General features: G+C 34.8%; 64 protein-coding genes, 5 tRNA genes, 1 pseudogene, 1 riboswitch and 1 other annotated feature (1 of these 72 only partly in view). Of the genes and pseudogenes, 16 read left to right on the forward strand and 54 right to left on the reverse strand.

All coding sequences use genetic code 11. From position 1 onward, the window contains the following. Positions 1-86: 86 nt before the first annotated feature. The 8 genes from DEX24_RS17095 to DEX24_RS02830 all read right to left on the reverse strand — a co-directional run bounded on the left by DEX24_RS17095 (position 87) and on the right by DEX24_RS02830 (position 2,624). Positions 87-227, reverse strand: a complete 141-nt coding sequence (locus DEX24_RS17095) for a hypothetical protein (protein ID WP_170112818.1) — start codon at positions 225-227, stop codon at positions 87-89. A gap of 618 nt (positions 228-845) precedes the next feature. Next, positions 846-918, reverse strand: a tRNA-Phe gene (locus DEX24_RS02800). Positions 919-961: 43 nt separating this feature from the next. After that, positions 962-1,038: transfer RNA gene (locus DEX24_RS02805), tRNA-Asp, on the reverse strand. A gap of 2 nt (positions 1,039-1,040) precedes the next feature. Further along, positions 1,041-1,115: transfer RNA gene (locus DEX24_RS02810), tRNA-Met, on the reverse strand. A gap of 54 nt (positions 1,116-1,169) precedes the next feature. Further along, positions 1,170-1,262 (reverse strand) — tRNA-Ser (locus DEX24_RS02815). A 6-nt stretch (positions 1,263-1,268) separates the two neighbouring features. After that, a tRNA-Gly gene (locus DEX24_RS02820) sits at positions 1,269-1,343 on the reverse strand. Between the two features lie 154 nt (positions 1,344-1,497). Continuing rightward, on the reverse strand, positions 1,498-1,998 hold the full coding sequence (locus DEX24_RS02825; RefSeq protein WP_109304890.1) for a ferritin: 501 nt from the start codon (positions 1,996-1,998) through the stop codon (positions 1,498-1,500). Between the two features lie 92 nt (positions 1,999-2,090). Beyond that, positions 2,091-2,624 carry a hypothetical protein gene (locus DEX24_RS02830; RefSeq protein ID WP_109304891.1) on the reverse strand — a complete coding sequence of 178 codons (534 nt, stop codon included), beginning with the start codon at positions 2,622-2,624 and terminating at the stop codon, positions 2,091-2,093. A 91-nt stretch (positions 2,625-2,715) separates the two neighbouring features. Between DEX24_RS02830 and DEX24_RS02835 the strand changes: the two genes are divergently transcribed. From DEX24_RS02835 to DEX24_RS02845, 3 genes are all read left to right on the forward strand, one after another. Continuing rightward, the gene (locus DEX24_RS02835; RefSeq protein ID WP_109304892.1) at positions 2,716-3,519 is read left to right on the forward strand and encodes an exonuclease domain-containing protein; all 804 of its coding nucleotides are present in this window, start codon (positions 2,716-2,718) and stop codon (positions 3,517-3,519) included. Between the two features lie 219 nt (positions 3,520-3,738). After that, on the forward strand, positions 3,739-5,022 hold the full coding sequence (locus DEX24_RS02840; RefSeq protein ID WP_109304893.1) for an MFS transporter: 1,284 nt from the start codon (positions 3,739-3,741) through the stop codon (positions 5,020-5,022). A gap of 81 nt (positions 5,023-5,103) precedes the next feature. Then, entirely contained in the window at positions 5,104-6,396 is a 1,293-nt protein-coding gene (locus DEX24_RS02845) for an MFS transporter (RefSeq protein ID WP_109304894.1), read from the forward strand. Between the two features lie 44 nt (positions 6,397-6,440). On the opposite strand, the gene DEX24_RS02850 is transcribed toward DEX24_RS02845, so the two are convergent. Continuing rightward, positions 6,441-8,795 (reverse strand): DEAD/DEAH box helicase, encoded by a 2,355-nt coding sequence (locus DEX24_RS02850; protein ID WP_109304895.1) that lies wholly within the window; start codon positions 8,793-8,795, stop codon positions 6,441-6,443. 112 nt (positions 8,796-8,907) lie between these two features. Between DEX24_RS02850 and DEX24_RS02855 the strand changes: the two genes are divergently transcribed. From DEX24_RS02855 to DEX24_RS02865, 3 genes are read left to right on the forward strand one after another with little or no spacing between them, the layout of a single operon-like run. Continuing rightward, the gene (locus DEX24_RS02855) at positions 8,908-9,087 is read left to right on the forward strand and encodes a hypothetical protein (protein WP_109304896.1); all 180 of its coding nucleotides are present in this window, start codon (positions 8,908-8,910) and stop codon (positions 9,085-9,087) included. Positions 9,088-9,109: 22 nt separating this feature from the next. After that, positions 9,110-9,289 (forward strand): hypothetical protein, encoded by a 180-nt coding sequence (locus DEX24_RS02860; RefSeq protein WP_109304897.1) that lies wholly within the window; start codon positions 9,110-9,112, stop codon positions 9,287-9,289. An 11-nt stretch (positions 9,290-9,300) separates the two neighbouring features. Next, positions 9,301-10,329 (forward strand): ketopantoate reductase family protein, encoded by a 1,029-nt coding sequence (locus DEX24_RS02865; RefSeq protein ID WP_109304898.1) that lies wholly within the window; start codon positions 9,301-9,303, stop codon positions 10,327-10,329. 68 nt (positions 10,330-10,397) lie between these two features. Here DEX24_RS02865 and DEX24_RS02870 read toward each other — a convergent pair whose 3' ends face one another. Further along, the gene (locus DEX24_RS02870; protein ID WP_109304899.1) at positions 10,398-11,156 is read right to left on the reverse strand and encodes an SDR family oxidoreductase; all 759 of its coding nucleotides are present in this window, start codon (positions 11,154-11,156) and stop codon (positions 10,398-10,400) included. Between the two features lie 151 nt (positions 11,157-11,307). Between DEX24_RS02870 and DEX24_RS02875 the strand changes: the two genes are divergently transcribed. Both DEX24_RS02875 and DEX24_RS02880 read left to right on the forward strand, forming a co-directional pair. Then, the gene (locus tag DEX24_RS02875) at positions 11,308-11,874 is read left to right on the forward strand and encodes a TetR/AcrR family transcriptional regulator (protein WP_109304900.1); all 567 of its coding nucleotides are present in this window, start codon (positions 11,308-11,310) and stop codon (positions 11,872-11,874) included. 10 nt (positions 11,875-11,884) lie between these two features. Next, a complete protein-coding gene (locus tag DEX24_RS02880; protein ID WP_109304901.1) occupies positions 11,885-12,841 on the forward strand; it encodes a P-loop NTPase family protein in 957 nt (318 codons plus the stop codon). 753 nt (positions 12,842-13,594) lie between these two features. Here DEX24_RS02880 and DEX24_RS02885 read toward each other — a convergent pair. From DEX24_RS02885 to DEX24_RS02910, 6 genes are all read right to left on the reverse strand, one after another. Beyond that, positions 13,595-14,164 carry a hypothetical protein gene (locus tag DEX24_RS02885; RefSeq protein ID WP_109304902.1) on the reverse strand — a complete coding sequence of 190 codons (570 nt, stop codon included), beginning with the start codon at positions 14,162-14,164 and terminating at the stop codon, positions 13,595-13,597. A gap of 352 nt (positions 14,165-14,516) precedes the next feature. After that, on the reverse strand, positions 14,517-15,503 hold the full coding sequence (locus DEX24_RS02890; RefSeq protein WP_109304903.1) for a ring-cleaving dioxygenase: 987 nt from the start codon (positions 15,501-15,503) through the stop codon (positions 14,517-14,519). A gap of 17 nt (positions 15,504-15,520) precedes the next feature. Continuing rightward, complete coding sequence (locus DEX24_RS02895; protein ID WP_170112819.1) at positions 15,521-15,952, reverse strand: MarR family winged helix-turn-helix transcriptional regulator; 432 nt, start codon at positions 15,950-15,952, stop codon at positions 15,521-15,523. A gap of 280 nt (positions 15,953-16,232) precedes the next feature. Then, the gene (locus DEX24_RS02900) at positions 16,233-18,038 is read right to left on the reverse strand and encodes a sensor domain-containing diguanylate cyclase (RefSeq protein WP_109304904.1); all 1,806 of its coding nucleotides are present in this window, start codon (positions 18,036-18,038) and stop codon (positions 16,233-16,235) included. A gap of 258 nt (positions 18,039-18,296) precedes the next feature. Further along, the gene (tenA, locus tag DEX24_RS02905) at positions 18,297-18,995 is read right to left on the reverse strand and encodes a thiaminase II (RefSeq protein ID WP_109304905.1); all 699 of its coding nucleotides are present in this window, start codon (positions 18,993-18,995) and stop codon (positions 18,297-18,299) included. Between the two features lie 101 nt (positions 18,996-19,096). Then, positions 19,097-19,195, reverse strand: a riboswitch (TPP riboswitch). Between the two features lie 70 nt (positions 19,196-19,265). Further along, a complete protein-coding gene (locus tag DEX24_RS02910) occupies positions 19,266-20,840 on the reverse strand; it encodes a 2-isopropylmalate synthase (protein ID WP_109304906.1) in 1,575 nt (524 codons plus the stop codon). 67 nt (positions 20,841-20,907) lie between these two features. Continuing rightward, positions 20,908-21,148 (reverse strand) — a binding site (T-box leader). 428 nt (positions 21,149-21,576) lie between these two features. On the opposite strand from DEX24_RS02910, the gene DEX24_RS02915 reads away from it, so the two are divergent. After that, the gene (locus DEX24_RS02915) at positions 21,577-22,062 is read left to right on the forward strand and encodes a tetratricopeptide repeat protein (RefSeq protein ID WP_109304907.1); all 486 of its coding nucleotides are present in this window, start codon (positions 21,577-21,579) and stop codon (positions 22,060-22,062) included. 112 nt (positions 22,063-22,174) lie between these two features. Here the strand turns inward: DEX24_RS02915 and DEX24_RS02920 are convergent, their stop codons facing one another. From DEX24_RS02920 to DEX24_RS02945, 6 genes are all read right to left on the reverse strand, one after another. Continuing rightward, positions 22,175-22,693, reverse strand: coding sequence for a GrpB family protein (locus DEX24_RS02920; RefSeq protein ID WP_109304908.1), 519 nt, complete (start codon positions 22,691-22,693; stop codon positions 22,175-22,177). A 162-nt stretch (positions 22,694-22,855) separates the two neighbouring features. Then, positions 22,856-23,368 (reverse strand): hypothetical protein, encoded by a 513-nt coding sequence (locus DEX24_RS02925; protein WP_109304909.1) that lies wholly within the window; start codon positions 23,366-23,368, stop codon positions 22,856-22,858. Next, positions 23,365-24,789, reverse strand: coding sequence for an FAD-binding oxidoreductase (locus tag DEX24_RS02930; protein ID WP_109304910.1), 1,425 nt, complete (start codon positions 24,787-24,789; stop codon positions 23,365-23,367). Before DEX24_RS02930 ends, DEX24_RS02925 begins: the two co-directional genes overlap by 4 nt. 478 nt (positions 24,790-25,267) lie before the next feature. Beyond that, the gene (locus tag DEX24_RS02935) at positions 25,268-25,777 is read right to left on the reverse strand and encodes a GNAT family N-acetyltransferase (RefSeq protein WP_109304911.1); all 510 of its coding nucleotides are present in this window, start codon (positions 25,775-25,777) and stop codon (positions 25,268-25,270) included. A gap of 25 nt (positions 25,778-25,802) precedes the next feature. Next, positions 25,803-26,513, reverse strand: coding sequence for a Fe-S oxidoreductase (locus tag DEX24_RS02940; RefSeq protein ID WP_109304912.1), 711 nt, complete (start codon positions 26,511-26,513; stop codon positions 25,803-25,805). A gap of 135 nt (positions 26,514-26,648) precedes the next feature. Then, positions 26,649-26,828, reverse strand: a complete 180-nt coding sequence (locus tag DEX24_RS02945) for a hypothetical protein (RefSeq protein ID WP_109304913.1) — start codon at positions 26,826-26,828, stop codon at positions 26,649-26,651. Between the two features lie 294 nt (positions 26,829-27,122). On the opposite strand from DEX24_RS02945, the gene DEX24_RS02950 reads away from it, so the two are divergent. Further along, positions 27,123-27,305, forward strand: a complete 183-nt coding sequence (locus DEX24_RS02950) for a hypothetical protein (RefSeq protein ID WP_109304914.1) — start codon at positions 27,123-27,125, stop codon at positions 27,303-27,305. A 137-nt stretch (positions 27,306-27,442) separates the two neighbouring features. Here DEX24_RS02950 and DEX24_RS02955 read toward each other — a convergent pair whose 3' ends face one another. The 5 genes from DEX24_RS02955 to DEX24_RS02975 form a co-directional block, all read right to left on the reverse strand. Beyond that, positions 27,443-28,066, reverse strand: coding sequence for a glycoside hydrolase family protein (locus tag DEX24_RS02955; protein WP_109304915.1), 624 nt, complete (start codon positions 28,064-28,066; stop codon positions 27,443-27,445). Between the two features lie 120 nt (positions 28,067-28,186). Beyond that, positions 28,187-28,432, reverse strand: a complete 246-nt coding sequence (locus DEX24_RS02960; RefSeq protein WP_109304916.1) for a hypothetical protein — start codon at positions 28,430-28,432, stop codon at positions 28,187-28,189. Positions 28,433-28,659: 227 nt separating this feature from the next. Next, on the reverse strand, positions 28,660-28,833 hold the full coding sequence (locus tag DEX24_RS02965) for a putative motility protein (protein ID WP_109304917.1): 174 nt from the start codon (positions 28,831-28,833) through the stop codon (positions 28,660-28,662). Positions 28,834-29,059: 226 nt separating this feature from the next. After that, positions 29,060-29,923 carry a 3-hydroxyacyl-CoA dehydrogenase family protein gene (locus tag DEX24_RS02970; protein WP_109304918.1) on the reverse strand — a complete coding sequence of 288 codons (864 nt, stop codon included), beginning with the start codon at positions 29,921-29,923 and terminating at the stop codon, positions 29,060-29,062. A 163-nt stretch (positions 29,924-30,086) separates the two neighbouring features. Further along, positions 30,087-30,527, reverse strand: coding sequence for a carboxymuconolactone decarboxylase family protein (locus DEX24_RS02975; RefSeq protein WP_109304919.1), 441 nt, complete (start codon positions 30,525-30,527; stop codon positions 30,087-30,089). A 161-nt stretch (positions 30,528-30,688) separates the two neighbouring features. On the opposite strand from DEX24_RS02975, the gene DEX24_RS02980 reads away from it, so the two are divergent. Beyond that, positions 30,689-31,186 (forward strand): RrF2 family transcriptional regulator, encoded by a 498-nt coding sequence (locus DEX24_RS02980; RefSeq protein WP_109304920.1) that lies wholly within the window; start codon positions 30,689-30,691, stop codon positions 31,184-31,186. 133 nt (positions 31,187-31,319) lie between these two features. Here DEX24_RS02980 and DEX24_RS02985 read toward each other — a convergent pair whose 3' ends face one another. From DEX24_RS02985 to apf (DEX24_RS03035), 10 genes are all read right to left on the reverse strand, one after another. After that, positions 31,320-32,006: a metallophosphoesterase family protein gene (locus tag DEX24_RS02985; protein WP_170112820.1), complete on the reverse strand. Its 687-nt coding sequence runs from the start codon at positions 32,004-32,006 to the stop codon at positions 31,320-31,322. A gap of 346 nt (positions 32,007-32,352) precedes the next feature. Continuing rightward, on the reverse strand, positions 32,353-32,970 hold the full coding sequence (apf, locus tag DEX24_RS02990; RefSeq protein WP_109304922.1) for an aggregation-promoting factor: 618 nt from the start codon (positions 32,968-32,970) through the stop codon (positions 32,353-32,355). An 879-nt stretch (positions 32,971-33,849) separates the two neighbouring features. Beyond that, on the reverse strand, positions 33,850-34,809 hold the full coding sequence (locus DEX24_RS03000; protein WP_170112821.1) for a serine hydrolase: 960 nt from the start codon (positions 34,807-34,809) through the stop codon (positions 33,850-33,852). A gap of 262 nt (positions 34,810-35,071) precedes the next feature. Continuing rightward, positions 35,072-36,403, reverse strand: coding sequence for a GntT/GntP/DsdX family permease (locus DEX24_RS03005; protein WP_109304925.1), 1,332 nt, complete (start codon positions 36,401-36,403; stop codon positions 35,072-35,074). A gap of 44 nt (positions 36,404-36,447) precedes the next feature. Further along, the gene (locus DEX24_RS03010; RefSeq protein WP_109304926.1) at positions 36,448-37,464 is read right to left on the reverse strand and encodes a sugar kinase; all 1,017 of its coding nucleotides are present in this window, start codon (positions 37,462-37,464) and stop codon (positions 36,448-36,450) included. Further along, positions 37,457-38,212 carry a 2-dehydro-3-deoxy-phosphogluconate aldolase gene (gene dagF / locus DEX24_RS03015; RefSeq protein WP_109304927.1) on the reverse strand — a complete coding sequence of 252 codons (756 nt, stop codon included), beginning with the start codon at positions 38,210-38,212 and terminating at the stop codon, positions 37,457-37,459. The genes DEX24_RS03010 and dagF overlap by 8 nt, the downstream gene beginning before the upstream one ends. Further along, the gene (locus tag DEX24_RS03020; protein ID WP_109304928.1) at positions 38,212-39,318 is read right to left on the reverse strand and encodes a DgaE family pyridoxal phosphate-dependent ammonia lyase; all 1,107 of its coding nucleotides are present in this window, start codon (positions 39,316-39,318) and stop codon (positions 38,212-38,214) included. The genes dagF and DEX24_RS03020 overlap by 1 nt, the downstream gene beginning before the upstream one ends. Further along, positions 39,296-40,393, reverse strand: a complete 1,098-nt coding sequence (locus tag DEX24_RS03025; RefSeq protein ID WP_109304929.1) for an amidohydrolase/deacetylase family metallohydrolase — start codon at positions 40,391-40,393, stop codon at positions 39,296-39,298. Before DEX24_RS03025 ends, DEX24_RS03020 begins: the two co-directional genes overlap by 23 nt. A 148-nt stretch (positions 40,394-40,541) precedes the next feature. Continuing rightward, complete coding sequence (locus DEX24_RS03030; protein ID WP_109304930.1) at positions 40,542-41,252, reverse strand: GntR family transcriptional regulator; 711 nt, start codon at positions 41,250-41,252, stop codon at positions 40,542-40,544. 748 nt (positions 41,253-42,000) lie between these two features. Continuing rightward, on the reverse strand, positions 42,001-42,648 hold the full coding sequence (apf, locus tag DEX24_RS03035; protein ID WP_109304931.1) for an aggregation-promoting factor: 648 nt from the start codon (positions 42,646-42,648) through the stop codon (positions 42,001-42,003). A 630-nt stretch (positions 42,649-43,278) separates the two neighbouring features. On the opposite strand from apf (DEX24_RS03035), the gene DEX24_RS17660 reads away from it, so the two are divergent. Then, on the forward strand, positions 43,279-43,410 hold the full coding sequence (locus DEX24_RS17660) for a hypothetical protein (RefSeq protein WP_282956606.1): 132 nt from the start codon (positions 43,279-43,281) through the stop codon (positions 43,408-43,410). Positions 43,411-43,856: 446 nt separating this feature from the next. On the opposite strand, the gene apf (DEX24_RS03040) is transcribed toward DEX24_RS17660, so the two are convergent. Further along, on the reverse strand, positions 43,857-44,474 hold the full coding sequence (gene apf / locus DEX24_RS03040) for an aggregation-promoting factor (protein WP_109304932.1): 618 nt from the start codon (positions 44,472-44,474) through the stop codon (positions 43,857-43,859). A 416-nt stretch (positions 44,475-44,890) separates the two neighbouring features. On the opposite strand from apf (DEX24_RS03040), the gene panD reads away from it, so the two are divergent. Continuing rightward, positions 44,891-45,274: an aspartate 1-decarboxylase gene (panD, locus tag DEX24_RS03045; protein ID WP_109304933.1), complete on the forward strand. Its 384-nt coding sequence runs from the start codon at positions 44,891-44,893 to the stop codon at positions 45,272-45,274. A 447-nt stretch (positions 45,275-45,721) separates the two neighbouring features. Continuing rightward, complete coding sequence (locus tag DEX24_RS03050; protein WP_109304934.1) at positions 45,722-46,339, forward strand: hypothetical protein; 618 nt, start codon at positions 45,722-45,724, stop codon at positions 46,337-46,339. A 224-nt stretch (positions 46,340-46,563) separates the two neighbouring features. On the opposite strand, the gene apf (DEX24_RS03055) is transcribed toward DEX24_RS03050, so the two are convergent. Next, positions 46,564-47,151, reverse strand: coding sequence for an aggregation-promoting factor (gene apf, locus DEX24_RS03055; protein WP_109304935.1), 588 nt, complete (start codon positions 47,149-47,151; stop codon positions 46,564-46,566). A 317-nt stretch (positions 47,152-47,468) separates the two neighbouring features. Between apf (DEX24_RS03055) and DEX24_RS03060 the strand changes: the two genes are divergently transcribed. Together DEX24_RS03060 and DEX24_RS03065 are read left to right on the forward strand one after the other, a co-directional pair. Continuing rightward, the gene (locus DEX24_RS03060) at positions 47,469-47,912 is read left to right on the forward strand and encodes a DUF3290 domain-containing protein (RefSeq protein WP_109304936.1); all 444 of its coding nucleotides are present in this window, start codon (positions 47,469-47,471) and stop codon (positions 47,910-47,912) included. A 10-nt stretch (positions 47,913-47,922) separates the two neighbouring features. Continuing rightward, entirely contained in the window at positions 47,923-48,573 is a 651-nt protein-coding gene (locus tag DEX24_RS03065) for a DUF421 domain-containing protein (RefSeq protein ID WP_109304937.1), read from the forward strand. A gap of 92 nt (positions 48,574-48,665) precedes the next feature. Here DEX24_RS03065 and apf (DEX24_RS03070) read toward each other — a convergent pair whose 3' ends face one another. The 15 genes and pseudogenes from apf (DEX24_RS03070) to DEX24_RS03135 form a co-directional block, all read right to left on the reverse strand. Continuing rightward, complete coding sequence (apf, locus tag DEX24_RS03070) at positions 48,666-49,313, reverse strand: aggregation-promoting factor (RefSeq protein ID WP_109304938.1); 648 nt, start codon at positions 49,311-49,313, stop codon at positions 48,666-48,668. Between the two features lie 440 nt (positions 49,314-49,753). Next, on the reverse strand, positions 49,754-50,551 hold the full coding sequence (locus DEX24_RS03075; protein WP_109304939.1) for a TIGR00266 family protein: 798 nt from the start codon (positions 50,549-50,551) through the stop codon (positions 49,754-49,756). Positions 50,552-50,673: 122 nt separating this feature from the next. After that, positions 50,674-50,928 (reverse strand): annotated as a pseudogene (locus DEX24_RS03080) (terminase large subunit); the annotation flags it as partial. 43 nt (positions 50,929-50,971) lie between these two features. Beyond that, positions 50,972-51,340, reverse strand: a complete 369-nt coding sequence (locus tag DEX24_RS03085; RefSeq protein WP_109304940.1) for a hypothetical protein — start codon at positions 51,338-51,340, stop codon at positions 50,972-50,974. 120 nt (positions 51,341-51,460) lie between these two features. Continuing rightward, complete coding sequence (locus DEX24_RS03090) at positions 51,461-51,766, reverse strand: HNH endonuclease (protein WP_109305099.1); 306 nt, start codon at positions 51,764-51,766, stop codon at positions 51,461-51,463. Next, positions 51,759-51,926: a hypothetical protein gene (locus tag DEX24_RS17100; protein WP_170112822.1), complete on the reverse strand. Its 168-nt coding sequence runs from the start codon at positions 51,924-51,926 to the stop codon at positions 51,759-51,761. Before DEX24_RS17100 ends, DEX24_RS03090 begins: the two co-directional genes overlap by 8 nt. Positions 51,927-52,354: 428 nt before the next feature. Continuing rightward, positions 52,355-52,936 carry a site-specific integrase gene (locus DEX24_RS03095; protein WP_109304941.1) on the reverse strand — a complete coding sequence of 194 codons (582 nt, stop codon included), beginning with the start codon at positions 52,934-52,936 and terminating at the stop codon, positions 52,355-52,357. Then, positions 52,936-53,433: a sigma-70 family RNA polymerase sigma factor gene (locus DEX24_RS03100; RefSeq protein WP_109304942.1), complete on the reverse strand. Its 498-nt coding sequence runs from the start codon at positions 53,431-53,433 to the stop codon at positions 52,936-52,938. The genes DEX24_RS03095 and DEX24_RS03100 overlap by 1 nt, the downstream gene beginning before the upstream one ends. 88 nt (positions 53,434-53,521) lie before the next feature. Further along, positions 53,522-53,998: a hypothetical protein gene (locus DEX24_RS03105; RefSeq protein ID WP_109304943.1), complete on the reverse strand. Its 477-nt coding sequence runs from the start codon at positions 53,996-53,998 to the stop codon at positions 53,522-53,524. Further along, positions 53,988-55,337: an AAA family ATPase gene (locus DEX24_RS03110; RefSeq protein WP_170112823.1), complete on the reverse strand. Its 1,350-nt coding sequence runs from the start codon at positions 55,335-55,337 to the stop codon at positions 53,988-53,990. The genes DEX24_RS03105 and DEX24_RS03110 overlap by 11 nt, the downstream gene beginning before the upstream one ends. Before the next feature lie 80 nt (positions 55,338-55,417). After that, positions 55,418-55,588, reverse strand: a complete 171-nt coding sequence (locus DEX24_RS03115) for a DUF3954 domain-containing protein (RefSeq protein WP_109304945.1) — start codon at positions 55,586-55,588, stop codon at positions 55,418-55,420. Positions 55,589-55,671: 83 nt separating this feature from the next. Continuing rightward, positions 55,672-55,923, reverse strand: coding sequence for a hypothetical protein (locus DEX24_RS03120; RefSeq protein ID WP_109304946.1), 252 nt, complete (start codon positions 55,921-55,923; stop codon positions 55,672-55,674). A 51-nt stretch (positions 55,924-55,974) separates the two neighbouring features. Next, positions 55,975-56,205: a hypothetical protein gene (locus tag DEX24_RS03125; protein ID WP_109304947.1), complete on the reverse strand. Its 231-nt coding sequence runs from the start codon at positions 56,203-56,205 to the stop codon at positions 55,975-55,977. A gap of 36 nt (positions 56,206-56,241) precedes the next feature. Beyond that, positions 56,242-56,553, reverse strand: coding sequence for a hypothetical protein (locus DEX24_RS03130; protein ID WP_109304948.1), 312 nt, complete (start codon positions 56,551-56,553; stop codon positions 56,242-56,244). A 5-nt stretch (positions 56,554-56,558) separates the two neighbouring features. After that, positions 56,559-56,628 carry the final stretch of a hypothetical protein gene (locus DEX24_RS03135; RefSeq protein ID WP_109304949.1) on the reverse strand. It continues 170 nt past the right edge of the window, so 70 of the gene's 240 nt are visible here — the last part of the coding sequence; its start codon lies off the right edge, out of view; the stop codon is at positions 56,559-56,561.

The following is a 56,628-nucleotide window of genomic DNA, read 5'->3' on the forward strand; positions in this document are numbered from 1 at the left end:
CTCTTTCTTGTCGCTTGCTGCCTCGTCATGCTTGGATTATTGTTCAAAATGTTTCTTCTTCAACTGCTCTTGCACCTTCGGTACAATTATAAAAAAAGAAGATTTGCATCAAGTGCAAATCTTCTTTCGTATGGGTCGGGTGGAATCGTACCGCCGACACTTTGTTTTTGAACACTTCTCCTACGCCTGTCTTCGTTAGCTGCTCGCCATTCTGTCGTCACGTACACATCGTACGCTCCTCTTTCTTGTCGCTTGCTGCCTCGTCATGCTTGGATTATTGTTCAAAATGTTTCTTCTTCAACTGCTCTTGCACCTTCGGTACAATTATAAAAAAAGAAGATTTGCATCAAGTGCAAATCTTCTTTAGTATGGGTCGGGTGGAATCGTACCGCCGACACTTTGTTTTTGAACACTTCTCCTGCGCCTGTCTTCGTTAGCTGCTCGCCATTCTGTCGTCACGTACACATCGTACGCTCCTCTTTCTTGCCGCTTGCTGCCTCGTCATGCTTGGATTATTGTTCAAAACATTTCTTCTTCAACAGCTCTTGCACCTTCGGTACAATTATAAAAAAAGAAGATTTGCATCAAGTGCAAATCTTCTTTAGTATGGGTCGGGTGGAATCGTACCGCCGACACTTTGTTTTTGAACACTTCTCCTGCGCCTGTCTTCGTTAGCTGCTCGCCATTCTGTCGTCACGTACACATCGTACGCTCCTCTTTCTTGCCGCTTGCTGCCTCGTCATGCTTGGATTATTGTTCAAAACATTTCTTCTTCAACAGCTCTTGCACCTTCGGTACAATTATAAAAAAAGAAGATTTGCATCAAGTGCAAATCTTCTTTAGTATGGGTCGGGACGGAATCGAACCGCCGACACTTAGAGCTTCAATCTAATGCTCTACCAACTGAGCTACCGACCCTAAATAATGGTGTTGCTTACTGCTATTTTTATCGAAATAAAAATGGCGGTCTGGACGGGACTCGAACCCGCGACCTCCTGCGTGACAGGCAGGCATTCTAACCAGCTGAACTACCAGACCATTGGTTGCGGGGACAGGATTTGAACCTGCGACCTTCGGATTATGAGCCCGACGAGCTACCACTGCTCCACCCCGCGACAATGTTATGAATAACGTCACTTTGTTGCTATATTTATTTATTAAAGTAAAAATGGAAGAGGAAGAGGGATTCGAACCCCCGCGCGATTTGACTCGCCTGTCGGTTTTCAAGACCGATCCCTTCAGCCAAACTTGGGTATTCCTCCATGTTGTGGAGCGGAAGACGAGGTTCGAACTCGCGACCCCCACCTTGGCAAGGTGATGTTCTACCACTGAACTACTTCCGCATACTGCACTAAACAACAAATTGTTTTGCTGACAAATAATATATTATCACGAAATATTATTTCACGTCAACTACTTTTTCAAATAAATATAAATTCCAAAAAAAAAAGTTTTTACAATAGTATAAAACTATTGTAAAAACCCTTCATCTACATATTATTCAGCAGTGAATGAACGCGAAGCCAATTCAGTATCTAACATGAAGATTGCATTTGAATCTTTTTCTACACGTGAAATACGCGTAATCAATGTTTCAAATTGTGCTTCTTCTTCTACTTGCTCATCAATGAACCATTTTAAGAACGCCATCGTTGCATGTTCTCTTTCATCTAAAGCAATATCTGATAAACCATAAATACGACGCGTTACTTCTTGCTCGTGTTTTAATGCCGTTTCAAAAGTATTTAAAATAGATTCAAAATTATTTTCAACTGGTGGGAATTCTTTAATTGTTACACGATACCCCATATCACTTAAAAAAGTATAAAATTTCATTGCGTGGAAACGTTCTTCCTCCGCTTGTACTAAAAAGAAGTTCGCAAAACCATCATAGTTTTGATCTGTGCAATAAGACGCCATCGCTAAATATGCATGTGCAGAATAAAATTCAAAGTTTAACTGTTCGTTTAAAGCTTCATGTAAGTTTTCAGAAATCATCTAAAAAAACCTCCTTTATTAATAAAGCTATTCTAACACAATTCCCCATATTACACTTGTGATATGTAATGCAGATTGGCTACTTATTCTACTTATTTTTCAATCTTTTTAACTTGTACTATTAAAAGATAATCAAATTCCTTCAAAAATGCTGAATAATGATCGACGTTTTCTAACAAACCAAAATCAACTTTTTTCACTTTATTATTTTTAGGTACTGCCAAGTAACTAATAATTTTAGTTTTCTCTAAATCGTATTCATTTAATAAAAACGTAGATGTTTCAATTAACAAATTCTGGTTTTTCATCATCACTTTACGTTTAATTCGTTGTTCTTTACCCGTTTCTTCATTGCGTATAATAATTGTAAAATACTGCTGATTTTTTTCATATTGCATACTAAAAGTACCTTTTAAAGGTTCATTCACTATATATGACTGTACTATTTGTTTTTCACCATTCTGGTATTCAGTGAATGATACTTGTAGTTCTGTATTTTTCTTTATCTCATAATGATAAATATTCTGTTGACCCATCTTTTTTAACTGAATAGTGGCTTTTTCGCCCAAACAACCACTTAATAAAAATAGTGAGACGAAAATAAGTAGTAGCATGCGTATTTTCATAGTAACAACCCCTTTTTCTACCGTTCTAGTGTAACAAATTCACAAGAGCAATGTTATACTACCTCTATACTATATTCGGAGTGATTACTACATGGATTTCGTTGCACTATCATTAAAAACAGCAAATCAGTGGCCAGATAGTATTTGTGCCATTGATGTTGTGAAAGTTAAAAATAATGTCATTATAGATACGCTATCTACTTATATAAATCCTCAACAAACATTTGATCCCTTTTATGTAAGTCAACATGGCATTGACTCTACAGACGTTGCTAATTCTCCTTCTTTTGAGGATTTCCACCCTCTATTGAACACTTGGTTATCAAATGAACCCGTCATTTCCTTCTATAAAGATTATGAAGCATTAGTACTCCAAGAGGCATATGCTACAATCGGTAAAATCCCATTACTTTTCAAACATTATAGTCTACTACCTTTTCTCAAAAAAGAAAATCCACATTGGACTAATTATACGTTAACTACAATTGCTCAAAATTTAGCAGTACCCATTGAATATACAGATGCAACTACAATTGCTTCCATCACTCTATCGATATTAAAAGATCGTGCAACTTGGGAAGTAGATTTAAATATCCAATCCACGATAGAAAATACACCGATTAAATCATTAGCTTTAAAAACAATTATTTTCACCGGTGGATTACAGGGAATGACACGTAGTAGCGCCGCAAAATTAGTGATGAGAACAGGGGCTTATTTTACAAATACGATGTCAAAAAAGGTTGATATTCTTATCGTTAGCCGCTCCAGTCAAATCAAATTTGAGGAAACCAATCATCGCAGTAGTAAATGGCAGAAGGCACTACAGTTACAACAAAATGGTCATTCCATATCAATACTATTTGAGGATGATTTTTTAGCTTTTATAGCATGACAAGCTAAGTGACACAGCTAATTTATACACGCCTTGTGTATTTCAGATTACTTTATTTTATAACACTTTACTTTTTTGTTGTATTGCATTAGAATTAAAGGAATAATTTACCTAATTGATTGGTTCACATCGATTTACGGCCTATACAAAACGTATTTTTACGTTTTATGCCGTGAATTGATGTTTTTTTGTATACAAAATAATTAGGAGGGTTGATTGATGAAGACATTTTCTGTAGAAGCTCGTACGAAAAACAAGACAATGTGGCGTATTCTTCCCTATATTTTATTACTTTATATTATTTGTTATATTGATCGCGTAAATATTGGATTTGCAGCGTTACAAATGAACGCTGATCTTGCTTTACGAGCTGAGGTTTTTGGATTTTTATCAGGTATTTTTTTCATAGGGTATTTTTTCTTTGAAGTGCCAAGCAATATGATGATGAATAAAGTTGGTGCTAGATCTTGGATAGCACGTATTATGATTAGTTGGGGGATCGTGGTCATTTTAACTGGTTTTGTTCAATCTGCTATGCACCTTTATATTTTACGGTTTCTTTTAGGTATTGCAGAAGCTGGTTTTTTCCCAGGTGTACTTTTATATTTAACCTATTGGTTTAGAGCAAGTGAGCGTAGTAAAGCAACTGCTGTTTTATTATTAGCCCTGCCTCTGGGGGGATTGATTGGAGCACCCTTATCAACTTGGATTATGGACACTATTTCGTGGTTTGGACTTTCTGGTTGGCGTTGGATGTTTATCTTAGAAGGCATTCCTGCAATGATTTTAGGTATCATAACCTTATTCTTTTTAACGAATCAACCACGCGACGCAAAATGGTTACAGCCTGATGAAAAAGAATGGTTAATAGCAGAACTTGAAAAAGAACATCAACAATCAATAAAATCAAATCCAGTAAAAGTAACAAGCATGCTCAAAAGCGCTACATTATGGAAACTTTCTGCACTCTATTTCGCAGGATATACAGGTACATATGGTCTATCCTTTTGGATTCCTTCTATTATAAAATCATTGTCGTCGAATAGTACGACAAATTTAGAGATTGGCTGGCTGGCAGTTATACCGCCATTAGTTGGGGTTCCTGCCATTATTTTTACAGGTTGGAACACTGCTCGCATAGGGAAACATAAACTTCATTTAATGACCTGTCAAATGATAGCTATTATCGGGTTTGTTGGCTGTGCACTTTCTACTTCCTTGATTCCCATGATAACTATGTTAGTGATTGCTGCTGGCGGCCTCTATGGTACATCCGGTTGTTTTTTCGCCTACTTAACTTTTTATTTCACCAAAAAAACAGCACCCGTTGGAATAGCTATCGTCAACTCACTTGCTTCTCTTGGCGGTTTTGTAGGGCCCATGATTTTAGGAAGTATGACATTAGTATTTGGTATGTACACTTTAGGCGCACTTTTACTCTTGGCTTTTTTCATCATGCTCATTATGGAACCCTCTCATCGAGAACAAAAATTAGACGTTTAAGTTAAATAAATTTTACGGTTGCTTACGTGGAAAACGCTTATGAACTTGGTTTTAAATAAAACAGGTGTGGGGGTATTTATTATGAACGTGCTAACAGTGGAGGCTCGCACAAAGAAAAAAACGATGCGACGTATTCTTCCCTATATTTTATTATTATATATTATTTGTCATATTGATCGTATAAATATTGGTTTTGCAGCTTTAGAAATGAACGCAGAGTTAGCATTGTCAGCTGAAGTTTTTGGTTTACTATCTGGTATTTTCTTTATTGGTTATTTTTTATTTGAAGTACCCAGTAATATGATGATGAATAAAGTGGGGGCAAAATTTTGGATTGCTCGCATTATGATAACATGGGGTATTCTAGTTATTTTAACAGGATTTGTACAATCTGCTATGCATCTATACATACTTCGTTTTTTATTGGGTGTTGCTGAAGCCGGTTTTTTACCTGGCATTTTATTATTCATTACACACTGGTTTAGAGAACGTGATCGCAGCAAAGCTACTGCCACTTTATTTTTAGCAATCCCGATTGCCACCCTCATTGGTGCACCTGTCTCAACTTGGATTATGGATACTATTTATTGGTTTGAATGGGCTGGTTGGCGATGGATGTTTGTACTTGAAGGGATACCTGCGATTTTACTAGGGATTGTAACATTCTTCTTCTTAACTAATAAGCCCAGTGATGCAAAATGGTTGAAAGATGATGAACAACAATGGTTAAATGCCGAGATAGCAAAGGAACAACAACTATCTGCTTCTTTAAATCCAGTAAAAATTTCAAAAATGCTTTTTAATCTAACACTTTGGAAACTTAGCTGGCTTTACTTCGCTGGCTATACCGGTCTAATCGGCCTGTCATTTTGGATCCCTACAATTATTAAATCATTGACTCTTGACGTAACGACAAATTTAGAAATTGGTTGGTTAGCTATTATCCCGCCAGTTATAGGGATTCCCGCCATTCTTGTTACCGGTTGGAATACTGATCGTATTGGTAAACATAAAATTCACCTAATCATTTGCCAGCTAATAGCCGCAGTAGGTTTTGTCGGTTGCGCCTTAGTTACTTCACTCATCCCTATGATTATCATGTTATCAATTGCTGCTGGTGGCCTTTATGGTACAACAGGATGTTTCTACTCCTATTTAACATTTTTCTTCACAAAAGTTACCGCCCCCATAGGAATTGCTTTTGTAAATTCACTTGCGTCTCTCGGCGGATTTTTCGGTCCCGTCATTTTAGGATATTTCACATTAACAATTGGTATGTATATCTTAGGCGCTCTAATGATTTCCGCTTCTTTATTCATGCTAACAATGCGTCCATCTAGTCGAGATGTAGCTATGCAAAATCATATTATATAAAACACAAAAACGAACTACAAGTCCACAGAAACTTGTAGTTCGTTTTATATTCGTTTAATTAGAGCTAAATTAGATGGTGTTGTTTGTCCACCATTTTTTACAGATCGACGGTATGCTACTGTGAATTTTGCTCGATCAGCACTTTTATAACCCGTTTGAACACATGTATATGCCCCATTTTGTTTCATGTTTTCTTGAAATACCGTGAGAATAATATTTCTCCATAAAGGATGATCGACTTTTTTTAGCTTTGTTAAACTCAAGGGTGATGTAAGGTTCTCTACTGATATTTCCTCCACATACTCCAAAGCTAACAACTCTGTTTGAAGACATTTTTTATAATAAAGTTCCTTATAACTAAAGAAGATTTGTAAAAAAGGGTTTTGCTGCCAATAATCTGAAATCACTTGTTTTTGCATAGAATAGGACATATTCTCCCTAATAATCGTATTCGCAATATATGTGAGGTTCACTTGTGTTCTTTCCTTAAAATATAATAGTTTTGGTACTGAGTTTGTCGCCATATAGTAGTGAATAATAGCTGATATATCTTCTGGAGCATATAGTGGTTTAAAGTGGTCTTGTAAGAAAAATGTCATTTCAATTTCATTAATTAAGGGCTGAAGCTGCCGATAGCTCGCCTGCTGTTGAATGCCATAATATGCGAGTAATTGAGGCAATTTTTTAAGCATATTTGTATAGTTTTCTACATCATTTTCATAAACAAGTACTTCCTCTTGCCGTTGTATAGTAGCGCCCTCCATTTGTACCGTATACTGTAATGCATAAATACCAACTGGGACACTTTTTTCAAATAACACGCGATTCAAACGTTCAAAATCAACTGTATCATCTATGCGTAAAGCAATTTCTTGTAGCATTTTTGTCGAGATGATTGTTGCAATATTTAGCTGTTGAGCATCACTAATAGGAGCGTCTAGGTTTTCACCAGCTAGTAATACTTGTGGGTTGGACCACGCTATTTTATCGGTCCAATTGTCGATAAAACTAACGATTGTTGCTGTTTTCGTCCCGCCAGCTGCTATGCCTCTTAGTGCACGTCCAATCATTTGTGTCATGAGGATAGAGGAGGTTGTCGGACGTGTTAAAAAGACGGTTTGCACATCTGGGAAGTCTGCACCTTCAGTTAATATATTGACGTTAATGAGTACGGGAAAAACATTCTTGCGAAATGCTTCAATGACGCTACTATTCGTCTCGTCATTCTCACTGTTTGAAATGACTGTTCGGGCATCAATGCCTTTGTTATTAAATAACGCCGCCAGTATTGTCGCATGTGAGCGATTAACAGCAAAAATAATAGTTTTGCCATACCCCATTTGATGTCTTTCATACTGTTGAACAATCAAATGATTACGTTTTTTATTTTGTGCTAAGCTACTCGCCACTGACTCCGGCAGAAGGTCCCAATCTTTAATCGACTTTAACATATCATCATCAAGTTCTCCGCTATATGATACGTCCGTCTGTAGCTCAAAAAAGCTAGGTTCCGATAAAATCCCACTTGCAATGAGGTTTTTCAAATCCTTTTTATAAATAATTCCATCTTTAAACAGTTCTCGCAAGGCCCCTTGCTCTGTCTCAGCTGTCCTGAAAGGGGTTGCTGTTAAACCGAGTAAGCGAACCTTGTCAATTTGCGCATAAATAGTTGAAATAAGTTGTTTATACGTTATTGCTGTCGCATGGTGTGCTTCATCAATGACGACAAAAAGTTCATCGCTATGTTTCAACCAATCACTTAGCTTACTTGAGGGACTCATTAAACTATCTTTACTTGCGATTACTAGTTCATCACTACTTTCAATAAATTCGGCTCGCTCATGTACACCAGAAATAATACGTGTCGCAATCGGCTTACGCCGTCCAATAGCAAAACGTTGAAATGTAGCAAAGGCTTGGTTTAAGAGTTCATGACGATGAGCAATCCACAACACTTTTTTCCCTTTTAATAAAGCCGCTTCATAAAGCCAGCGTACAGCGGTTGTCGTCTTTCCTCCACCCGTCGGTAATACAAGTAATCCTTTAAAAGAAGGCTGAACTATTTGGCGATGAAGCGCATGAATAGCCTCCGCTTGGAATGCAAATAATGCGGTAGAAGAGGGTTGATCTTTCACAATAATCTGCAATGCTTTAGGGCGAACTAATGTGAATTTTATCGTCTGATCCATTTCAATTTGTCCCCAATTAGCCATTGATTTGGGTAATGATATATGTAGTCCTGTTGCTTTTATTTCTTCATCAATTTCTCGAATCATTTTTCGAGAACGTTTCGTATAACCTAATTTTTTGACAAAACTTCTACATTTCATCGAGACACTATGGCCCTTGGATGCCATCACTTTGTCTTTAATCGTAAGTAAAACACTATATCTAGTCATTCGCCCAATACCTTTCTATCGAATATTTGTTCTATTATTATAACAAATTGTCATACGATGTGTAAAAGGCTTAAAAAAGGGAAAGAAATAGTATGAAAGGGAGTCGATAGTAATGAAAAAAAAAGACGAGCCAATTTTACATGACGATCCCCAACGTGTATACGATAAAACACCCGAGTCTTACGATACAGTTTTAGATGAGGTTGTTGGTGGTGAGGCAAAAGAGGAAAATGCTGAAGCAGAATATGAAGGTGTTACACCTGAAGAATTAGATGATCAACCACCATACTAAAAAGATTGAAAGGACGAAGAAAATGACTGATCAATTGGAACAATCATTATTACTTAGACGTTCAGAGGCATTGCAAAGTGACTTGCTCCAAGATAATATAGCGCAAACGCCGCTTTCTTTAGCTGAATTTGGTGACTTTATAGACGCTTATTTTTCTCTTTGTAATCACTCTGAAGATAAGTGTAACGACGTAAAACGATAAGGAGCCATGCTATGAAAATTGCAATTGTTGGGGCAACACCGACTGGAGCTGTTGTTGCCGCCTTTTTAAAAGATCATTTTTCTGATGTAACACTTATAAATGTTCATCTTTCCCCCCTGGAGGCGATTCAAATTCGAGGGATTATTGTAAGTGGCACTTCAACCATGTACACGCCCAATATTAAAGTAAAATCTATTGAACAATTTGATAATGATTATGATATTATTTTTATTTTTTCACCACAAAGAGATAATCATATGATTTTACCCACTATAAAAAATAATATGTTGAAACCATGTATTGTCGTTTCCTTTCAAGAAACTTTATCTGATAATGAACTAATAAAGGCTTTTTATCCTGTACCTATCATTTCTGCAGTTTGTCATTTCCAAGCTTATTTTAAAGAACTTCATATTGTAAATTTAACGACTGATTCTAAAGAAATAGCCCTACATGCTTTTGATTTAACAGATTTCCATGATCCTCAAAGTACTGATATATTGACGATTAAACATATATTAGATTTTATTGGACAAACAATCATTGTCGAATCACACGCAAGTATCAAGTGGTCAAAAGCATTGTTTAATGCTTCAATCGATAGTCTTTCTAGTGCCTTAAATTGTTTATACGGTGACATTATTCAACATCCACTTGCGTTGCAAGTAGCAGTTCAACTTGCAGATGAAGTGGCACGAACAGCTAAGAAACAACAAATACTTCTTACAACGACCACTGATATAAATTATAATCATTTTATCATTGACTCAGATTGTAAAATGGACGAATTAAAAACGATACTCTATAAGGCTGTATCCATACACGCTGCATCCAAATCATCCTTATTCGAACCAAATATACCATTGCATACGATTAATAATAGTATTAAGCGCTACGCAATAAAGGTTGATCAACCTACTCCTTTTAATGATATTATTATTGACTGTTTAACTACAGCACAAAATACTGGCAGTTTACCTGCTTTCCATGAAAATATCCAGCTATTTGAACCATTAATTAAAGGAAGTCATTTTCGATGAATGACAAACAAAAAGCATGTAAAAATCATAATGATTTTTACATGCTTTTTGTTGTTTTCAATATTATTTTAGTATGCTGACCATCCTGCATCGGCACCTACAACTTGACCATTAATAAAACTGCTATCATCAGAAGCTAAAAATACTGCTAATTTTGCAATTTCAATAGGTTCACCCGTACGTGGATTAATTGCCATTCCTAGGCTTTGGCGCTTATACCCCACTTCACTCATATTGCTCATGGATGCGCCAATATTTGTTGCGACACCACCGGGAGCAATTCCGTTACAGCGGATATTTTTATCTGCATACATAAATGCTGTATTTTTAGTTAACCCTACAACGGCATGTTTAGATGCTGTATACACAGCACCTGCACGAGCTCCATATAACCCACCAGCAGAAATATTATTGACAATTACACCATGACCTTGCTCAAGGAATATATTTGTCGCAATACGCATTGATTGCATAACTGCCTTTGTATTAACATTCATTACTAGATCCCAGCGGTCATCTTCTACTTCATTGACCGGTTGCATACCATCCATAATACCTGCATTATTCATAACGATGTCGACTGAACCAAATTTTTCAACTGCAAAATCATACATAGCTTGTAATTCATCTAAATTTGCAACATTGGTTTTTATTGCTGCTGCCACGCCACCTGCTGTTATAATTTCCTCTGCAACTACATTTGCGCCTTCAAGATTTAAATCAGAGACAATTACATTTGCACCCTCTTTTGCATACTCTATTGCAATTGCTTTACCCATTCCTGATGCTGCACCTGTAACGATGGCGGTTTTATTTTGAAGTTTCATTCATAATCTCTCCTTTTTTTATACAACATTTGTTCAATATCTATTATAATATAAACAAGAAATCGTTAGCAATTAGGAACATAGCGTATAAAAAGGAGAAATAAAACGTTTTCAGTCCTTTTTGTTCATTATGTATTGGAGGTAATCTAGCATGGTTCTTGAAGATATTCGAATTGTAAAAACAAAACAAGCATTACAACAGGCTTTCTTTGATATTATTCAATTTAAAACAATTGATACGATGTCCATAACTGATTTATGTGAAGTCGCACATATTAATCGTGGGACGTTTTATCGTCATTATAAAACCAAGGATGACTTGGTAAATGAAATTATTGACCTTATTTCCAATGAAATCGTCCAGGCTTATTTTAAACCCTATGAACAGAATCCAGAGTTGAAACCCGCAACAATTGATAGTAATTCAATTGCCATTTTCCAGCATATTTATGATTATCGTAGTTTTTATACAATCATTTTTGGACCGAATGGCTCAATCCATAATCATCGTATTTTCTATGATAAAATGCGAGAGCTCATGATGGATGCACTCTATATCGAAAACAAAAATAGTCAGATCAATCATGTACTTTTCGCATCATATCAAACCTATGCAATCATTGGTATGATTATCGAGTGGGTTCGTAGTGATTTTGAATACAGCGTGGCGTATATGAATGAACAATTTGCATTAAACCTACAAATCCAACATAATTAGGGGCTATAAAATGACAAAAAAAATATTTACTATTGGCCATACAATTAGCGAAATTGAAGCATCCTTTGATGCATTAAACCAATATACTTGGCAGCTAAAAGATGTTTTGTTTTTCCGAGGGCAACAAGCTGATGACGATCGCTATTATTGCCAAATCTCTGTTCATACTAGCATCGCGGACCATGTGGAAGATTGTTTACGTACACATGCATCACCTATCACATCAGAAGAATTTCAAAAATTAAAAAACAAAGCAACAGCATTTGAATACGTTTTTTTTGGCGGATCTTCTCAAAATAGAACTCTTTTTTTAACAGCCTTGCAAGCACATCATATTGACTATCGCCTTGAGTCTATCCCACTAATCATTGGTCGACAAAGCAAAAATTCACAAGTACTTTTGATGATAATCGATGCTAACGATCTGACAATGGTGAACAATCTACTCGAACAATTCTCTACCAAGAAAGAACGAAAATCCTGGCTGAAGGGAACACGCACAAAAGAAATTTATATTATGAATAAGATAGATTCCATAAAAAATTATGAAAATCAATTACGGGCGAGAGAAATCCCCTTTACCCGAGAGAACGAGGACCAAATAATCCAAGTAATTACTGTTGCTAAAGTTGATTATAGAGAAGCTAAAGACCTACTCCCTATTCAAGATCAAAATGAAATAGCTATTTTCAAAAAAAAAGCTACACGTAAAAAATGGCTTTTCTATTTTATTGGTCTGTGCATTATATTATTTGTCAAAACAACAATGAGTTTTTTAAGTGGTTGGTGGGGAATTGCCATATTTTTCATTATTTTGTTGTTATGCGGGTTCGCCATAGCGAAAACATGGGCGTATATTCAAGGGAGGAAAATCAGCTCTACCGTCACACCCCCTATAATCTTTTTCTTTTCTTGTTTCACATTTCTTGAATGTATAGGCGGAATTATTGCTCAAATCTTTAAATAACAACATACTATAGTCCATTTATATACTACATCTCGACCAGTGTATAATTTAGTAAAAAGAATACAATACTAGTAGTTTATACTAGTACAATCAAGTAACTTCAGTAAGTTATCGAAGTCTTTTTTCATGACCATTATTTTCTACCATACTATTTCACATGCTTATTTTTGACTCTTACAGCCTAGATTTCACATTAAATTAAGTAGCTAAACTAACCTCTACTATCTTTATATCATTGATCCCGCTAATGTTTCACTCAATTAATAGAGGGATACCATATATTTCAACAAGCTGCGTATAACTAGAATAAAATGGAAAGAGCCTGAGACAACAGTATTTTCAATAGAGAAAATCCCGTATGATTTTTCGAAATCATACGGGATTATTCATTTCAATCCATTTGCGCTTCGAAAAACGCTTTCCGCGGACATGGCTTCAAACGCCTCGTCATTGCATTCCTGTGGGGTTTGCAGCTCACGCTATTCCCGTAGAAGTCGTTTTCTACGCATTCAATTGATTTGATGATTTGTATGGGAGACATACTATTTTTGTTCTGTCCCAGGCTCTTTTCATTTTATTGCATAAGAAGTACAAAAAATAAATATGTGTTTAGGTTAGGGGAATGTATTTTCTTCGTAAAAGACGAAAAGTCTCGTCGAAAAGCCATTCGAAACGAATGTATAGAAAATAGCATAGAAGCTAAAAACACTATCAAGTTACTATTTTATAATAAGTGCATTTTTTGAATATTTATTAATTTAAAACACCATTTGATAGATCCATCGGCAAGTTAATAACTTCAATATTTTCTTCTTTATTTGCATCAAATACTTCACATTCAATGACAAAGCTATCTGGCTGCTCATTATTCAAAATTAAATAGTGAATAATCGGTAGACCCATCGTTTGGAATAGCGCATCACGATTCATCTTTTTATAGGCTTTTTTGTCGACATTCACACGAATACTATCATATTCATTTTTGACTTCAATGCTTTGAACTGCTTGAAACTTAGATGATTTTTCGATTTGCATAAACATCGCTTTCAAGTTTGCTTTAGTATCTTTTTTCAACTGTTCGTATTGCGTTGATGTCATTAAAAACTCTACACCATCTGCTTTTACTATTTTTTTCGAAATAAATGTTGGATCCCATTCTTCTACAGTATTTGCGTCGTTTAGATATTCAGTAGGCATAAATATTTTTATCGTTGCCTCTTCTACAGATTTTTGAGCTGCTGATGTCTGATCACTACTTTTAGTTCCACAACCTGCAAGTACTAGAATGATAGCTGTTATTAAAACTACTAATCTATTTCTCACACTTGACACCCCCTTATGTATATCATCTATTTTATCAAAAAATGACAATTATTGAAATAAAAAAGAAGAGGTACTAATACTGGAGATTGTAAAAAACAATTAGCTGCTATATGCACGTCAAATTAAAAGTGTACCGGCCTTCACAAATGCAACATGATCCATATAATGAAATGATTCTTTTTCTCCGTTACCTCTCTTCAACAACAGTTTTTGACAAAAAATAATTAAAAAAAGCAGATTTCGGACAATGACCGAAATCTGCTGATCCCCTCTAAAAGAATAAATTTGCTTATATTAACATGCTGTAAGCAAAGAGCTCACTTCACTATTTAGCAATTTCTCTTTTAAAAAATTATTCGTATTCTTTTTCAAAATTAATTGTTGAACGTACTGTATCAAAATGACGTACAAGTCCTTCAATTTTTTCTCTTTCTTGCTCTAAGAATGGTGGTAATGACAGTTTTTCACCTAGTGTTTCATAAGGTTCATCCCCCATGAAACCTGGACCATCCGTTGCAAACTCAAATAATACGCCATGTGCTACACGTGCATATAATGATTCAAAGAAGAAACGATCTACATAACCAGAAGTGTGGAAACCAATTTCAGACATGCGTGCAATCCAATGATCCAACGCTTGGCGATCTTCTACGCGTAATGCTAGGTGATGAACCGTACCAAAACCTTGTGTGGCGGGCGTTGATTGCTCATCATGTTTAACGATGATTCGAGCACCATTTCCGCCAGTTCCTACTTCAAATAGATACGTGTTTCCTTCTTGTGCAATTTCTTTAAATTGCAGCGCTTGTTCAAGAACAGCCTTAAAATTTTTAAATTCTGCGATTGTTACTTCTACTGGTCCAAGACCGGTAATAGCAAATTCTAAAGGAATAGGTCCCTTTTGCCATGGCGTGCCACTTTCAATACCTGTGTTATTTTCATCAGAAATCAATTGATATTGCTGACCATCAAAATCAACAAATGGTAGTACGCTCACACCAAATTGTTGTTGAATACCATCATTAGAAATGTCTAAACGATTAAAACGTTTTTGCCAATATACTAGTGCGGCATCTGTTGGTACCCGGAAACTAGTACGTGAAATTTCGTTAGTACCATGTTGGCCTTTTTGAATACCTGGGAAATCAAAGAATGTCATATCCGTACCTGCAGAGCCTTTATCATCTGCAAAAAAAGTATGGTATGTTTGAATATCATCTTGATTGACTGTTTTTTTTACTAAACGCATACCTAATACATATGTGAAAAATTTATAATTTTCTTCCGCACTGCTTGTAATTGCTGTTACATGGTGAATACCTTTTAGTTGATTTGTCATTGTTTATTCCTCCAAAATTATAAGTTTTTGCTATGATAGCCAACTTTTTTTATTAAGTCGATCATTGTATCCTTTTCCACATCTGATAGGGGTGAAAACATTTCCGCTACAAGTTGTTCATGCTGCGGAAAAATAGTTTCTATAAAAGCGTGACCTGCCTTTGTAATAGCAGTAAAAGTTACACGTCGATCAGTCGGACAAGCAATTCGTTCTACGAAACCTCTTTTTTCAAGCTTATCGACAATATATGTAATACTGCCGCTCGTAATGAGTATTTTATCTCCAATTCGCTGAATAGGTTGTTCCCCCTTATGGTATAACAACTCTAGTACAGCAAATTCATTCAAGTTAATATTGTATTGCTGCATATCTTTGCGAATAACACTTTCAATCGTTTGTGCTGCTCGTAATAAAACAGTCAATGATTTTAAAGACTTATTTTCAGTCACTTAATACACCTTCTTTTATCTTGAATTGATTTATCTTGAATTAAAGATATCATATTTTCTAAACAGAGTCAACCAACTTCACTTATCAAATTACTTGTTCTACTAAAATAATATATTGGTCTGTACGCTAGGAATAGATTACAGTATAAGCACTTCGTTTATTAACGCTATTGCTAGAGTAGAAAATTTCCTTTATTTAGCATTATTAACTATATAATCGCAAATATGAATAGAAAAACACACCAAATAGTAGCCTGACTATTTGATGTGTTTTATGTTATTAGTTGAAAAATACGCGATTACGACCAGCTGTCTTCGCCAAATACAGTTGACGATCCGCTTCAGACAATAGCTCTAACTCATCTTCATAGTTATTACTGCAGAGTGTTGTGCCACCTACACTAATCGTCACCTCTCCAAATTGACGTCCTTTATGCTCCATATGTTGCTCTTCAATACAGGCGCGTAGTTTTTCTGCCACAGCATACGCTTCATCTCTTTGTATATTATCGAGAAGTACAGCAAATTCTTCACCGCCATAACGGACAAACTGAGCACCCAATGGTAAATTATCAACCAATACTTCAACAAGGCGTTTTAGTAAAGCATCACCTTTTACATGCCCATAATAATCATTATATCGCTTGAACTCATCTACATCGATAATAATAACGGACAAACATTCGCCGGTTTCCTTATTTTTATAAAAAAGGTTTTTTAAGTTTTTATTGAAAAAATGGCGATTAAAAGCACCTGTTAAACCATCTAAATAAGCTAATTTTTGTAGTTTAATATTCGTTTCAACTAGTTGCTGTGTACGGATTTGAATTTTGTCATCTAGCGTTGTATTTAATTGAAGTAATTCCTCGTTCAATTCCTCTACCTTTAACCATTGTTTTGCGAAATAACGACAGAAAATAAAACTTTGAATCGCAACAAATACACCGAGTAACACAAAGGAGTATTGCGTTGAATTTGGTGATGTAATTACGACATAAATATCATGAATTCCTCCGATAAAGACGATAAACATACCAATTAGTGTTAAAACCGCATTTTGATCCTTCCAACTAATTTTACGAATAATACAATAGAGCATATAAAAATACACAAGGAATAGCGTGGAGTACACTGTCGAAAAAAGAAATTGATAGATCTGCTGAGCGCTGATGATCGTCACTATAACCATCGCTATACTAATGATTATATTATATTGTAAAAACCGCTTAGGTATACTATTTTTGAAATATTGTGCCACGTAAACAATATAGAGAAAAATAGAAATTTCAGCAGACACATACGCAATTTTAGAAGCGACTAACCAATTGATTGGATCCAATATTAGTGTGTACAAATACGGCTCTGCAAACAAACCTCTAAAAACGATAGAAAGACAAAACAAACCAAATACTAAATAAACTCGATCCTGTCGTCTAAATAATGAAAATAAAATAGAAAAAATAGCCATGAGTGAGATGCTACCAAACAAGAAAAAATAAAGGAATAGTTGACGATACATACTAGCATTCATTATTTTATCATTACCAATTGTTACACTTTTTTCAAATCCTCCACGTATATTATCAAAATTCGATATTTGCATTGTTAATAAAATAGTCTGATTTTCTGGGACAGTAAAACTAAAATTTTTAGGTGCTAATCTTTGACGAGATGTTTTTTTACTCACACCAACCACACCATTTTTCATCGCTAAACGTTCATTGACGTAAAACTGATATGCACTATATTGAAAGGGTATATTAATCGTTAATCTTTTACCGATAAAATGCTTAGGTAGCTTGAGTTTCGTAACATATGTAGCATAACCTTGCGCAGTCCCAGTTTTCATTTTAAATTTATGTGGGACACTTACTACATGACCTGCATCAATATTATAATAAATAGCAGCCCTTTGAGGCGTTAATAACTGGTGTTCAAAGTAGAGCCATTGACCATCTAAAGTTGTCTTGAAGTCACTATATTTTGCATCTTCAATATTTAATTCTGTTTGATGATTCGCTGAAGCTGGTAGTGAAAAAATGATAAATATACATATATATACTGTCATTGCTACGATTTTTTTCACAACTCCACCTCACCCTCTCTAGCCTTATTCCCTTTTTTCAAAAAATTATATCGCCAGTATTTACTCTAATTATAAGTGTTTCACCATTAAACTACAGTGTTATTTACTATTTTCAGTACTTTTTTATTATCATTCCTGTAATGAATATCTTTTAAGGGATAAAATACCTAAATAATATATATATATACCCAACAAGAAATTTTTCTTTGCAATAAATAAAAACACTTGACCTATAAAACTTAGTCAAGTGTTCCATAATTAGACTGTTTCTGTTACTGCATCTAATAAATTTTGTGGCCAATCCACTACATCATTTCCCATATCCCAGAATAAATATTCAAATCTTGTCGTTGTCAAAAAGATTTCCTTTAATTTATCACGTTCCACCCCCTGCAGGTCAATGGCTAATCTATCCATTAAATCCACAGTCGCTTGTACACTTTTAGCAAAATCATCACTGCTATATGTACGGATCCAGTCTCCATATAAAGGATGCTCTAGAGAGCCTGGTATTGCAGCCAATTCGGCACCAATTTCAGCATAGCTAATAGCGCATGGAAGCACCGCTGCAATAACATGTGCTAATGAACCATTTTGAGCTTCAGCAAGCATATAACGCGTATAAGCAATCGTCGTTGGCGCTTCAATTGCTTCTTCAAAATCTTGCGCTGTCACACCAAAACGCTCCGCATATTGCCGGTGAAGGGCCATCTCTCCTGCTAATATATAATTTACACTGTTCGATAACTCTGTCATTGTCGATAAATCCGATGCTTTTTGTATACCAAGAGCATACACCTTAGCATATTGAATCAAATATAAATAATCTTGAATCAAATAATATTTAAATTTTCCTGGTTCTAGTGTTCCATGGCCAATTCCCTGTACAAATGGATGGCTATGGTTGGCTCTCCACGTCTTATTAATGCCTGCGATTAACTCATCTGAAAATTTCATCATCTTTTCCTCTTTTCCCACAAACAAGGAAGGCAATAAAAAAAGTCACGATTCCTATAAAAGAAAATCGCGACTATAATTTACGCTTAAAAATGGCATAAATGATACTGTCACTTCTTCCTTCCGGCAGTTCGAACTGCATCAAGTTAGAGGGTTAAGCAGTTGCTTTCTCAGCCCATAAGGCACCCCTAGTAGTGATTGTTTGTGTATTCATTTGTTTTGGTTGTACAACACTATCATCATCTATTCATAACGGAAAGTCAAAGGATATTAGACAGTTTGTGGAATATAGATGAAGTTATCGACAACGATTGTATTGATTGCGTTAATATAAGCTAGTGCTGATGCTTTAATGACATCTGTATCGGAAGCTTTTGCTATATAAGTCTGTCCGTTATATTGTACTTGAAGTTTTACTTTACCAAGCGCTTCTTTCCCACGTGATACACTTGATATTTTATATTCCATCAATTTCACTTCAAATTCTGTCACCTCTTGTAGCGCAGAATAAAGCGCATCAATTGAACCTGTACCGACTGTTGAAGCTTTAAATACTTCGTCACCTTTTCGCACTTTAACGCTTGCTGAAGGGAAAATCGGATTAGAAATTACTTGAATATCTTCTAAGTGGTAAAATTTATCACTATGCAGATTTACTTTTTCACTAGAGGTTTGTTTGTTAAAATAATTTTCAACTAATATGAACAAATCATGATCATACACTTCTTTTTTAGCATCTGCTAATTTCAAGAAATCAGCAAATATTTCTTCAAAATGTTCTTCTGTCAAATGACCAATTGATAGATTTTCAAGTGCATTTTTAACTGCATGACGACCAGAACGTGCAGTCAGTACTAATTCCATATCATCAAGTCCAACTTCAGTCGGGCTAACAATTTCATAAGCATCTCTCGATTTTAATAGCCCATCTTGATGAATACCAGAAGAGTGAGCAAATGCATTGTCGCCAGTGATTGCCTTATTCACTTGAACATCAATTCCCATTAAACTAGAAACGATACGTGACGTGTTCATAATTTCTTTTTTATTGACTCGTGTATAGGCATCAAAATAATTATGACGCGTTGACAATGCCATGACTACTTCCTCTAGTGCTGCATTACCGGCACGTTCCCCGATACCATTGATTGTACATTCCACTTTGTCTGCACCATTTTTAATGGCCGCAAGTGTATTGGCTGTGGCCATCCCCAAATCATTATGACAGTGAACACTCAATAATACCGAATCATCTAGGTTTTTCATACGATCATTCAGTTTCGCAATCATTGCTCCAAATTCTTCTGGAACTGCATATCCCACAGTATCTGGCACATTAATCATTGTCGCACCAGCTTTCATAACCGCTTCAATTGTCTTCCATAAGTATTCAAAGTCGGAGCGTGAGGCATCCTCAGTTGAATATTGTATTTGTGGCATTAATGTTTTTGCATATTTCACAGCATCAATACCAATCTGTAAAATTTGATCTTTAGATTTAGAGAATTTTTTCTCTACATGAATATCCGATGTGCCAAGCACCATATGAATCATTGGACTTTCTGCATACTTAACCGATTCATATACTGCATCGATGTCACCTTTAACAGCACGTGCGAGAGCCGTAATCATAAGATCATCTGTGTTCCCTACTTTTTGTGCTATTTGTTTTACGGCATTAAAATCACCTTCTGAGGAAGCTGGAAAACCTGCTTCGATAATATCCACTTGTAGTTTTTTTAGTTGGTGAGCTACTTCTAGTTTTTCATATAAGTTTAACTTCGCTCCCGGTACTTGTTCTCCATCGCGTAGTGTTGTATCAAATAGCCAAATTTTCTTAGACATAATTTTTCTCCTTCTTTCTTTTCATTTTCTTAAAACATCAAAAAAATCCCGTCTCTATTACGTACATAATAGAGACGAGACATTGCTCGCGGTACCACTCTAATTGATGGATTGTCACCAATCCATCCACTCATCGGAGTCAAAAACTAACTCCTATCCTGCTAACGGAGGAATCCGTGCCGCCCTACTGTTCATTTCAGGCTGCTTGCTCATGAACGAGTTCGAGTCAAACCTTCGCTAATTTTCACCGACCATTAGCTCTCTAAAGAAGATGATTGATCTCTACTACTTTCAATCTTTGCTTATTTGAATTATCTGATTGTTTAGAATAATAGACTATTTAAAACATAATGTCAATGAATTATCAGAAAATATTTAATTTTCTTTATATAATGGTATTATTTACTTTATTAGTATTAACTTGAATACGTCCGTCCCGCTATAAGCACTGTCGATTAACTATTTAGCATCAACGAACTGTACTGAATTTGTGAATGCTAGTTTCATTAGATAATTTACTTTTATTGGCTTGAAAGTTCGGCAATATTCTTTATGATTTTATTTACGAGAAAGCTTTTTTAGAATAGAGAGACATATGCTAGCAAAAAATAATAGATGACTAGCAGATGAAAAATACCTATTTTTATCATTATTTTAAATTTTCAACATAAAAATAACTATATAATGAAATGGTAACAAGTTCAACTTACTATTTCCCCTAAAGGAGTTGCTCATTATGAGTATCGAAAGAATGTTAGATTTCCGTAAAAATGGCCATTACGAAGAGGCAAAAACCACCATGCTACAGCTACTTTCAAAAGAGCCGTTTAATGCATACTATCATTATCAAATGGCTTGGTGTTATGATAATTTAAGCATGGAAAAACAAGCAATTATTCATTATGAACAAGCATTGCAAATTGGCTTAGATGACGACTATATTGAAGCTGCTTACTTAGGTTATGGTAGTACTTGTCGCTCTTTAGGTATGTATGAAAAAGCTGCTACTATCTTTGAAAAAGCAATCGGTATTTCACCAAATAATGGATCATTTAAAACATTTTATGCCATGACATTATATAATTTAGATCGTCATTCTGAAGCCATGACAATTTTATTGCAATTGCTTGTAAATACGACTAAAGATGAAGAAATTTTACTTTATAAAAAAGCAATTAATTTTTATAGTACACAATTAGATACCGTTTGGGATTCATACTAAATTTGAGCACTCTTTTTAATCTGGTCTATAAAAAATTCTAATTTCCACTCTATAAATAGGAGGAAATTAGAATTTTTTTATGTCTTTAAATTTTGTAAAGTACAAATATGTATTAACGATCCAACCAGTACCAAATTAATGCTTCTCTCTCAATATCCTTAATGAGTGCATTTTTCCCATCTATGTAGCGCTTTATATCATATGGATACTGTGATGCAAGATGACTTTTTAATGCACTATATTGCTGTCGTCTTTCTTTATTTTCTTGTAAGTAATCGCGAAAAGCTATATGCCTTACTATTTCTGTAATATTATCGAACTTAAATGCATGAATATGGTGTGTTCTTTCCGCTCCACCCTTTCTAAAGTAACGACGACCGCGAATGCCGAATTCTCCCATAACTTCATAACCATCTATTTTCATTTGCTGAGAAAGTCGATCCAAATATTCTAAATCTTTGACGATTAGTAAAAGGTCAATGACTGGTTTCGCACGCAAGCCCTTAATTGATGTACTGCCAATATGAAAACAGCGAATTAATTGTTCTTGTAAGCGCAATTGCAGACTGTTTTTTTCTAGATTATATTCCTCCGTCCAACTATCCTGATAATCGACAACTTTAACATCCATGTCTTTTCACCCCTTCATTTATTTCCACTATTTTACCATTTCTTTTCTCTTAAATCTTGTTAATTTACCCTAAAACATTCATCATTTTTTTTTCAATTCTTTGTTTTTTTGCGAAATAAAAAAAGCTTGAGACCATTAAGAAATGGTTTACTCAAGCTGCTATTATATAGCCTTTTCCTCAGATTTTGGTTTTTTCTCACAAACTGCACCAGAAAAAAAACAAACAATTAATACGATACCAAATAGTAGAATAATTTGTTGTGGTGAAACGAATCGTATAAATGATACACCTAACATCGCAAAGCCTACGAGTAAATAATTACTTACTGCATGTATCGAATATAACGGCTGTGTAATATGCCATGCACGAAAATACCCTTGTAAAAACCCCAGTATAAGCTGCGTCATTAGTACAAGATACAAGAAGACAGACATGTTATTTTCGGAGAAGCCTACTCCTACAAAAACAAGTCCCATTACACCGTATAACCAATAAATACTGGGCGTAGACCATTTATGACAAACAACATAACCAAGTGCCGCAGCAAAGGAATGAATAGCAAAAAACCAAGCAAACATCGGAAAAGTTAAACTGCTATTTTTTAACCAAATAATATAATATGGAAATACCAGTGCACTACCAACTGTCATAACCAACGGGAAATACCGACTCATTGATTCACCTGCTGCAAGTAATTTTTATAGAAATTATTATAAAAAACCTCATTTGGATCCTGCAATAACTTCATCTTTTTACTATCTTTTGCATGCGGATAAGCAGCCTCAAATTGTGCCAATGTTTGATAGGGGTAGTAAGGTAAGTAATACGTACCACGGTGTAATAAGGCGGCATCTGTCCATTGTTGAATAAAACTTTTAGCTGCTTCAATCCCTTGATCAGATGTTGGATGTTGGATGAGCAACACAAAAGCAATCATCGGCTCTTTTGCATAGTTTAAGGCAGTTGATTCATCATTTGACACGATACGTAGCGTGATATTATGCAATTTCACCTCTTCATTTTTATCATCTTGAGGAATCCACTTTTTCAAATCTGCGACAAATTCATCAAATTCATCGATTGGAATGAAAAATTCTTGCAACACTTCCACGGAACCTAGTTTTGTATATTCCATAAAAGTAGATTCGGAGCGCATTGCATTATTACGCGTAATTGTCTTACCAGATTGATAGGCAAATAATTTTTTTTGCATTGCCCAAAATGCAGTTTCCCATTTTCCACCCTGCCTGCCAACATCTAATCCCCATTTTGACAGATGGACCAGACTCTCTTCTTTTAATGGCTCAATTAGCGGTTTTTTCGCTGTGTCGATATAATTCATCACGTACATCTCGTCTAAGAAATGTTTGGGGTCCACACTTAATCTTGCATAATGCATCGCAATAGTTGGTGTGGCGAGAACTTTTTTCAAATAGTTTTCATAATTGCGTACATTCATCTCTTGTGATTCATAGCGATAAATCGTATCGTCAACGACATCAAATGTAACATCGATGATAATACCAAAAAGGCCGTACCCACCAAGAATATAGGACATTTCTTTTTTATCCGTTTGACGATGGAGTTCTTTCAATTGGCCTGTTGGTGTGATAATTGTCATTTTAGCTACTGTAGAAGCCATCGAGCCATGGCGTATATCTCGACCATGTCCATTAACAGAGAGCGAACCACCTACTGTGAAAATCGGCAGTGATTGTGTTACTTTCATTGCCAACCCCTGTTTTGCTACCGCTGTTTGCACATCCGAAATAAGTGCCCCTGCTTCGACAGTCACTTGTTTTTTCTCCCTATTTACTTCAAGAATACGATTAAAAGATTTCATATCGATAACAATCGCATCCTTATAATATGTATGTCCTCCTTGTGAATGTTGCACGCCTGCAATCGACAGTTTTTTGCCTTCTTTGTTTGCTAATTTCACAAGATCCACAAGCTGTTGTCTATTTTTCGCCCGTTCGATTGCCTGCACTTTTTGTGGTAATAAGCCCGTGTAATCTGTCGTCAAACTATCTTGTTGTAGACCATAATGACGTTTTTCTACCGGTATGATGAATAAGGTTGCTAATGTAATCATGACCACGACCAAGGCAATGAACCACGGCTTTCTAATAAAATCTATCTCAATCCCCCTAATTTTACTTATTTCACATTATTTTCGTATCACATTCATTCACTCTCCATATATTTATTAACCTACTTTTCACAGCTCTGTATGATAGCACTTCAATTAATTATAACGTTATTTCCATTAAAAAGTTTCACAGGAAAAAAATGTACTTTCCTGCCATTAAAAGAGCTTGGGACAGAACAAAAATAGTATGTCTCCCATATGAATCATCAAATCAATTGAACGCGCAGAAAACGACGCCTGCGGGAATAGCATGAGCTGCCCCTCCCCCAAGAACGCAGTGACGAGGCGTTTGAAGCCATGTCCGCGGAAAACGTTTTTCGCAGTGCAAACGGATTGAAATGAATAATCCCATATGATTTTGAAAAATCATACGGGATTTTCTCTGTTGAAAATACGTTTGTCTCAGGCTCTTTCTGACATACTATTCAGTAAATGGTGCCGCATATACTACTTCACCCATGACATCTGTTAAAGAACCTTTATATAATGGTAGAATCATAAAATTTTCTGCTGGTACTTCAAATGGTAAAGAAATAGCTGTTGTATCTACTTGTTGAAAACCAAATCGTGGGTAATAATCTGCATGCCCCACTACAATGACTGCTGAAAAACCGCTCCATTTTGCTCGTTCTAATGACGCTTCTATTAAGGCTGTGCCAATCCCCTTATTTTGATAAGCAGGTAGGACGCTAACTGGTGCTAATGCTAAAACAGGATGTTCTCCTATAAAGCACTCTGAATAACAAATATGTCCAACAATTTTATTGTCTTCAATATAAACTAATGCAAGCTCTTTCATATACGCATCCGTCTGACGTAATTTATCGACGAGAATAGGTTCTCGATGATCGCTATTTTCAACAGTTTTAAAAGCTTCTTTTATTACTTCATGTATTTCATTATAATCACTTGCTCGTTCTTGTCGTATCATTATTTCCCTCCAGTAGTATGATTCATTAGCCCAATGGGCAGTAGCCACATTCAGCCAATCCAGGAACATCCTTGGATAAACAGCAACTTTTACGAATTGGTTTATTGACGAGTTCTGATGGCGAACGCCCTTGCGTATAGTCATAATACAAAGACCTTTGTGCAATGCCTTGCCAAACTGGCGCATCTTCCAAAAGTTCAAGATCCCGCATCACTTTATCTGCCAACTGTACATCTTGCACTAATTTAGCATAGATATTCGTGATATGAACAAATATATTTTCCCAGATAATTTTAGGTGATATGGCGCTTGTATAGCGCATTGCTAAAACAATTTCATGACATTGCTTTTGAAGGATAGCGTGCATTTCTGCTACTCTATCGTCATCATTTACATAACGCCAATCATTTGGATTCGCAAACATGCAAACCGTATACTGTCCAAACTCTTCAGTCGCATCAAATTGCAAGTCATTAAAATCACCATCCCATATTTCATCATAAGCTGTGAACATATAAAACTGCATAGCTATAAATTGACCATAACGCTTCGTAAAATGCGAAACAGCCGCTACTTTAGACGATGCATTTGTGATTCCTTGCATTAAATCACCAAACTCTTCTTGAAAAAACTCCTTACTTAATCTTTCTAATGTAAAGAGTGTTCGTTTGGGTTCTGTCGTATAGACTTTGTAAGAATCAAGCATTAATACTTGATCCATTGTTAATGCTGGCATAATTATCACCTTATCTTTTCATTTCTATTCCACTCTATCGTACTATAATTCAATGGGATTTCAACTATTTAAAACCAGGAATAAATAGAAAAATGCTCATAGCATAATGAATATGCTACGAGCATTTCTGTGAATCTAGCCTATTAAAGAATGTTTTACAACTTCATATGCTTGGCAAATATCACGCATATCTGTTTTATGACGTGCGATTAAATGATTGGCAATACTTTCTAAATCCGCCACGTTCTTAGTTGATAAGTCCATTAATAATTGGCTTTTAATTAGTTCAACAAAATTGATTATTTCTTTTGACATCTGTACTATCTCCTTATACTAAGCTGTATTATATATTTATTCGTCCATTTATATCTCTTTCTTAATAATAACTCAATTCCCTTTTAAAAGATAGCTTTTCGACTTATTTTAATGAAGTATGCAGATGAAAGCGTGACCAATTACTGTATCATTGTAATTTCTTTATAATTGATACAGTTTTAAATATTCTGACTTTTATCTTTTTGACACAGTATTGTTTTATTTAGCATTCACCTCTTCTATATAAAATGGTAAAATCAACTTATTCTATATGGAAGAGGCTCACATAAACTTATGAAAATACTTTATAACTTAGCCTTCATTGGCATCGCTGCCTATATATTGATTTATAATGTCAATTGGAGTCAGCCAGATTTTTTTGATTGGACAATTATTATTTGTGCATCATTTTTCCTATTATTGCTCATCATCAACGCATTCGTATCATTGATCCTTGCAAAACGAGGAATAAAATAATAGAAAAATAAATAAAATTTCTATCAAAATGACTTCTCTATCCACACAAAAACAAACAGGGACTGTACTTCCAGTAGTAATTGCCGCGTATTTTTGCGACGTTTAATTCACTCGAAGTACAGTCCCTGTCAATATCCTTAACTATTTTCCAAATAAATAGCTGATACATAAACAAATTGTCCATTACTCTTGATTTTTGCCCATCGGTGTTTGTCTATATGTACTACCTGTACGGTATTTCCCTTCAATAATTTCCCGACAATTGCTGCAGTCATTGATGGTTTTTGTCGAATATTCAACTTTTCTGATGTGACCCGCATCATTGTAATAGTTCCAGAACTAGCATCCTGATCAAATAATGCCTTCTCCTCAGCTCTTCTGCGTACAAGCCCTTTTAATACCTTGCCCCCAGCTTTATTATAGGCAGGCAACCATTTACTAATGGAAGAAATTGTCCGATCCTCGCATAGTCTTTGCAAGTTTTTTGCACCACAGTTATAACAAAATGACACAAGCGCATCAAATTGATTTTGATTAAATACAATGGGAATGACATTCACATAATATTCATATTTTCTTAGATCTACTAGGAAGTAAGCATCCGCTTGCTGTTGGGAAATGATCATGCCTTCATATATTTCTGCACCATAATGTCCCCAACCAATCGTCCAATATTTTTCTGTAACCACTGGTTTATAAGCCTTCAATCGACAGCCCTCATACTTTTTAATGAGATTTTTACCTATTTCACTACTATTCATATAACCACCTCCTATAAATTTATATGTCTACTAGGAAAAAATCTAGACAAATACTTTAGAGAACGATTAAAAAAGTTGCCCAAAAGTTGATTAATCAACGATTTTGGGCAACTTTTTTTATTATACAGAAAAATATTTTTGTATAAACTCTAGGCCGTACATAATTAGAAATACTGCAAAAAACATAATCACATTGATTATTAATAAAAAATAATTACTTCCCCATAGTGCTAAAATAGCTCCAATTGGTGCAAGAATAAAAGTAAATAGCCAAAGTGAGCTATCTATATTAAAAATAACCAAAGGAATAAATGATGCAATGCTAAAAACCAAACAAATAAGTGCCAATATATTAATATTCTTCATCTTATATCCCCTTTTATCGAAGTCTCCTATTAATTGTATAGCACAAAACGTTTTCTGCCTATAATGAACTACTGCGAAATGAAATTTATTGAGCCATATTCCACGATAATCGTATAATTTACCTTTGCTATAAAAAACTGTACCGCTTATTGTTAGATACTAGGTGTAGCACCCAATCTGACAATAAGCGGTACAGCTTTTATTTTATAGATTGTCTATACTAGTAGTTAGACAGATACATCAAATGATTTACCCAAGTAAGGGTGTTGTGCCTCTGGTATGCTCGCTAGTAATTGAGTCAAACCTTCGGTATCAGCATGCATTGCTTTATTTAAGACAGACATTTGAATGGTTTGCTGAAGTTCTAAAAGCTGTTGAGACATAATTGTATTAATTTCCATTTGCCCACCTCCTTCTTGTTAATTCTATCGGTTATACCTATAAATAGTTAACTAGGTGTACGCCCTAACATGCGACTGAAACCACAAAAATATACTCGTTTTTATTCCATACTTTTGTAGACCTCTATTTCTCATCAAACACACCAATCTAAAAAGAATCATTCGATCTGCTTCACTAACGAATTTCGACAGTGACAAATAGAATGATTCTACAAATTTTCAGTGATTAACTATAATCATACCAACCTTTACCAGTCTTTCTACCCAAATGTCCTGCCTTCACTTTTTCTTCCACAATTTTTGATGGTTGATCAATTATATTTCCTGTTTCTTTAAACAATTGTAAATTGGCAAAATAACCGACATCTATGCCTGATAAATCCGCCAATTCAAAAGGTCCCATTGGATGCGCCAGTGCTTTTTTAGCAATTAAATCAATTTCTTTAAAGTCTGCATAACCATTTTCATAGAGATATAACGCCTCGTTTGTTAAAGCATGTAAAAGTCGATTTGCGATAAAGCCGTTAATCTCTTTATGTAGTAGTACAGCTGTACGATTAATCTTTTTACAATATGCTAATGCTGCTTCGACAGTAGCATCTGATGTTTGCTCATTTCGCATCACTTCCACACAATCCATTACTAACGGCGGAAAGAAAAAGTGCATATTACAAATTTGTTCGGCTCTATTTGTAATGTCTGCCACTTTAGAGCTGACAATGGAGGAACTATTCGTCGCTAAAATCGCATGACTTGGACTCAAAACATCTAATTGTTTAAAGACTTCTCTTTTCACATCCAGTTTTTCGACGACCGCCTCAATAACCAAATCTGCCTCTTTTACAGCTTGTTGCAAATCCGTTGTCATATGTAGTTTTGCAAATGCTTCACACTTCTTTTCATCTGTTATCTTCCCTTTTTCTTGCCATTGTGTCATCCGTTTTTGCAATGCTTTTTCTGCATGATCTAATGCAGCCGCTTCGACATCATACAAATTTGTAGTAAAACCACCTAAGACAGATAGCATAGCAATCTGATGACCCATAGACCCAGCTCCAATGACAGCAATGTTTTTTACTTCTTTCTCCATTTTTAAACCCCTCCATTACTTTCATCCATAATCAAATGACGGAGCAGCCGGTTTTTCCTGTTGTTTCTATTGCTCATACAATACTATTAATTACCAATTTTTGCAAATTAAAAACACGCTCACATTTTCTGCAAGCGTGTTGATTCTTCTTATATCCTTATTATTAATCGACTGGATTGGCCATCGAAATTGAAATGCGGTTCCACACATTGATTTGAGAAATAGCTAACACAAGATCGGTAAATTCTTTTTCATTAAAAAATGTTCTTACAACCTCGTATAGCTCATCGGATACACCATTTGTAGAAATAAGTGTAATCGCTTCAGCTAGTGCCAGTGCAGCTTTTTCTTTAGCCGTATAGATTGATGTTTCTTTCCAAGCATTTAATAGATAAATACGCTGTTCTGTTTCACCATTTTTTCGTGCATCTGCAGTATGCATATGCAGACAAAAAGCACAGCCATTAATTTGTGACACTCTTATTTTTATTAATTCTGCTAATGATTGTTCAATTGTAGACTCTTTTGCTAAATAACCTTCCATAGCCATTACTTTATTTAAACCATTTGGTGCAATTGTCATATAATCAATTCTTCTCGTCATATTAACGCCTCCTAATTAAAGATAATATTAATCGACGATTAATATTATCTTTAATTAGTTTATTCTTTTTCTTATTTGTTGTCAATAAATTTCATAGAACATTTCTATGGAAATATGATACGATACATGAATAGATGAATCGATAGCGTAGGTGAATAAAAATGAAATATAGCATCATGGTAGAATATGCTTTGCATAGCTTAACTTATTTAATTGATCTACCTAAAGAACAACCAATTGGCATAAAAGATTTAGCAGAGTTTCAAGGTCTTTCTGAAACCTATTTATCAAAAGTTTTTGGTAAATTATCTAAAGCTGGTATTGTAAAGTCTGTACCTGGTGTCAAAGGTGGTTATTCCCTTGCCTCAGCGCCTGACACTATTTCTTTTCTAGATGTTGTAAACGCAGTGGAAGGTGTGCAACCCATTTTCCAATGTCAAAATATATTACGACATGCTAAAGAAAGTAAAGTTGAGACACGCTGCGCCGACTGTACAGTAAAGAAAACACCTTGCATTATCAATTTAACGATGTTAGCTGCTGAACAACAAATGCATGCGTATTTACAAGGTAAAACATTAGCTTGGCTTCATAGCGAGCTTGATGTCATTCTTTCACCTGAAAGACGTGCAGAAATACAGCAATTTTTCATAAAATAAAAACTGCCCTTTAGGATCTTCCTTCTCTAGTTTGGTTGACATGAGAATGATGAGACTGGGCAGTTTTTTTAGTTTGACTACCATTCTGTAATCAAACTAGTTACTATATGCGTTTCTTCTTGTAAATTCGTTCCTATTCAAGCGAAGATTCTAGAAGATGTGAGGCAAATTCTTGACGTCGAGGACAATGACTATGCATCATTTCCATTGCTGCAATTTCAAAATTATAGTCTGTCTCCATAAATTGAATACCCGCATCATCAATCATTAACCAACAAGCTCCTTTACTATCCATCTGAAGTCCAACACTTCCTGCATTTACTACAATCTGATTGCCAATTTCACGCGTAAATTGACGATATGTATGGCCACAAACAACTATTTCTTGTTGAACATTTTTCAACATTTCACTAATCTCAGCATCTGCTGTTGTTTTTCGAATTCCTTCTGTATCACTTCTGGGTGAAGCATGAACAAACAGTATATTTTCATATACAAAAGTACTTTGCATCGCCCCTAACCACTTCACGTCTTGTGCTGTTAGCTTGGACAAACACCATGTATACATTTCACTAAAATAACCTTGCGATGCCATCACATCACAAGAGCTATTGAACAACTCACGCTCTGTATTACCTCGGATAAATTGCTTTTTAATCGGACATTGCCTCAATAAATCTAACACTTCTAGAGGGTGCGGTCCCCAAACGATATTCCCACCGACAATAATAACATCAATATTCTGATGTTCAATTTCTTTTAAAACAGCTTCCAATGCAAAATAATTACCTAAAATATCATAGAGTACAGCAATTTTCATAGAATTACACATCCTTTATAAATTTAAGAAACTAAAGCAACGGAACTAGCAACATCGGTTCTTTACATTCACTTCATCTCTACTTGCATGAATAAAACCTAAATAGCTCATTTATCTTTTTTAATTTAATACATATAATACCATATTCTAATCACCATGAGGCATTAATATTTCGAATTATTCTTTTTATTTGAATAATAAGAATAATTATGTCGCTTAATATACCATTGCTGATCCACTTAAAATTTTAATCAAAAAAAAAGGTATAGCATATGTTACTATTCGTTAACATACACTATACCTTTTATTGATAGTTTATCTATTAGAGTTAGAGCTAAGAATTAACTTAGTACCAACCTTTTTGTTGCCATGCAGCTTTTGCATTTTCCCATGAACCATAGCGATTCTTAACATAGTTATCCGCCACTTTTTCTTGGTTTGCTGGTGAATAGTCACCATTTAAATATGAACGATCTAATTGGTATTTACCAACATATTTGCCTGTTGCTGAACGAGCATTATAATTATTTGTAGATTCTTTCATTGCAATCCAAGATTTAGCTGAAGAACTTGAACCTGTATATGAAGTTGTTTTTTGAACAGCTTGTTTTTGTTGAACTGGCGCTTTGTATGTTGACTGACTTTGAACTTGTTTTACTGGTGCTTTATATGTTTGCGCTTTTTGAACTGGCGCTTTATAGGCTGTTTTTGCCTGTGCTTGAACTGGTGCAGTTTGAGTTGAACCATTACCATCTCCAACTTCTAATTGTGCTCCTGCAAATATTAAATCTGAAGATAGATTATTTAATTGCATTAATGAATTGACTGTTGTATTGTGAGTAACTGCAAGTTCAGATAAAGTATCACCTGACACTAATGTTACTTCTTTTGCCGACGCACTACCTGCGAATGCTACTGTTGATAATGTGATTGCACCTGCTAGTGCGATAAATTGTTTCTTCATAATTTGAAAATTTCCTCCTCGGTTTTACTAACTGTTTTAACTATACCGTGAGTAGTTTTCAGTTTCGTGACAAAAATATGTCACAGATGTAACGGCATGATTACAAGACGTGGCAGTTTCTACCAATTTTTTAAAGATTATTGATTAAATTTCCATTAACTTAGCTATAACTTGCATTTTATCGAACCATAAATTGGGAATGATTCGACATTTTTCGACTTACATACCCTAAAAAAAATAATTAAAACATGCATTCTTTTTATATTAATCGCTTTCATTTTCTAAAAAGTATCGCTTTTCTCACATGTATATTACAAAACAATCGTTATTTTTACATTATTTTTTCAAAATAACGTACGAAAATCTAAATTTTGATTTTCGTACACCGTTCCCAATCCAGTATTTCCTTTTGTTTTCCCCATGCATATCAATTACTATTCTCCAATCGTTCCTTCCCTTTTGTACATATTGTTATGGATTATTGGGTCCACCTATCGTTGTTATACATAAAGAGCCTGTTCTTTATATTTTCTGTAGTAGCGTACTTACCTTTTAATTAGTTGACGTGCAGGTATTCCTGCGAAAAGCATCACCAAAAACGACAATAAATGTACAGACAAAAAGGAATGAGCCTGGGACAGAACAAAAATAGTCTGTCTCTAATACGAATCATCAAATCAATTGAACGCACAGAAAACGACGCCTAGGGGAATAGCATGAGCTAAAAACCCCACAAGAACGCAGTGACGAGGCGTTTGAAGCCCTATCTGCGGAAAGCGTTTTTCGAAGCGCAAATGGATTTTCTCTGTTAAAAATACTGTTGTCTCAGGCTCATTCCTTTTAATTTTGGTTAAGATTTTGCCCCAGCCTCTTTGCTGTTTAATCAACTAAAGTAGTGATTTCCACTTTATTGAAAGATAATAATTTGCTATAAATAGGTCTACTAATCACAAAGGCTGCAGTAAATATAGCATCCTTCTCTAGTATTATCTTTTTTGATTCTTTATTATGTGCATGATGCACAGTATGTATTAGTTCTGAAACTTTAGCTATTACCTTATTTGACTCATTATAACTAAAGCCATAGGTCATGATAGCCAGTACATAAGGCGTTTGATCGTTTATAATACCGTAATCATGCGACACCAAGTTTATAGGCATCATCCCTACCTTATGCGCAACAGTTGCATCTGAAACCCCATTGGGCAAAGCTTCATTATAAATAGTCTCTTCTAAAAATTCTTTTAATCGTTTACCATTGTCGCTACTTCTACTTAAATTATCTACATGTTCCGCATAAATAGCTAAATCATGTGAACTTGTAAAACTATATGCTTGAGGTGAACTATTTGTAGCGCCTAGATTTTGCATATAATTTATAAAATTTTGTGACCCAATACGTTCCTTCAACATTGCGAAAGCAATATTATCACTATATTTTATTGCTTTTTCCACTAAATCGCTAATAGTAAAACGACTGCCAATACTTTGATTTTGAATGATTCCGCTCCCACCGACATAATGATCTGCTTTATACGTTAATTCTTGTTGTAAATCAATCCTATTCGCATCGGCTAATTCCATAATATACAGTGCTAACGGTAGCTTAATTGTACTTGCAGCTAAATAGGGTTTGTTTGATTTTTCAGCATATTGTTCATGCGTTTTTAAATTTATGTAGTCAATTGAAACAGAACCACCTACTTTATTTAAATAAGGGTCTAATTTGTTTTCTACATCTTTTTGGAAACTGATAGTAGATTGTGCTTTTACAATTTCAACATCATAAAACCAACACGTTAATGTCAAACTGACTAGTATACTAACAATATATTTCACTGTATGTACGCTCCTTTGAACAATATAGGAATTTTTTCCTAATAAAAAAATCGTATCACTATTGATCTGTCAATTCAAGGGGATTTAATATACGATTTAATTTAGTTCATAAATCATCTTTATAGCCATTATAAACGCTTAAGCAATTTTTACTATGTGAATCATTCCCTTATGCTTTTTTATACGTAAAAAAGAGAAACAGCTTAAAATAGAGCCATTCCTCTTTTTCATATGGATAATACCATATGTATAACGCGATTATTTATAGAAAGACATTTACTAACATAACAATCCCAAATGTTAGGAAAGATAAAATGGTTTCGAGTACCGTCCAGGTTTTGAATGTTTCCGTCACCGTTAAACCAAGATATTCTTTAATCATCCAAAAACCTGCATCATTGACATGTGACAACATTAAAGAACCTGCGCCTGTTGCGATTACGAGTAACTCTAAATTGACATCTGTCATATTCGCTACAACCGGCGCAACAATCCCTGCTGCAGTCGTTAATGCCACGGTAGCAGACCCAGTAGCTACTCGAATCAATCCTGCTACGAGAAATGCTAATAATAAGGGAGACAACGATAAGTCTTCAGACATATTAGCAATGGCTAGACCTACACCAGAGTCGATTAGGATTTGTTTAAATCCACCACCTGCACCGATAATTAATATAATAGAACCTACTGGTAATAGACATTCATCAGCTATTTTTTTTAGTTTAGCAGCCGACATCCCCTGACGTTTACCAAGTAAAAACATTGCGGTGAAACAAGCAATTAATAAAGCAATTACCGCATTGCCAATAAATTTAACAAATGATAGAATTCCTTCTGGCAAACCAATATATGGTGCAATTACTGCTAATACCATTAAGAATATTGGCAATAAGATGACCAAAAATGATGTGCGAACTGTTGGTAATGTTTCAAATTCATCTTTTACATCAATCATATTTGGTTCATTGATTGGTTTGATTCGTTTTGCTGCCCATTTTGCGAAGACAGGTCCAGCAATAATTGCTGGAATAATAGCAATTAATAGTGAATAAACAAGTACTTTACCTACGCTAGCGTTATAGATACCGATTGCCGTCATAGCACCTGGATGAGGTGGTACAATTCCATGGACAATTGATAATCCTGCAAGAACTGGTAATGCAATTAATAAAATATTTTGTTTCGTAGATTTATAAATCGAGATTACAAGAGGTAATAACATCACGACACCAACATCAAAAAATACGGGAATACCGATGATAAAACCGGATAGTAACATCGCCCAAGGCAATTTTTTTATCCCGAAAATACGGATGAAAAATTCAGCAATTTGCTTACCCGCACCTGAGTCCGCCATTAGTTTACCTAAAATTGTACCTAGCGCCAATATTCCGACTAAATGTCCTAAAACACTTCCAACACCCGCTTCATAGGATGTAACAATTTGATCAAATGATAGACCTGTTGCTAGGGCCAAGAATAAACTTGCGACTAGTAAACTAATAAATGCATGCCATTTCCACCATGCAACACCTAAAATTACAATAACAATTGACACGACTGTACATAATAATAAATACACTTCATGACTCATATTAAAACCCCCTGTTGTAATCGTTCACTTTCTCCCTTTAGCGCTTATCTTTCGACGTCTTTTACAAACCCTTGCATCGCTTGCTCCACATCTCGAATCGTTGACATAGGTGTATCACCGACTGTTGTATGCGCTAACATGCTCGCGGAAGCTGCAAAAGCAACCGTTTCGCTTGCTGACATATTTGTTAATTGTCCGTGAATTATACCGCTTGCATAAGCATCCCCTGCTCCAATACGGTCATATACCGAAAATACTAATTCGTCTGCAAAGGTGAACTGATCATTTTTCAACATAAATCCTCTTAACGAGTTTGTGTTATCTCCATTTATTGCACGATGTGTTCCTGCAATTACTGAAATAGCATACTTTTCTGCGATTTGTGGCAATAAATCTAGCAATTGATCATGACGAGTAGTTTTCTGCGTTTGCATTGCTAAAGTAAGCAGCGCATCCTTCTCATTCATAAAAACGATATCTGAAAGCGTTAGCATTTTTTCGTAATACGGTTTAGCTCGTTCATAGCTTTGCTCCCCCCAAAGTGAAGGACGATAATTACAATCAAATATAACTAAGCCACCTTGTTTTTTCACACTGTTTGCAAGTGCAACCATATGCTGTCTAACACCATCATTCATAGATAATGCAATGCCGCAAAAATGAATGGCATCGATATTTTGAGCAATCGTATCATAATCATATGCATCTGCTGAAGCTGTGTTAAACGTGCTTCCTAAACGATTTGTATATGTAACACGACTCGAACGAACACCAAAGCCATTTTCTAAAAAATACATACCCAGGTATTGCCCTTGTCTTGTAATAAACTGTGATGTAATACCCAATTTTTGAACATATGATTTTGCCGCTTCACCAAGTGCATTATCAGGTAATATTGTTACGAGCGATGCAGTATGACCAAATCGCGACAACGCTGAGGCAACATTGACACCTGTACCAGAAAACGAATACTTTAATGTATCCGCTTGTGATAATAAATCAAAACCAGGCACTTGCATACGCATCATGACTTCGCCAAAAGCGGCGACACGCTTATTCATGCGCGTCGACCAATCTTTTAACGATTGTCATTAGTGTTTTCACATCAGCTGTATTTGTTTTACCTGTTTTTTTGTCGATGATAGATGAATATACATGAGGTATTACTTGTGTCACACCAGCATCTAATGCAATTGCCAAAATTGTTTCAAAATTTTCTAAATCAATGCCACCAGTAGGTTCTAATGCTAAATCAGCTTCCGCACAAGCTTGTGCAACTGCTTTAAATTCTTCAATATGTTGTAAGCCTTTCATCGGGAAGTATTTCAGTGCATTCCCACCCATATCTTTTACAAGAGCAATCGCTGCCTCAACAGGAACAATTGCTTGTTGCTTAATGCCCGCACTTTGAGGACCAGTCGAAATATTTACAAATCCTACCTTCCCTGATGGTGATACAAGGCTATTAATCCAACTATCTTTGTTACCTAAATTGGCACGCGTTGCTCCAACAGCAGGTAATACTTGATTTATATGGCTACCTTCATAGTATTTTGCAATATCGGCTACTACTGCTGCTTGACGATTATCGCCAGCACCCAAACCAATTGACACTGCATCATCGATTTCCTTACCATATGCTTTCATTGCAGTTACAGCTTCATCTACCGTATCGTAATCTTTTGATAACACACCGACCACTACATAACCTTCTGCAGCTTCGTAAATTTCCTTAGCATTATTGATATCGCTCGCTAACACATTTAGTGCTACACGATTTTTATAAAAACGTTCATTAATTTTTAACATTATTTTTTCCCTCCAAATAAAATTCGTAAAGTATTTTCAATTACTTGAATATCATCATTTTGTAATGGGCGTGGATCAATGTCGAAGAAACCTTGACGAACACCATAATCACGTGGATAAATTGCAATGGCGCCACCTTTAATCGTATCCACAACTTCTTTAGCTGACATACCAACTATAGATTCATCAATTTGAATTCGTGCTCTAAAAATGGCGCGACCCGCTTCATCTTGCACAGTCGTTACACGAACACCTGCTAAGTCATTTAAACTGTGTAATACTTCAATAACCGCTTTTTCAGCTTCGCTATTATCTTCTTTAACAAAATAATCATCAATTGCTTGTAATAAGCCAAAAGTTGTTTCTTTTCCAACCTTCATACTCCGACCACTGCAATGCAACTGCACTTTCACCCAGTCAATCATTTTCTTATTGCCAGCAACAATACCTGAAGTTGGACCCTCAATTGCTTTTGATCCACTGTATATTGCTAAATCCGCATACTGAATATATTTTAATAAATCCTCTTCTGCAGCGGCATCAACAATCATTGGTATATTATGACGTTGTGCGACCTGCCATGCTTCTTCGACAGAAATCATATTTTTTTGAACAGCATGATGCGATTTAACATATAAAATAGCTGCTGTATTATCAGAAATAGCCTCTTCAATATGTGCTGCCGTTCCTTCATTCGCATAACCAACCTCAACTAGTTCGCCACCGCCTAAATACACCATTGTTTCAATTGGTGCACCATACTGTACATTATGTCCTTTTAATAAAATCACTTCATTTTTCGCAATTTTATCTTGATGCAACCGTTCGCTCTTGCGACGATTTCCTTGCGTTATAATTCCAGCTACCGATAAGGCAATACCACTTGATGCAGAGTTTACAACGACCGCATCCTCCGCTTGCAGTTTAGAGGCAATATGACTTCCTGCCTTATTGACTAAATCGGCAATTTCAACATAACTTTGCCCGCCTTCTTTCATTGCTTTCATGACGCGGTCCGTTGGTGTAGACACACCTAATATACTCATACGCCCACTCGCGTTGATGACACGTTTTAAACCATATTTAGCATTTTGCGTAGTCTCCATTGATTACCACTCCAGTCGTTTGAATTACTTTTGATGCTTGACGTTCTTGCTGCTCCGAATCAATTAATTTTTCCTTTTTGTCGCTCACTGTAAATAATGTTAGGTTTGCAAGATCACCGACTTGAATCCGCCCAAGTTGTGGTTTACGTAACCATGCAGCTGCATTACTAGTCACACCTGCAATCACTTCTTCCAGTGGATAACCTAAATATAAAAATTTCGTTAAAACACTGGCCATGCTATAAACAGGTCCATTAATGCGATTTTTGCGATAAATATCTGTACTAATTGTATTAAAATGAATCCCATGTTTTTTGGCTTGCTCTGCTACTTTAAATGAAAAACTGGCATTACCATGTCCTACATCTAAATGTACGCCTCTTGCTATTGCTTCATGAAGCAAAGGAAGCGGTCTACCTACTTCATCAAATAAATTATTCTTTTTGCCATTTAAAAAATGTGTAATTACATCATTTTTTTGTAGTAAAGGAATCACTTCCGAAATATCGGGTGGACCAGAACCAATATGAACCATCAAAGGTAGACCCGTATCATCCGATAATTTACGTGCATGACGTAATGGTTCAATGCCTTGCTCTAAAACAACACTCTGACTAATTCGTGCCTTAAAGCCAATTATTGTATCACTATATTTTTTTGCTGCTTCTTTTGCTAAGTTCGTATCAATCCAGTTAAGATTCGATAATTCATCAATTCTTTCAAGACCAATTCGAGAAATATTTAAAAAAGCGTAAACATTTGTCTGTGCTTTTTTCTTATTTTCTACTAACTCTTCAATACGATCTGCACCACAACTGCCGGCGTCAATAATCGTTGTCACACCTTGTTTTACACCAATTTCATCAATATCATCACCATATGGATCAAAATCCGGAAATGCATGTACATGCATATCAATCCATCCACTAGAAATATATTGACCCGTACAATCAATTACGGTTGCTCCAGTCGCACTCTTCGCTTGTTTAATGGCACTAATTTTTTTATTGTCAATGACAATATCAACTACTTGATTATTGAGAAGTTTGACATTTTGTAAAATTACGGTCGTCATACTGAAACCCCTTCCAATTGATTTATTCATTAACATTATAATGTTTGAGCGACTTCAAAAATTAATATAACATGTATTTAACAAGTTGTAAACATAACGTTATAATGTTTAAGAAAAAAAAATAACAGAAGCATGAAGCTTCTGTTATTTAGACGTCAAAGTTGACAATATATTCATGTATATCCGTATTGTAATAACCAATCGCCAGTTCAACTAAAGAATCTTTTTGATCATATGAATAGCGAATTCTTCGGAATAAGGGTGTGTTTTCTTTTTTTAACCATCTACCAATTTCTTCAATCGGTTGTGCCATTCCATAAGAATCTTTAAAACGTGTAAACTCAACACCTTCATCATAAAGCATACTATATAAAGATGCCTTAAAGGCTTCTGGTTCACTCGGTAAATGAATAGCACCTGACACGTAATGTGACATATGAATAAAGGGGTGGCCATCTAATAAATATAAGCGTTGGATGCAATAACATTCATCCGTAAAATAATCTTTGATTATGGGATGATCCTCTACTTTTATTTTCTCTATTTGAATTGGTTCTTTTTTCAAATCAAATCCTTGCGCCAATAAGTACTCCGTAAAACCTTGTGCATTTGACAATTTTGAAACGATGCGATTGTCTTTCACCGTTGTCCCGACACCACTCTGCTTTTCAACATAGCCATCACTTGCTAATTGCTCAACAGCCTTACGAATCGTTATTTTACTTACATTAAATTCTCTTTCTAACTCTGGTTCTGAAGGCATTAATGATTCGATTGGATATACTCCCGTGATAATCCGCTCTTTTAATACATTTTTAATCTGCAAGTAAAATGGACCTTTACTGCGTAATAATTTCATACAATCTCCCCTTCAAGCGTGCAACTCTTTCTTCCATTTTACTGTTAATATGTCCTGTAAACAATATAATGTTTCATTTGAAGTAAAACAGCAACTTTACAACTGTATTTACTGCTCTATTGACAGGAAATCGTGCTACTACTATTTTCCCATTAAACAAAATACTAAAACACATAAGAAAGCCACTTAGGTGCTTGAAATGATTATATGGCTTCTGTGTCAACTTTTTAGCCATGAAATCATACCATTTATATGAATATTTTTCCATCTAACTAGATATATTTACTATTTCAAACAGATTACAACTATTCCCCAGTGACACGATTATGGGTATAGCTAACCTTACTTAAAGCTTTTATTTCATTATACTAATTTAGACATGAATGAATGTAAGACAGATTTCGATTATTTTTATTCACTTTATTATAATTTTTATTAATTTTGTAGGCTAGCATAGAAATCACCCTATTTGAATAATGATCCGTAAAACCATATGTCATTATAGCAATCGTCTACGGTGTTTGATCATGAATTCAGCCCCTGTTGATTCATTTGAGGCACCCGAAGATTTCATATACATGTATTCTCCTTTTTTATAATTTGTAACTATTTATACAATTATTACACTCTTTACAATAAATATAACGCTACCTATATTTTATACCTATTACTAGTATTTTTATGAGTGACAGACAAAAAAACACCTCAAGCGATAGGCTTGAGGTGTTTACTTATTTACTCGGTAGGCTTAATACCAGCCTTTTTTTTGCCATGCTGATTTTGCGTTACTCCATGAACCGTAACGATCTTTTACATATTTGTCTGCTACACGTTCTTGGTTTGCTGGTGAATAATCACCATTTAAATAAGATTTATCTAATTGATATTTCCCGATATATTTCCCTGTTGCTGAACGTGCATTGTAATTATTTGTTGATTCTTTATTCGCGATCCATGATTTTGCTGATGAGCTTGAACCTGTATATGCTTTTGTTGTTGCTTGTTTTTGGACCGGTGCTTTATACGTTTGCTTTTGTTGTACCGGTGCTTTGTATGTTTGTTTTTGTTGTACGGGTGCTTTGTATGTTGTTTGTGTTTGCACTTGTTTTACCGGTGCTTTATACGTTGTTTGTTTTTGAACCGGTGCTTGGTAAGCTGTTTTTTGTGTAGCTTGTCCATTGCTTCCGCCTACTTCAATTGGTGCGCCTGCATATATTAAGTCTGATGTCAGACCGTTTAGTTGTTTTAATGTATTCACTGTTGTGCCATGTGTTTGAGCTAAGCCTGATAAAGTGTCACCTGCATGAATTGTTACTGTTTTGGCTGACGCTGTACCTGCGAATGCTGCTGTTGATAGTGCAATGGCACCTGTAATTGCGATAAGTTGTTTCTTCATATTGTGAAATTTCCTCCTCGGTTTTACTAACTAACAACACTATACCAAGTGAAAGTTGCACACAGGTGACAGTTCAATATCGGCAATATTACAGAGAGATGACAACGCATGGGAAATTATAGCTGTTACTAGCTGGCATACTTAGTATTTGTAATAAAAGCCCTTCAAATCACTGTTTTGCATTACCAATACTAGTAAATTACCTACTCATTTTCAGTTATTCTTTCAAGGGAATCATTTAAAAAAACATGAAATTCTTTTCTAATTGGCTTATTTAAGCGTTTATTTTTGGTTCTATTATATATATTGCGGTATTAAAATAATTCATGTTTTAGAAAAATAGACATAGCGAAAGCTTTCCGCCGACAAATAGGAAGTAATCCTCACCATTTCTTTTAAACATGATGAACATACCTAAAAATAGACAGAAAAAAGCACAGGTTCACCCAATCTTCTATACTTAAAATGCTGCATAATAAGTAACAGTAGAAAGGTGAGCTGTGCTATATGAAGTCTATCATGAATATTCCAGGATTAAAGATGTTTTAGTCACAAAAATGGCAGAAATGGCATCAAGCGATTCAAACCTTATCCGTAAAATCACCTACATGCAAATCAATTGCTGAGAAGATGGCGACATCTAGTGCGACTATTATTCGTCGTTTTGATCAAGTAGCAGAACAACAATTAGTTTCAGGTGTCACGCTACCAAAGGCTACCGCAATTGATGAATATAATGAAACGAAATGCATATGGATATAAACAATTTGATCGATTGAGAGCGAAGATCTTATTAACATTACAGTATAAAGAAGTTAGTTTACATCTGGGCTAAATGAAAAAATGAAAAAAGGTGAATGAAATTAAACATCCATTTCATTCATCCCACTATTTTACACAGAGCCTTATTTTTAAATAGTGTTTAATGACAAAAAACGAGCCTGGGACAGAACAAAAATAGTATGTCTCACATACGATTAATCAAATCAATTGAACGCGCAGAAAACGACTCCTGCGGAAATAGCATGAGCTGAAAACCCCACAGGAACGTAGTGACGAGGAGTTTGAAGCCATGTCCGCGGAAAGCGTTTTTCGCAGCGGAAATGGCTTCAAATAAATAATCCCGTATGATTTCGAAAAATCATACGGGATTATCTCTGTTGAAAATACGTTTGTCTCAGGCTTGTTTACTTATTTACTCGGTAGGCTTAATACCAGCCCTTTTGTTGCCATGCTGATTTTGCGTTACTCCATGAACCGTAACGATCTTTTACATATTTATCTGCTACACGTTCTTGATTTGCTGGTGAATAATCACCATTTAAATAAGATTTATCTAATTGATATTTCCCAATATACTTGCCTGTTGCTGAACGTGCATTGTAATTATTTGTTGATTCTTTATTCGCGATCCATGATTTTGCTGATGAGCTTGAACCTGTATATGCTTTTGTTGTTGCTTGTTTTTGGACCGGTGCTTTATACGTTTGCTTTTGTTGTACCGGTGCTTTGTATGTTGTTTGTGTTTGCACTTGTTTTACCGGTGCTTTATACGTTGTTTGTTTTTGTACCGGTGCTTGGTAAGCTGTTTTTTGTGTAGCTTGTCCATTGCTTCCGCCTACTTCAATTGGTGCGCCTGCATATATTAAGTCTGATGTCAGACCGTTTAGTTGTTTTAATGTATTCACTGTTGTGCCATGTGTTTGAGCTAAGCCTGATAAAGTGTCACCTGCATGAATTGTTACTGTTTTGGCTGACGCTGTACCTGCGAATGCTGCTGTTGATAGTGCAATGGCACCTGTAATTGCGATAAGTTGTTTCTTCATATTGTGAAATTTCCTCCTCGGTGTTTCTTACTAACAACACTATACCAAGTGAAAGTTGCACACAGGTGACAGTTCAGTATCGGCAATATTACAGGGAGATGACAAGAGATGGTGTTTATTGGTATATGAAACACGTTGATAAGCATAATTTATCTTATATCCTTTCATTACAACATTCCAGCTATCCATTTTATGTTTTTTTTTATTTTTCTAGTGTTTCTGATTGCATTAATTATCTATTAAAAAAAGAAAAAACATGGAATAATTATTTCTTTCACAGTCATTTTCTATAAAAGATACGTTACTTTATGACAATATACATATTTTTTTCAGCACACTTTCAATAAATTTGCCATTTTTTTGCATATTCGTTAAGATATACTCAGAATGAAAATGCATGTAAAGGAGTTCAAGTTATGTTACGTACAATGATGAAATCTAAAATTCACCGTGCTACTGTCACCGAGGCCAATCTCAATTATATTGGTAGTATTACAATTGATAAAGATATCTTAGATGCTGTTGATATTTTACCAAATGAACTTGTACATATAGTTAATAATAATAACGGGGCACGATTAGAAACCTATGTTATTGAAGGGCAAGCTGGGAGCGGTGTTATATGCTTGAATGGCGCTGCTGCTCGCCTCGTACAACCGGGCGATCTTATTATTGTTATGACATATGCTCAGCTTACAGATGCTCAAGCTCGTGAACATCAACCACGCATTGCCATTATGGATGAGCTAAATAAAATAAAAGAATTGATTGCTATTGAACAACACGCTACCATTCGTTAAGAAATTTCCGTCGCATAAAGTTAATTGTAGAATGACATTGCCACTACTTTTTATGAAATTTAACTAACTAGCTAGAGCCCACTTAAATCTATTGAAAAAATGCATAGAGAAAACGAATTGAAGGACTAATGACTGCGAATAAAGAGCCTGGGACAGAACAAAAATAGTATGTCTCACATACGAATAATCAAATTAATTGAACGTGCAGAAAACGACTCCTGCGGGAATAGCATGAGCTGAAAACCACACAGGAACGCAGTGACGAGGATTTTGAAGCTATGTCCGCGGAAAGTATTTTTCGCAGCGGACATGGCTTTTCTCTGTTGAAAATACCTTTGTTTCAGGCTCATTATTTATTAATGAACTATTTCAATTAGGAAACGTTCCTTATATCAAGTATATGCCATAACTTTTTACATTTTATTTATGATAGAGGAGCAAGAGAGTATGAACTATCCGTATATGTATCCCCCCTTTAATTTGAAGGACTTTGAAAGCATGTCACTCGGTGAAGCTCAGCAGTATTTCGATTGGTATACAGCTGAAATCCCATCCCGTATGAGATTTTTAAAACAAATGATTGCCGGGAAATTTGAGCTGGATTTTTCTAGCAAATCACTCATTCCTCTTTTCACCTGGTATTTAACTACTATTAACCGATATAAACTTTCAGATTCTGAACTCCATGAAAAGTTAACTTGGTTTCGCCATCAAAATGAACTGTCCTATGAAGTTGCTGAAATTCAGTTATTATCAAATCCAATTGATATTATGTTAGAAGACTATGCACTTGCCATGGATATTGCGATTTATTATGGAGAAGTGCTAATTCATAATTATCCTCAAGTCGGTTGGACATTTTTTACTAAACCAAAATCATTTGTCCATTTAAATGAGCCCATACTTGATGTGATAGATGATACAGGTTACTTACGGAAAAACCCACGCAGCCTTTTACATCAGTTAATTGAGCAATTTAAAGCTGATCAAATAAATAATCATGTACTTTATGAAAACTTTTTATTGGATCGTGCAGATATTTTGGGTGTCGATGATGAAGATTAAAACTACTAATTTTTAGATTCAGTTACCACTCGCTTCAGCTACCTGTATTTTCTTAGCAAATCAATTTCTTTAATTATTTTTTCTCATTAAAGCCATTTTAATAGTCATTTATATTGATGCTCGGTATTTAATACATAATGGATCTATTATATTGCACTTCTTACTACAAAAAAACCGCTTAAGCAATATATTGCTTAAGCGGTTTTACTATTTACTCGGTAGGCTTAATACCAGCCTTTTTGTTGCCATGCTGATTTTGCGTTACTCCATGAACCGTAACGATCTTTTACATATTTGTCTGCTACACGTTCTTGATTTGCTGGTGAATAATCACCATTTAAATAAGATTTATCTAATTGATATTTCCCAATATACTTGCCTGTTGCTGAACGTGCATTATAATTATTTGTTGATTCTTTATTCGCGATCCATGATTTTGCTGATGAGCTTGACCCTGTATACGCTTTTGTTGTTGCTTGTTTTTGGACCGGTGCTTTATACGTTTGCTTTTGTTGTACGGGTGCTTTGTATGTTGTTTGTGTTTGCACTTGTTTTACCGGTGCTTGGTAAGCTGTTTTTTGTGTAGCTTGTTCATTGCTTCCGCCTACTTCAATTGGTGCGCCTGCATATATTAAGTCTGATGTCAGACCGTTTAGTTGTTTTAATGTATTCACTGTTGTGCCATGTGTTTGAGCTAAGCCTGATAAAGTGTCACCTGCATGAATTGTTACTGTTTTGGCTGACGCTGTACCTGCGAATGCTGCTGTTGATAGTGCGATGGCACCTGTAATTGCGATAAGTTGTTTCTTCATATTGTGAAATTTCCTCCTCGGTTTTACTAACTAACAACACTATACCTTCTGAATAATTCATAGCGATGACAAAATCATCTCTACTGTATTACAATAATATGACATCAATAGGTAAAATTTGTCATTAATCTACCGATTCCCCTCATCATTATGCTGAAACATAGGTAGAACAACTAATTGAGAAAACCATTATTTAGGAATTAACTAATAATTAATACGCTCATGCTGTGATGAAGCATGCATTGATTTTGTTTATTTGCATGAAAGAAACGATTTATGGGTACTATTTAAATACTTAATCATTTTTGGAGGGTATTATGGATTTCTACGGAACAGACTATTTAAATTCACAATCTGCTTTTAAAGACTATTTAAAGTATATACTCATTTTCAGTGCTCTTATCTTTTTAATTATTGTGTTTAGTTTATATATTAGAAGGAAAATGGATACAAAATATCGAGATTTAAGTATTATTTTATTTTTAATTTTACTGTTTTTATCTGGATTACAATACAATAACTATACTCAAAATGAAAATAAACATACACAATCAACACAAATGCTTAGTATTTTAGAACAAGTCGCTGCAACCTATGGAGTTGATTTAGACAGCCTTTATGTAAATTCACCTTCTTTAAACGATGAGGTCATCATTAAAATGGATAATCATTATTATTTATTAGTATTAAGCTCTACACAGCAATCATTTACTTTAGAAGAAACTTTTTTAGCTCATTCAAAAATTAATATAATTAAATAGGGAGGCAACTATGTTTCTTGTTTATGGACCAATTATTATAAAATTTTCACTAGGTATTATTTGTCTCATTTTTCAAATTAATTTAATGGGAAAAGGGAATTTAGCTCCATCATCAGCTTTAGATCAAGTACAAAATTATGTACTAGGTGGAATAATCGGTGGTGTGATATATAATGAAGCCATTTCGATTTTACAATTTGTACTTGTTCTCATTATTTGGACGACACTTGTGTTAATCGTTAAATTTTCACGTGATCATAATCGTTTTATAAAAAAAATAGTAGATGGACGACCGATATCACTTATAAAAGATGGACAAGTAGATGTTGCAGAGTGTTTACGTTGCGGATTATCTGCAAATGAATTGATGTTTAAATTACGCTCAACAAATATTTATGAAATTGAAGTTGTAAAAAGAGCCGTATTAGAGCAAAATGGACAATTGACAATTATTGAATATGGCGATGAAAATATTCGATACCCTATCATTGTAGATGGACAAATCAATAGTGATCTTCTCGAAATTATCAATAAAGAAGAACAATGGTTAATTGAAAAAGTTCAGCATCTTGGCTATCAAACTATTAAAGAGATATATCTTGGAGAATACCTTTCAGGTGAATTAAAGCTACATAGTTATAATAAATCAAAAATAGATTAATTATTTTCATACTACTATTTAATAATATGATACATGACAAAAAACCACCTCAAGCGATGTGCTTGAGGTGGTTACTTATTTATTCGGTAGGCTTAATACCAGCCTTTTTGTTGCCATGCTGATTTTGCGTTACTCCATGAACCGTAACGATCTTTTACATATTTGTCTGCTACACGTTCTTGATTTGCTGGTGAATAATCACCATTTAAATAAGATTTATCTAATTGATATTTCCCAATATACTTGCCTGTTGCTGAACGTGCATTGTAATTATTTGTTGATTCTTTATTCGCGATCCATGATTTTGCTGATGAGCTTGAACCTGTATATGCTTTTGTTGTTGCTTGTTTTTGGACCGGTGCTTTATACGTTTGCTTTTGTTGTACCGGTGCTTTGTATGTTTGTTTTTGTTGTACGGGTGCTTTGTATGTTGTTTGTGTTTGCACTTGTTTTACCGGTGCTTTATACGTTGTTTGTTTTTGAACCGGTGCTTGGTAAGCTGTTTTTTGTGTAGCTTGCCCATTGCTTCCGCCTACTTCAATTGGTGCGCCTGCATATATTAAGTCTGATGTCAGACCGTTTAGTTGTTTTAATGTATTCACTGTTGTGCCATGTGTTTGAGCTAAGCCTGATAAAGTGTCACCTGCATGAATTGTTACTGTTTTGGCTGACGCTGTACCTGCGAATGCTGCTGTTGATAGTGCGATGGCACCTGTAATTGCGATAAGTTGTTTCTTCATATTGTGAAATTTCCTCCTCGGTTTTACTAACTAACAACACTATACCAAGTGGAAGTTGCACACAGGTGACAGTTCAGTATCGGCAACATTACAGGGAGATGACAAGAGATGGGGAATTATGGGTTTTTTCTGCAAGTTAACCATCTGTTTAGATAGAGATATTGTTATGAAGCGATTTACATTATCCAATATAAGGGAATTTAACTATTAAAATGACACTTTCTTCTGTTCATTTCACACTGAAAAAACTTCATTTCGGTAAAAAATTTCATTTTATAAAATTTATTTATTATAATAAACGAAGTTATATTACAAAGCCAAGATTTCTCAGCTATTTTAAGACACTAAATTTCCTTTATTCATTCTAAAAATGAGTTTCTACTATTGTATAGTCAAAAATAAAGGATTATTGCTATACGCAATAAATCCTTTATTTTAGGCTAACGATTTAATAAATTAAATATACCACCAATACCACCTTCATCTGAACTTTGACCGCCCCCACCTTTTGATGCTGGTGCCGCTGCAAAGACACGACTAGCCAAGCGACTAAATGGGAGCGATTGAATCCATACTGTACCTGAACCAGAAAGAGTAGCAAAAAATAGCCCTTCACCACCAAATAATGCTGTTTTTACTCCTCCAACTGCCTGTATGTCATAGTTAACATCTTGTGTCATCGCAACTAAACACCCTGTATCTACTTTTAATACTTCTCCAGGTGTTAATTCATATTCACAAATAGCTCCACCTGCATGAATGAAGGCCATACCATCACCTTCAAGTTTTTGCATGATAAAACCTTCACCACCAAAAAAGCCTGCACCTAGTTTGCGTTGAAATTCCACACCCACTGATACACCCTTTGCTGCAGCTAAAAATGCATCTTTTTGACAAATAATTTTTCCGTTGCGCTTACTCAAATCCATTGGGACAATTTGACCAGGATATGGAGCTGCAAAATATACATTGCGCTTTCCTTGTCCGATATTAGTAAAAGTCGTCATGAAAAGACCCTCACCTGTTACTAATCTTCTCCCTGCCCCCATCAACCTACCCATAATACCCGATCCTTGGTTGTCAGATGCATCACCAAATATTGTTTCCATTTTTATATGATCGTCCATCATCATTAAACTACCTGCTTCTGCCACAACCGTTTCATTAGGATCTAGTTCCACAGAAATGAACTGCATATCGTCGCCATGTATTGCATAATCTATTTCGTGATTTTTCATTTTCAAATGCCTCCTGATTTTTATACCAACCTACATTATACGCTATTTTAAGAAAAGCAAAAGTCAAAGCCTTCTTATACAATAACGGGTTAATTGATATAATAAAACAAGTAATGAGCTAATTTGCGTGTGCCGTCTGATTTACTAACAAAACCAAATGCCGATGCAATCAATCCCTTGTGCCATAATTCTAACTCAATGGATTTACCTCCCCATTTACCTTTTGAATGCTTACAATAATTTTCTACAAATTCAAGGGCATGATTCGCACGCTCTGGACGATATTCAAATGGACTATTTTGTTCGTAAATATTATCGACTAACTTTTTATAAATCCGCTTCACTTTAAAACCTTCAACGATTTTGCCTGACTCCATTTTATTGTAGTATTCAATAATTGGATTATAAGCAATCGGATATTTAACCACATTGCATCACAAAGCTGTCAAAGCCATCATCTTCTTTTTGCTTTGGTGGTTCTTTAGGAAGCAAGTCAGAAAGTTGTTTGAGAATCGACTGATAGTTTTTATTCATTTGTTGGTATTGCCTTGCGACTGGACGTTCCCTTTCATATGGTTCTTGGTCGCCCTGTGCAAACATTTCAACAAAGCCACCGTTATCTAAATCGATTTCCATATCTTCAAGCGTTGCTCGCATAAATGCGGCACGACGAATCAGACCTTCGACAACCGCCGACTTGTCTTTTTGGATGTCTTTGTAATTTCTTTTTAATCGACGTTCCTCGCGAGTAATTCTTTCAGCTTTTGTATAAACTTTTTTAACTACCACTAAATCCACCTACTTTTTATTATTCTTGGGGTGGGGGGGCTCGCGCGCGACTTGTGCATTTTTTGAAGCTCCCCTCTCGGTCCCCGATGACTTCCAATTTATAAAAATGAAAGGGGGGTATTACCTTCTTACTTCTATCAAATTGCCTTCCCTATCAAACCCCATACCGTATCTTACTGGACTATGCTTTTCATGATGTTCCTTGTTGTGACAAGGCTGACAAAGATACTCTAAGTTTCTATGGTTTAATGTCACTGTTGGATCATTAATATTCTCACTATTTATATAAGTCTTATGGTGAACAATATAACCAGGTTCATCACAACGCTCACACAAGCCATGTACTGATGCAATATAAGATGCACGACACTTTCTCCATGCTGCGCTTTTGTATAGCTTCTTAGCTTCTGTAGTATGTTTAAGCATTGCTATCATCATTGGTTAGAAATAATACTTCTTCTTGATTAACATAATGTGCATTATTATCCGTCTTACGGACCTTATCCATTGTTGGACTATATAGAACTACATCACCAATAACAGTGATTGTCTTGCCATTCTTAAAATGAATTGTTCTTCTACTCATTCCATAACACCCTTTCAATATAATTTCATACAGACACACAACTCTTTCCAGCTTGTTATGAACACATCCAATAGGGGTTGCGAGTGAGCATTGTTGTGTGCCTGTATCAAAACATATTAGTAATATGCAGATAATAAAGCGCATCTAATCGCCTTATTATCTGCCAATCACCTAATCAACTATGTTAAACAGGAGGAATTAACATGGCGTAAGTTGTTACCCTTACACTATAAGCGTGCTTTTGGGATTATTTCATGTGCCAATGTAACATATCTTATTGAGTGTTACATTCACTAACAGGCACTAAAACACTGATGTATCAACATCTCTATATTTTTTCATTTTGAATGTACAAGAATCTAAGTTATGTAACATTCATAGATTAAAAAATAATAACAGTTGTTGATATAATAACAACTTTAGCTACTTTATTTTTGTTTAGTTTTCCTTCTTCTAAATAAATTGTTTACTACTTGGTCAACTTTCTCTTGCTCTACTCCTATGTAGCGTAATGTATCCGATTGACGTTTATGTCCAAAAATCGCTTGAAGTGTGGCAACATCATTTGTCTGCTGGTAGAAGTGATAAGCAAATGTTTTACGCATTGTATGCGTTCCTACATCACCTGTATATCCTATTGCATCTGCAGTTTCTTTCATTATTCGATATGCCTGTACTCTGCTGATAGGCTTTTGACCACCTGTTTTAGTTTTCTTCCTACTCTGTAATAGAAAATCATAAGGCTTCATATTTTTTGTATATTCTTTAACCGCACGTCTTAATTCATCACTTATTATCATTTGCTTATACTTTCCTGTTTTCTTTTCATATATCTTTATTGAAGCTTTATTTCTTACATCCTTCACTCTTAATTGCAAAACATCTGAAATACGTAAACCTAAATTAATTCCTAACATAAACATAATAAAATTCCTTTTATTTTTTTCATCAAGATACTCCATAAATTCTTGTACTTGATCCATATCTCTAATCGGTTGAACATATCGCATTATACAAGAATCCACCCTTCATTCTTAATTTTCCTTTTACATCTTGAAATAATTACTTTTACTTCATCTCTTGATATCCCTAACATATCAGCAATTTTATATTGAGAGAGTTTATTTGAACTCATCTCAAATACTTCTTTTTCTCTTTTATCCAGAACTTTCATTATTTCTTTTATTAAATCTTGTTTCATTTCATCTTTTTCGATTTCTTCTTCTGACACTTCTATTTCAAATACTTCTACATTTGAATCTTTATTTAGTTGAATCCAATAAGGTTCGACTGGCACTTCTCTGTCATAAGCTGCACGCCTCTCAATCGCACGTGTTGCACCTGGCTGTCGACCTGTACGGATCCATTTAATTGTGAACTCTAAGTTACTGATCCACGAACGAACATTAGATAAATCTTCTTCACATGCTTCATTCTCTTTCAATCTATTTAGTAGTGCTTTTGTATTTTTCAGTGTTTCTTTATATTCAAGTAACAATTCGTTCATGTTATTTCCCCCTTTTTGATAACAAAAAAAGAGCAACAAATAAACGCATTAACTGCGTAAATCTGTTGCTCTCGGTTTTTCCGATAAGCTAATCTATAAATACATTCTTTCCATATCCTCGATAAAATCCATATTGTTCATTTAGATCAACTTTACCGAAATTTCGTTTGTTTTTAGAGTTAACATATATCACTAATTTAACACCATCATATTCATTAGAATCAATTTTCATACAAAAAGCAAGGTGTTTCCACCAAAACTCACCACATAGAAGCTGTTCATTTATATGTTTAGAACTAGCAGCATCTGTACTGCTTTTCAGCTCAATAAAATAAACTTTCTTTCTGAGTATATCCATAATCACAAAATCACAATCTTTGCGTTTCTCATCTGTCAAATATAGAGACTTACTCTTAACAATTGGCAAATCAATTAGATATAGATCTGTTTGTTTGTTTGAAGCAATTCTTAATGCCGTAGAATAATTTACGCTTTCATTAATCTCTGAAAGCTGAACTTTATTACCCTCAATTTTTTTAATGTCAGTGATTGCATCATAATTCATCTTCTATTTCCTCATGCATTAAATCTACAAGGTTAAAATATTCATTTTCTAAATTCTGATAATTTTTATCAAAATTTTCAAATACATTGTCTTTGTTGAAATAATCAATTTCTGATAATGTTTGATTTTCAAAATTATATATCTTCGTATTCTCTCTTGAAATACCTGGTTGTTTTTTTATTTTGTTTAATAGTGCAAGATTTGCTAATTTTTTCATTAAAAAGTCACTGTGAGTTGAAATAATTAAATTCACTCCTGATTCAATTAAATAATTAATCAAAACTGCAAACTCTATTTGATTTGAGGGATGTAAATTAATTTCTGGCTCATCAATAATAATAAAATTATTAGTATTATCACCTAAAATACTATCCAAATAATAATCAAGCCCATACAATGACTTTGCAGATGAAGAAGCCATATGCAAGGATACTTTACTGTCATCCTTTAGCTTAAAGTAGGCAGTTCCTTTTTCCTTGTCAAAACCAAATCGACCACCTATCATTTTGTCTCTAATAATCTGTGAAATCTTATTTGATTCATTAATCATAATATCGTAATCTTCTAGACTATTTAAATATTTTACATATTCATCTACAGGTTGTGGATACGTTGATTTTCTCTCTCTAATAGACTTAATAATCTTTTCGTCATCTTCATCAAGTGTACTCAAGTCATCTATAAAATTAGCTCTACCATTATGTAATTCCTTTGAAAAAACATTAATACCTGTCCGTTCCGCTGGTACATAAATATAGTTAAAACTATTTGAAATATAATCTTGAATGATTAAAGAAAAGACCATATTTAAAAATCGTCTGTCTAGTGTAAATTCTTCAGGTAACATTTCTTCTGTATTCAGACCTGAATTCTGACTTTTTTTAAGATACGATACTGAAATTGTTTTTTCTGCTAGTTCAAAAATAAATAAAATATTTCGGAATTCAATTTGTTTTCTAAAATGCTCAGTTCTAGTTAAACCAATCATTTCAATTACCTCTTGCGGATCTAATAGAATTTCAGAGTCTTCAAAAGTTTTTATTCCAGAACTAAATACTTTACTCAAAATTCGATTTGAACTTTTTCTAATTGTTGATACGATAAAATTAGCATATGCTTTGTTAAATTCTTCTTTTGAAAAAGTATATTTATTTTCTGAAAGAAAAATCTCTGCTTGTTCTACATCTAATAATTCGTATCTTGCAGTTAGCTCTTTTAAAACACCATAAATTGCATATGTTATATAAGTTTTCCCTTGATTATTACCTCCACTAAAAATCGTCAGTTGCCCTAAAGTTAAATTAGCATTTTTAATTGGGCCTATATTTGTAAATTTCATATAGTATTCCCCATTTCTTAAATTATTCCACCATACAGCTATATTACCACAAGAAGAATGCATTAAACATTATGAATTACTTACAATTTCCTGCTATATTTAAAATCAACATGTGTAGGTTTACCGTCTTGCCAGCTAATCTCTTGTTTTCCGAAACCCAAAGGAGGATTATCAATCTGAATTAGCTTGCCACCTCGAACTATGTAAACCGCATCTTTTGTTAAATCAATTTGTTTCTCTAAATTTGCCATAAAGCAATTCCTCCTATGCTATAATTAATTTACCAAGATCAATTAAGCGTTGGAGGAAATCTCTAATGCTTTATTTTTTTGTCTTAAAATCCATGTACATTTTCCCAACCATGTGCTGATCCAAGTTCTACAAAATGAAGCAACTCATTTGTATCTCTGAAACATTTTTCAAAGTCATCTGTTTTAACGACGTAATTGCTTTTAGATCCTCGCTCTACAATGCAAAGGCAAGTGTGTATATAATCCAACTCCTTTAACCCTGCAATCTCTTGTCGAATCTTATCGACCGCCTTCATTTCAAACAGAACTCCGAATAAATCTAATTGTTCTCCCATGTTCATTCTCCTTTAATTAAGTATTTTGGTATTAAACAGAATAAATACTCGTTATTCATCACATTCGCAAGGGGTGTATCCTTCGTCTGTCCATTTACCACAGGTTTCACATTGCTTTTCAATAATCCATCCTTCTAATTTCCATTGAGGTTTAGACACATACACTTTGTCACAATTGATACATGTAATTTCTTCCTCATCCTGGTCATAGTTCGCTTCGTGTTGTTCTACAACATATTCGCAATAAGGACAAACTTGCTCATCATGTAATTGGTTTCTCAATTTTTTCACTCCTTAGTATTTTTGTTGTTATATGACTTATCTAATTTGATTAGCATAAGTTTCAATTTCATCTTCAATAACTCGTTTCACGTTGATTGCTGGATTAATAAATCTTTCTTCAACAAAATAAGGTTTTTTACCATCTATCAAAGGACAACCAAGACCTTCGATATATTCAACTCCAAAACGTGCAATATATTGGGAAATATGTTCAGAAAGTTCTTCTAAATCATATACGTCATAAAAACTTGCTCTAAAACCTTCCAAAAATTCCTCGTTCATAACACTTTCGTCAAACTCAATGATGAACGAATCTGTTCTTTCTACCGTACATTTATATTTTTCCATTTCCTTCACTCCTTTAAATCTATAAATAGTCCTCTAAACGTATCAATCGTGCTTTTATCCCAGCCACTTAACCAT

The sequence above is a fragment of the Kurthia sibirica genome, from assembly GCF_003143975.1.
Taxonomy (GTDB): domain Bacteria; phylum Bacillota; class Bacilli; order Bacillales_A; family Planococcaceae; genus Kurthia; species Kurthia sibirica.

What these genes read in the sequence shown, in the direction of transcription:
- DEX24_RS02825 (WP_109304890.1), bottom strand. Translation starts at nt 1,998, where the DNA reads ATGATTTCTGAAAACTTACATGAAGCTTTAAACGAACAGTTAAACTTT.
- DEX24_RS02830 (WP_109304891.1), bottom strand. Translation starts at nt 2,624, where the DNA reads ATGAAAATACGCATGCTACTACTTATTTTCGTCTCACTATTTTTATTA.
- DEX24_RS02835 (WP_109304892.1), top strand. Translation starts at nt 2,716, where the DNA reads ATGGATTTCGTTGCACTATCATTAAAAACAGCAAATCAGTGGCCAGAT.
- DEX24_RS02840 (WP_109304893.1), top strand. Translation starts at nt 3,739, where the DNA reads ATGAAGACATTTTCTGTAGAAGCTCGTACGAAAAACAAGACAATGTGG.
- DEX24_RS02845 (WP_109304894.1), top strand. Translation starts at nt 5,104, where the DNA reads ATGAACGTGCTAACAGTGGAGGCTCGCACAAAGAAAAAAACGATGCGA.
- DEX24_RS02850 (WP_109304895.1), bottom strand. Translation starts at nt 8,795, where the DNA reads ATGACTAGATATAGTGTTTTACTTACGATTAAAGACAAAGTGATGGCA.
- DEX24_RS02855 (WP_109304896.1), top strand. Translation starts at nt 8,908, where the DNA reads ATGAAAAAAAAAGACGAGCCAATTTTACATGACGATCCCCAACGTGTA.
- DEX24_RS02860 (WP_109304897.1), top strand. Translation starts at nt 9,110, where the DNA reads ATGACTGATCAATTGGAACAATCATTATTACTTAGACGTTCAGAGGCA.
- DEX24_RS02865 (WP_109304898.1), top strand. Translation starts at nt 9,301, where the DNA reads ATGAAAATTGCAATTGTTGGGGCAACACCGACTGGAGCTGTTGTTGCC.
- DEX24_RS02870 (WP_109304899.1), bottom strand. Translation starts at nt 11,156, where the DNA reads ATGAAACTTCAAAATAAAACCGCCATCGTTACAGGTGCAGCATCAGGA.
- DEX24_RS02875 (WP_109304900.1), top strand. Translation starts at nt 11,308, where the DNA reads ATGGTTCTTGAAGATATTCGAATTGTAAAAACAAAACAAGCATTACAA.
- DEX24_RS02880 (WP_109304901.1), top strand. Translation starts at nt 11,885, where the DNA reads ATGACAAAAAAAATATTTACTATTGGCCATACAATTAGCGAAATTGAA.
- DEX24_RS02890 (WP_109304903.1), bottom strand. Translation starts at nt 15,503, where the DNA reads ATGACAAATCAACTAAAAGGTATTCACCATGTAACAGCAATTACAAGC.
- tenA (WP_109304905.1), bottom strand. Translation starts at nt 18,995, where the DNA reads ATGAAATTTTCAGATGAGTTAATCGCAGGCATTAATAAGACGTGGAGA.
- DEX24_RS02910 (WP_109304906.1), bottom strand. Translation starts at nt 20,840, where the DNA reads ATGTCTAAGAAAATTTGGCTATTTGATACAACACTACGCGATGGAGAA.
- DEX24_RS02915 (WP_109304907.1), top strand. Translation starts at nt 21,577, where the DNA reads ATGAGTATCGAAAGAATGTTAGATTTCCGTAAAAATGGCCATTACGAA.
- DEX24_RS02920 (WP_109304908.1), bottom strand. Translation starts at nt 22,693, where the DNA reads ATGGATGTTAAAGTTGTCGATTATCAGGATAGTTGGACGGAGGAATAT.
- DEX24_RS02925 (WP_109304909.1), bottom strand. Translation starts at nt 23,368, where the DNA reads ATGAGTCGGTATTTCCCGTTGGTTATGACAGTTGGTAGTGCACTGGTA.
- DEX24_RS02930 (WP_109304910.1), bottom strand. Translation starts at nt 24,789, where the DNA reads ATGATTACATTAGCAACCTTATTCATCATACCGGTAGAAAAACGTCAT.
- DEX24_RS02935 (WP_109304911.1), bottom strand. Translation starts at nt 25,777, where the DNA reads ATGATACGACAAGAACGAGCAAGTGATTATAATGAAATACATGAAGTA.
- DEX24_RS02940 (WP_109304912.1), bottom strand. Translation starts at nt 26,513, where the DNA reads ATGCCAGCATTAACAATGGATCAAGTATTAATGCTTGATTCTTACAAA.
- DEX24_RS02945 (WP_109304913.1), bottom strand. Translation starts at nt 26,828, where the DNA reads ATGTCAAAAGAAATAATCAATTTTGTTGAACTAATTAAAAGCCAATTA.
- DEX24_RS02950 (WP_109304914.1), top strand. Translation starts at nt 27,123, where the DNA reads ATGAAAATACTTTATAACTTAGCCTTCATTGGCATCGCTGCCTATATA.
- DEX24_RS02955 (WP_109304915.1), bottom strand. Translation starts at nt 28,066, where the DNA reads ATGAATAGTAGTGAAATAGGTAAAAATCTCATTAAAAAGTATGAGGGC.
- DEX24_RS02960 (WP_109304916.1), bottom strand. Translation starts at nt 28,432, where the DNA reads ATGAAGAATATTAATATATTGGCACTTATTTGTTTGGTTTTTAGCATT.
- DEX24_RS02965 (WP_109304917.1), bottom strand. Translation starts at nt 28,833, where the DNA reads ATGGAAATTAATACAATTATGTCTCAACAGCTTTTAGAACTTCAGCAA.
- DEX24_RS02970 (WP_109304918.1), bottom strand. Translation starts at nt 29,923, where the DNA reads ATGGAGAAAGAAGTAAAAAACATTGCTGTCATTGGAGCTGGGTCTATG.
- DEX24_RS02975 (WP_109304919.1), bottom strand. Translation starts at nt 30,527, where the DNA reads ATGACGAGAAGAATTGATTATATGACAATTGCACCAAATGGTTTAAAT.
- DEX24_RS02980 (WP_109304920.1), top strand. Translation starts at nt 30,689, where the DNA reads ATGAAATATAGCATCATGGTAGAATATGCTTTGCATAGCTTAACTTAT.
- DEX24_RS02985 (WP_170112820.1), bottom strand. Translation starts at nt 32,006, where the DNA reads ATGAAAATTGCTGTACTCTATGATATTTTAGGTAATTATTTTGCATTG.
- apf (WP_109304922.1), bottom strand. Translation starts at nt 32,970, where the DNA reads ATGAAGAAACAATTTATCGCACTAGCAGGTGCAATCACATTATCAACA.
- DEX24_RS03005 (WP_109304925.1), bottom strand. Translation starts at nt 36,403, where the DNA reads ATGAGTCATGAAGTGTATTTATTATTATGTACAGTCGTGTCAATTGTT.
- DEX24_RS03010 (WP_109304926.1), bottom strand. Translation starts at nt 37,464, where the DNA reads ATGAATAAGCGTGTCGCCGCTTTTGGCGAAGTCATGATGCGTATGCAA.
- dagF (WP_109304927.1), bottom strand. Translation starts at nt 38,212, where the DNA reads ATGTTAAAAATTAATGAACGTTTTTATAAAAATCGTGTAGCACTAAAT.
- DEX24_RS03020 (WP_109304928.1), bottom strand. Translation starts at nt 39,318, where the DNA reads ATGGAGACTACGCAAAATGCTAAATATGGTTTAAAACGTGTCATCAAC.
- DEX24_RS03025 (WP_109304929.1), bottom strand. Translation starts at nt 40,393, where the DNA reads ATGACGACCGTAATTTTACAAAATGTCAAACTTCTCAATAATCAAGTA.
- DEX24_RS03030 (WP_109304930.1), bottom strand. Translation starts at nt 41,252, where the DNA reads ATGAAATTATTACGCAGTAAAGGTCCATTTTACTTGCAGATTAAAAAT.
- apf (WP_109304931.1), bottom strand. Translation starts at nt 42,648, where the DNA reads ATGAAGAAACAACTTATCGCAATTACAGGTGCCATTGCACTATCAACA.
- DEX24_RS17660 (WP_282956606.1), top strand. Translation starts at nt 43,279, where the DNA reads ATGGCGACATCTAGTGCGACTATTATTCGTCGTTTTGATCAAGTAGCA.
- apf (WP_109304932.1), bottom strand. Translation starts at nt 44,474, where the DNA reads ATGAAGAAACAACTTATCGCAATTACAGGTGCCATTGCACTATCAACA.
- panD (WP_109304933.1), top strand. Translation starts at nt 44,891, where the DNA reads ATGTTACGTACAATGATGAAATCTAAAATTCACCGTGCTACTGTCACC.
- DEX24_RS03050 (WP_109304934.1), top strand. Translation starts at nt 45,722, where the DNA reads ATGAACTATCCGTATATGTATCCCCCCTTTAATTTGAAGGACTTTGAA.
- apf (WP_109304935.1), bottom strand. Translation starts at nt 47,151, where the DNA reads ATGAAGAAACAACTTATCGCAATTACAGGTGCCATCGCACTATCAACA.
- DEX24_RS03060 (WP_109304936.1), top strand. Translation starts at nt 47,469, where the DNA reads ATGGATTTCTACGGAACAGACTATTTAAATTCACAATCTGCTTTTAAA.
- DEX24_RS03065 (WP_109304937.1), top strand. Translation starts at nt 47,923, where the DNA reads ATGTTTCTTGTTTATGGACCAATTATTATAAAATTTTCACTAGGTATT.
- apf (WP_109304938.1), bottom strand. Translation starts at nt 49,313, where the DNA reads ATGAAGAAACAACTTATCGCAATTACAGGTGCCATCGCACTATCAACA.
- DEX24_RS03075 (WP_109304939.1), bottom strand. Translation starts at nt 50,551, where the DNA reads ATGAAAAATCACGAAATAGATTATGCAATACATGGCGACGATATGCAG.
- DEX24_RS03090 (WP_109305099.1), bottom strand. Translation starts at nt 51,766, where the DNA reads ATGCTTAAACATACTACAGAAGCTAAGAAGCTATACAAAAGCGCAGCA.
- DEX24_RS17100 (WP_170112822.1), bottom strand. Translation starts at nt 51,926, where the DNA reads ATGAGTAGAAGAACAATTCATTTTAAGAATGGCAAGACAATCACTGTT.
- DEX24_RS03095 (WP_109304941.1), bottom strand. Translation starts at nt 52,936, where the DNA reads ATGCGATATGTTCAACCGATTAGAGATATGGATCAAGTACAAGAATTT.
- DEX24_RS03100 (WP_109304942.1), bottom strand. Translation starts at nt 53,433, where the DNA reads ATGAACGAATTGTTACTTGAATATAAAGAAACACTGAAAAATACAAAA.
- DEX24_RS03105 (WP_109304943.1), bottom strand. Translation starts at nt 53,998, where the DNA reads ATGAATTATGATGCAATCACTGACATTAAAAAAATTGAGGGTAATAAA.
- DEX24_RS03110 (WP_170112823.1), bottom strand. Translation starts at nt 55,337, where the DNA reads ATGAAATTTACAAATATAGGCCCAATTAAAAATGCTAATTTAACTTTA.
- DEX24_RS03115 (WP_109304945.1), bottom strand. Translation starts at nt 55,588, where the DNA reads ATGGCAAATTTAGAGAAACAAATTGATTTAACAAAAGATGCGGTTTAC.
- DEX24_RS03120 (WP_109304946.1), bottom strand. Translation starts at nt 55,923, where the DNA reads ATGGGAGAACAATTAGATTTATTCGGAGTTCTGTTTGAAATGAAGGCG.
- DEX24_RS03130 (WP_109304948.1), bottom strand. Translation starts at nt 56,553, where the DNA reads ATGGAAAAATATAAATGTACGGTAGAAAGAACAGATTCGTTCATCATT.